The organism is Actinomadura fibrosa (assembly GCF_900659615.1).
GTDB lineage: Bacteria > Actinomycetota > Actinomycetes > Streptosporangiales > Streptosporangiaceae > Spirillospora > Spirillospora fibrosa.
Genome location: NZ_CAACUY010000061.1, coordinates 1 through 44,263 on the forward strand (window position 1 = coordinate 1; position 44,263 = coordinate 44,263).

The window sequence follows — 44,263 nt, forward strand, 5'->3', positions numbered from 1 at the left end:
CGGGCGGCTGGAGCGGCGGCCCTGGCGCGCCGTCGTCGTGGCGAGCGGCCCCGCGCAGCTCGCCGCGTCCCTGCGCCGCGTCGCGGAGCTGGCCACCGAGCTGGAGACCGGGCCGGAGGGCGCGACCGCCCGCCACCTCGACCCCGCTGCCGGGATCTTCGTCGGCGGCCCCGGCGCGCTGCCGCGCATCGTGTACCTGTTCCCCGGCCAGGGCTCGGGCACCCGGTCGGACGGCGGGGCGCTGCGCCGCCGCTTCGAGGCGGTGGACGAGCTGTACGAGACGGCCGCGCTGCCGTCCGGCGGCGACCAGGTGGAGACGGCGGTGGCGCAGCCGCGGATCGCGACCGCGTCCGCCGCCGGGCTGCGGATGCTCACCGGGCTGGGCGTCGAGGCGCGGGCCGCCGTCGGCCACAGCCTCGGCGAGATCACCGCGCTGCACTGGGCGGACGGGTTCGACGAGGCCGCGCTGCTGCGGATCGCGGCGGCGCGCGGCCGGGCGATGAGCGAGCTGGCCGAGGGCGACGGCGGGATGGCGGGCATCACCGCCGACCTCGGCACGGTCACCGCGCTGCTGGCCGAGGAGGACGACGGCGTCGTGGTCGCGGGCCACAACGGCCCCCGGCAGACCGTGGTGTCCGGGCCGTCGGCGGGGCTGCTGCGGGTGATCGGCCGCGCGACGCGGGCCGGGCTCCAGGCGGTGCGGCTGCCGGTGTCGCACGCGTTCCACTCGCCGCTGGTCGCGCCCGCCGCCGACGCGCTCGCCGAGCACCTGCGGGGCGAGGACGTCGCGCCGCCGCGCCGCCCGGTGTTCTCCACGGTCACCGGCGGTCCCGTCGCCGCGGGCGCCGCGCCGGACGAGCTGCGCGGCCTGCTGCGCGAGCAGATCACCGCGCCGGTCCGGTTCACCGACGCCCTGCGCGCCGCCGCTGAGGGCGCCGACCTGCTGATCGAGGTCGGTCCGGGCCAGGTGCTGACGCATCTCGCCCGCGAGGTCGTGGACGTGCCCGCCGTCGCGACCCGCACCGACGAGGACTCCCTCGCCGGGCTGCTGCACGCCCTCGGCGCCGCGTTCGCGGCGGGCGCGGGCGTCCGCGTCGCGGAGCTGTTCGCCGACCGGCTGATCCGCCCGTTCGACCCGGAGACCGAGCCGGTGTTCATCGGGAACATGTGCGAGATCGTCCCCGAGGTGGACGCGACGCTGCTCGCGGACGCGTCCCGCCGCGCCACCGCCCCCGGCGAGAGCCCGTCCCCGGAGGTCCCCGACGCCGTCGACACCGGCGACCCGCTGATGCTGCTGCGCACGCTCGTCGCGCGGCGGGCGGAGTTCCCGCTGGAGGCCGTCCAGGCCGACAGCAAGTTCCTGGACGACCTGCACCTCAGCTCGATCGTGGTCTCGGAGCTGGTCGGCGAGGCGATGCGCGCGCTGGAGCTGAACGAGCCCGCGGCGCCCACCGGCTACGCCACCGCGACGCTCGGCCAGGTCGCCGAGACCCTGACGGAGCTGGTCGCGACCGGCAGCACGGGCACCGAGGACGCCGAGGCGGCCGCGGCGCGGATCGTCCCGCCGGGCGTGGGGCCGTGGGTGCGGGCGTTCGCGGTGGACCGCCGCGAGACCCCGCTTCCCGCGCGGACGGCGCCGCGCGCCCCGGGCACCTGGCGCGTCGTCGGCGAGCACCCCGCCGCCGGGACGCTGCGGGAGGCGCTGGAGGCCGCCGAGCTGGGCGAGGGCGTGCTCGTCGTCGTCCCGTCCGGCGACTCCCCGGCCGACCGGGACCGGCGGCTCGCGGCGCTCCGCGCGGGCGCCGCCGCCGTGCTCGGCGGCAAGGACGTCACCCGCTGCGTGATCGTCCAGGAGGGGCCGGGCGCGGCCGGGTTCGCGAAGACGCTGCACCTGGAGGCGCCCTGGGTGGCGACGACCGTGGTGACGGCCGCGCTGGACGACGCCGCGACGCCCGGCCTGGTCGCCGCGGAGGCCGCCGCGACCGCCGCGTTCCGCGAGGTCCTGCACGGCGGCGGCGCCCGCCGCGAGCCCGTCCTCGCGCCGGTCGAGCCGGTCGCCGCCGACCTGCCGCTCGGCGCGGACGACGTCCTCCTCGTCACCGGCGGCGGCAAGGGCATCTCCGCCGAGTGCGCGCTCGCGCTGGCCCGCGAGAGCGGCGCGCGGCTCGTCCTGCTCGGCCGGTCGCATCCGTCCGCCGACGCCGAGCTGGCCGCGAACCTGGACCGCATGGAGGCCGCGGGCGTCACCGCCCGGTACCTGCGCGCCGACGTCACCGACGCCGGACGGATCGCCGCGGCCGTCGCCGAGGCCGAAGCCGCGCTCGGGCCCGTCACCGCCGTCCTGCACGGCGCGGGCGGCAACGTCCCGAAGCTCCTCGACGAGCTGACCGACGAGGACTACGCGCGCACCATCGGCCCGAAGGTCGCCGGCCTGGAGGCCGTGCTCGCCGCCGTCGACACCGCCCGGCTGCGGCTCGTCGTCACGTTCGGCAGCATGACCGGACGGGCCGGGCTGCGCGGCGAGGCCCACTACGCCGCCGCCAACGAGTGGCAGAGCGACCTGGTCGAGCGGCTCGCCGCCGCGCATCCGCACTGCCGGTTCCGCGCGGTCGAGTGGTCGCTGTGGTCGGGCGTCGGCATGGGCGAGCGGCTCGGCTCGGTGGAGAACCTGGCCCGCGCGGGCGTCACCACGATCACCCCCGACCAGGGCGTGGCGATGCTGCGGGACCTCGTCGCCGACCCGTCCGCCCCGGTCGTCGCCGTCGTCACCGGCCGGTTCGGCGAGATGCCGACCGTGTCGTTCGGCGCCGGCGAGCTGCCGCTGCTGCGCTTCCTGGAGCGCCCCCGGGTCGTTTACCCCGGCATCGAGCTCGTCGCGGACTCCGAGGTCGGCTGGGGCAGCGACCCCTACCTCGCCGAGCACGTGTTCGGCGGCGGCACCGAGGCCGTCCTGCCCGGCACCGTCGGCATGGAGATCATGTCGCAGGCCGCGGCGGCGCTGCTGGAGCTGGACGCGCCGCCCGTCCTCACCGGCGTGGAGTTCCTCCGCGCGATCGCCGTCGCGAAGGACGCGCCGGTCACCGTCCGGGTCGCCGCGCTCCGCACCGCGCCGGGCAGCGTCACCACCGTCGTCCGGTGCAGCACCACCAACTTCCAGGTGGACCACTTCCGCGCGGTCTGCGAGCCGCCCACCGGCGCGCCGAAGGGCACCGGGCTCGCCCGGCCGGAGAACGCGGCGCTGCCGCCCATGGCGATCGACCCGCAGACCGAGCTGTACGGGCCGAGGCTGTTCCACGGCCCCCGGTTCCGGCTGATGGGCGACATCCGGCGGGCGGACGCGCACAACGTCACCGCGCGGCTCCTGCCCGACACCCGCGCCGACTGGTTCGGCCGCTATCTGCCGAGCCGCCTGCTGCTCGGCGACCCGGCCGCGCGCGACTCCTACATGCAGCCGCTCGCGCTGTGCGCGCCGACCGTCCTCGCGATCCCGGCGGGCGTCGACCGGCTCGTCCCCGGCCCGAACGCGGGCGCGACGGCCGCGTTCGTCCACGCCCGCTACCGGATGGACGCGGAGGCCTGGGACCTGGAGGTCACCGACGAGGACGGCGAGCTGATCGAGACCTGGGAGGGCTTCCGGACCCGGATCGTCGAGAAGTTCCCGCTGCCCGCGGGCTGGGTGCCCGCGCTGCTCGGCCCCTACGTCGAGCACGCCCTCGTCGCGTTCGGCCTCGCCGGGCGGGCCGTCCTGGACACCGACCCGGACGGCGCCTCCCGCCGCGAGGCCGCCGGGCTCGCCGTCCGGCGGCTGCTCGGCGGGGACGTCACGCTCGCCCACCGTCCGGACGGCAAGCCCGAGGCGAGCACCGGCGAGTCCGTCTCGATCGCGCACTGCGCCGGGATCACCCTCGCCACGACCACGCCGGGCTGCGACCTGGAACTCGTCACGGCACGCGACCGCGAGGCGTGGAGCGGCCTGCTCGGCGCGGACGGCCTCGCCCTCGCCGACGCCCTGACCGGCGCCTTCGACGGGACCGCCGAGGACTTCGACACGGCCGCGACCCGCGTGTGGGCCGCGGGCGAGTCGGCGGTCAAGGCGGGGCTCCCGCCGCGGACCCCGTTCACGCTCGACTCCGTCCACGAGGACGGCTGGGCGGTGCTGGCCGCCGGGGAGCACCGCGTCGCCACCCTCGCGGGCGGGCTGCGCGGCGTCGCCGAGCCCGCCGTGCTCGCCGTCCTGACCGGGGCCGCGACCGCCGGGGAGGCGCGGGCGTGAGGGGCTACGAGTACCGGCACATCGTCACCATCGAGGACACCGACCTGCTCGGCAACGTCAACTACGTCAACTACATCAGCTGGCAGGGCCGCGCCCGGGAGCTGTGCATCCGCGAGTACGCGCCCGACGTGGTGGACGGGTTCGGCGCCGGCGTCCGGCTGCTGACGATGAGCGCCCAGTGCGAGTACCTGCGCGAGCTGGCCATCTTCGACGAGGTGATCGTCCGGATGTTCCCCGGCGAGGTGGGGCAGACGCAGATGACCATGCGGTTCGAGTACTGGCGGCGGCGCCCCGAGGGGGAGGAGCTGGTCGCCACCGGCGAGCAGCGCGTCGCCTGCGTGAGCCCCGACGCCGCCGGGCACATGGCGCCCGCGCGGCTCCCCGAGTCGATGCGCCGCCTGCTCGACGCCGTGTCCGCGCCCCGCTGACCATGCCCGAAATGCCGGAAGGAGCCGCGCGATGAAAGGTGCCAAGGTGACGCAAGCCGCTAACACGACGGAAGCCGCTGACACGACGGAGGGTGTGTCTGCGACGGCGCGTTGGACGGCTGCTGCGCGCGCCGACGAGACCCGCCGCGATGGCGCGTTGTTCAGCGATCCCCTGGCGGCGGATCTCGCGGGTCCGGAGGGGTTCGCGCGGTACGAGCGCTATGCCAACCCGGGGACGACCGAGTTCCTCGCCATCCGCACCCGCTACCTCGACGAGGTCATCGGGCGGTCGGCGGAGCTGACGCAGGTCGTCCTGGTCGCGGCGGGCCTGGACACCCGGTCGGCCCGGCTGGACTGGCCCGCCGGGACCGTCCTGTACGAGCTCGACCAGCCCGGTCTGATGGAGGAGAAGGAGAAGCGGCTCGCCGAGCTGGGCGTCCGGCACCGCTGCGTCCGGCACGCCGTCGGCACCGACCTGACCGGCGCGTGGCACGAGCCGCTGCGCGCCGCGGGCTGGGACCCGTCCGTCCCCACCCTGTGGATCGTCGAGGGCCTGCTGTTCTACCTCGCCGAGGACGACGCCCGGGCGCTGCTGGCCCGGCTCGCGGACCTGTCGGTGCCGGGCGGCGTCCTCGCCGGGGACCTGCTCAGCCACCAGTCCATGGTCAGCGAGTTCGCGCGGGAGGGCCTCCGCCGCCTGGCGGAGGACGGCTGCCCGTGGCGGTGGGGCACCGACCGTCCCGAGGACGTCCTCGCCGAGTGCGGCTGGACGGTCCGGGAGGTGAAGGTCCCGGGTGAGGAGGGCGCCTCGTTCGGCCGGTGGCCCTGGCCGCCGCTCCCGCGCGACCAGCAGGGCTTCCCGATGAACTTCCTGTTCACCGCGGACGTGTGAGCGCGGGAGGGGTCAGCCGGTGCCGGGGAGGCACACGTAGACGTCGCCGTCCCGGACCTGGGTCTCGAAGGCGGGCTGCGGCGCGGTCGCCGGGCCGCACACCACGCCACCGTCCGAGAGGCGGAACGTGCTGCCGTGCCACGGGCAGGTGATCGCGCCGCCGTCCACCTCGCCGCCGGACAGCGGCCCGGCCAGGTGGCTGCACTGGTCCGCCAGGGCGCGCACCACGCCGTCCTGGCGGACGACGACCACCGGCACCTCGCCGAGCATCCGCCGGATCGGGGTGCCGACGGGCAGGTCGTCCAGGGCGGCGAGCCGGTGCCAGCCGGGCTCGACCAGGTGCGGGACGGCCTCGGCGTGGTTCGCGCCGGCCGCCTGCCGGAACGACATGTGCCCGCCGAGCGCCGAGCTCAGCGACGCGGTCATGAGCCCCGCGAACCGGAACGCGCGAGCGCGCCGCCGGGACCTCGCGGCCAGCGAGGCGAGGTACATCACGGCGGCGGCGCTGTTGGCGGCGGCGTGCACGATGCCGACCCGCTGCTGCTGCTCGTGCTGGTCCGACCAGTCCGCGGCGCCGGTCACGGCCGCCGGGACGGAGGAGAGCAGCCCGAAGCCGACCAGACGCCGGACGGCCTTCTCGTCGCCGCCCATGAGGTCGAGGACGCCGGCGGAGATGTAGGCGCCGACGGCCATCTGCACCACGGCCGGATGCAGCGGGTGCCCGAGCCAGACGCCGTGCAGGAAGTCCTTCGCCCGGCCCGCCGGGAGACGCTGGACGAGGTTGCGGTACGGCTCGACGGCGGTGTCGAGCGCTGTGGTCTCTTCGAGCCGATCTGCGGTGCGCATGCCGACCGCATTCCCCCGCAGGTGCAAGCGACACATTCCGGGGAATCACGGAGGGTGACGATGAAGGGGGAGGGCATGACCGAGAGCAGTTTCAGCCTCGACGTGGCGGCGATCCGCGACCGCGCCCGGCAGAAGATGGACGACGGCCCGGTGACGAGGGCCTACGGCAGGAGCGCCGAGGAGGTCATCGGCGTCCTCAACGACGTGCTCGCCACGGAGATCGTCTGCTGGATGCGCTACAGCCAGCACGCGATCTCGGCCACCGGCATCGACCGGGCGCAGGTCGCGAGCGAGTTCAGCGAGCACGCCGACGAGGAGCGCGACCACGCGATGCGGGCGGCCGAGCGGATCAGCCAGCTCGGCGGCGACCCGGACTTCGACCCGCGGACGCTCGCCGAGCGGTCCCACACCACCTACGCGACCTTCGACGACGACGACCTGAAGGGCATGCTGCGGGAGAACCTCGTCGCCGAGCGCATCGTCATCGAGTCCTACCAGGAGATCATCCGCTGGCTCGGCGACGGCGACGTGACGACCCGCCGGCTGATGGAGCACATCCTCGCCGAGGAGGAGGAGCACGCCGACGACATCCTCGACCTCCTGGGCGGCTGACCGACCGGATCCGCGACCGGCCTTGACCATGCATGCCGGAAAGCTGGGTATGCGGGCCGGTATGGAATTCGGATACACGCTGCTATGCGAGCAGACCCCACCGAAACAGCTGGTCAGCGACCTCGTCGAGGCGGAGGAGGCGGGTTTCGACTACTCCTGCATCTCCGACCACTACTTCCCGTGGCTGGAGGACATGGGGCACTCGGCGTACGCCTGGTCGGTGCTCGGCGCCCTGGCGCAGGCCACGCACCGCATCCCGCTGATGACGTTCGTCACCGCCCCGATCATGCGCTACCACCCGGCCGTGGTCGCGCAGAAGGCCGCCACCGTCGGCGTCCTGTCGGACGGCCGCTTCACGCTCGGCCTCGGCGCGGGCGAGAACCTCAACGAGCACATCGTCGGCCGCGGCTGGCCGTCGGTGGACGTCCGGCACGAGATGTTCACCGAGGCCGTCGAGATCATCAAGGCGCTGTTCGGAGGCGACTACGTCAACTACCGGGGCAAGCACTTCCAGGTCGACTCCGCGAAGCTGTACGACCTGCCGGACCAGCCCGTCCGGATCGGGATGGCGGCGTTCGGGCCGCGCGCCGGGCGCCTCGCCGCGGAGCACGCCGACCTGCTGATCTCCGACCAGCCCGTGGGCGACGTCGTCCGGCTGTTCCAGGAGGAGAGCGGCGGCGGCAAGCCCGTCTACGGGCAGATCCCCGTCGCCTACGGCACCGACTACGACGAGTGCAAGGAGCGCGCCCACCGGACGTGGAAGTTCTCCGCGCCCGGCTGGAAGGTCATGGCGGAGCTGCCCGGCCCGGTGAACTTCGAGGCGAGCACGAAGACCGTCCGCCCGGACGACGTCGCCGAGTCCGTGCCGTGCGGGAACGATGTCAACCACTACCTGGAGACCGTCCAGCAGTGGGCCGACGCGGGCTTCACGCACATCTCGTTCTGCCAGTCCGGCGCGGAGCACCAGAAGGACTTCCGCACCTGGGCCGAGTACGAACTGCTTCCGGCGCTGCGGGAACGCTTCGGGTAAGGAGGCACCCGACCCGTAACGGGAGGAAGACGGACCGGGTGCCGGCGGGGGGCGGGCTCAGTGCAGCTCGTAGGCTCGGATGACCTCCTGGTCGATCGTGTTGCTGGCCGCGTCCTCCGCGGCGACCCGCAGGGAGACCATGCCGCGGCCGTGAAGGCGGGCGGTGCCGTCCTTGACGGGGACGGCAGTCCAGGTCGTCCCGTCGTCGAAGGACGCCGCCAGGGTCAGCCGCTTCAACGGGGTGCGCGACCCGTCCTGGTGCCGGACGGTCAGCTTCAGGACCCCGGACCGCGCCCGGTTGTGGAGGTCCACTCGCGCGTCGTAGCCCACCTGGAGCAGGAGGAGCGTCGTCGTCGCCTGGGTCTGGGCTGAGCGGAACGTCCACGCCGTCTTCGTGCGGGTGGACGACCGGGCCCACGTCGCGTTGTTCGCCACGTCGTACTGCACGCGGTACGTCGCCTCGCCCGGCGTCGTCGTGAGTGTGCCGTTCGGCAGGTAAGCGGTCTGCGCGACGAGTTCGTCATCGCGGTAGACGCGGAAGTCGGTGACGAACCCGCCGGGGAACAAGCTGCTGTACGCATCGGAATAGTTGGCCGCCGCGTCCACGAGACCGACCCGGAGCCGTATCCGGTCACCCGTCCGGGAGATCGGGCTCAGCGGGTTCACACCTCCGGTCAGCGGAGCCTGGAACCAGGCATGGGACGCCCGGGCGCCGGGCTTGTACGACGTCCACTTGGCTTCGTCGAGCCGAAGGAACGGTGTCTCCGGGCCAGGGAAGGCGTGGTTGTACGGCTCCTCCGGGGTGGCCGCCCTGGCGGACCACTGCGTCCCCGGGTCAGCGGACAGGTACTCCACCCGCGTCCGTGGTGCCCCGATGAGAGGGAAGGTGTACGCGGTGGCGTACTCCTCCCACGGACGTCGGCTGTAGCGACCGGTGGTCACCGAGTCGGCACCGCTATAGGAGTTCTCCACCCGGGCGAGGTCCCGCGTACGTGCGATGTAGTGCAACTTCTTCGGGATCTGCCCGGTCTCCGGAAAGACGAGGTCGTACAGGTACGGGCTGTCCACGACACCCTTCGCCGTGACGACCGCACCACTGCGGCGTAGCAGCGCACGTCCTTCCTCATGGGACAGCCGCACGGTCGGTACGCGCAACTGCACGCCCGCTCCGCCCGTCTCGTCGTCCACACCCGGCCGGTCGTTGTAGACGGCGACCATCCGCGCGCCCGCCTTGGCCGCCGCGTTCGACTGCTCGGCGACGGGCACGCCGTCCTTCCGCTGGACCAGCGCCAGCCGTCCGCGCAGATCCGCCCCCGGACGGTCCCCGTCGGCGACGCGCAGCACCGCCCGCCCGTCCAGCCGCGGGAACTGGGACGAGACGTCGCTGAAGTAGGCCGCGTCGTAGTACCGCGGCGCCAGCGCGACGCCCGCCGCCCGCATCGTGATCGCGGGCGCCTCCAGCCGCCACCGCGTGTACATCTCGAACGACCCCCGCCGCACCCGCGCGGTGGGCTGGAGGAACAGCCGCTCCTCCAGCGTGGCGCCGGGCGGCATGAGCACGCCGTCGTCGACCGCCGTGCCGTCCGCGGCCGACCGCGTCCACATGAGGTGGCTGATCGTCCCCGGGTTCGCCGCCGTCGCGTGCTCCGGAGTCGCGACCGTCACCTCGGTCGCCTTCCGCGCGTCCAGCACGATCTCGGTGTCCCCGGTGATCTCGACCTCCGGGGACCCGACCAGGCTGTAGTTCAGCGGCGTCGCCCCGGACGTGGACGGCGCCCACGACGGCAGCGTCTTGATCAGGCCGAGGATCGAGTACGTCCCTGGCCGCAGCCGGATGCAGTCCGCGTCCTCCCAGGACGCGTCGGTGCACGGCTGGTCCTTGGTCCCGGGCAGCGGCCGCCGCGCGTTGCCGCCGGCGCCGTCCTCGACGTTCAGGAAGTTGGCCACGCCGAGCCCGGGCCGCCCGTCCCGCGCGATGCTCCTCACCCGGACGGTGACCAGCTCACCGGACGCCTTCGGCCGCGCGACAGGACGCCGCCCCTCGTGCAGGGCGGTCACGTTGTATCGCTCCGGATCGTCGGAGAGCCTGTCGTCCGGAACGACGTACAGGTCGCCGTTGTCGTGCGACACCGTGAACGCTGGATCGCGCCCCGGCGCCGGCGTCACCGACGTGCCCGCGCCCGCCACATGGACGATGTCGCCCGTCGGCAGCGTCACGTCGTACGCGCCGCCCTCGGCGCGGAGCCCGCCCGCGGGCGCCCGCCCCGGCGCCTCCGCCGCCGCCCCCGCGGGCGCGGCGAGCGCGACCACGCCCAGCAGCACCACGCCCGGCACCGCCATGACCGTGCCTCGTCCCCACATGGCCCTCACCTCCCAAGTGGATCTTGATTGTGGACGCGGCCGCCGAATCCGCACCAGACCGGCGGCTGGCGCGTTCCGTCATGGCGGGAACCCGCCAAACGGACCGGTGAACACCTACCTTTGGTGCGTGTCCGATTCGCCGCTCCTGGAGGGGCTCGGCGTGACCCCCGCCGAGGAGGCCGCCTACCGCGCCCTGCTCCGCGAGGGCCCCGCGCCGCTGTCCGCCCTCGCCGCGCGCCTCGGCACGTCCGCCGCCGCCCTCCGCCGCCTCCTGCCCCGCCTGGAGGACCTCGGCCTCGTCACCCGCCTCGCCGGCCGCCCGCTCCGCCTCCTCGCGACCCCGCCGCACGTCGCCGTCGAGGCGCTCGTCGCCAGCCGCCAGGAGGAGATCGCCCGCAGCCGCGCCGCCATCGGCCCCCTCCTCGCCGAGGCCGCACCCCACCCCGAGGAGCTCGTCGAGGTCGTCAGCGGGCGGACCGCCGTCGCCCGCCGCTACCTCCAGCTCCTCCAGGGCGCCCGCGAGGAGCTGCTCGTCCTCGTCCACCCGCCGTTCGCCACCGACGCCGCCGTCTCCAGCGACGAGCAGGACCGGACCATGCGCCGCGGCATCCGCGTCCGCGGCATCTACGGGCCCCGCGCCTTCGACGAGCCCGGCGCCCTCGACCACGTCCGCCGCGCCGTCGCGGCCGGCGAGGAGGCCCGCGCCGGCGACGTCCCCATCAAGCTCGCCATCGCCGACCGCCGCACCGCCATGCTGCCGCTGACCTCCGAGCACGCCAGCTCCGTCGACAGCTCCCTGATCGTGCACCCGTCCGCCCTGCTGGACGCCCTCGTCTCCCTCTTCGAGGCGCTGTGGCACGCCGGCGTCCCGCTGCCCGGCTCCGGCGTCCAGGACGACGACGTCCTCACCCTCCTCGCCGCCGGGCTCACCGACGACGCCATCGCCCGCCAGCTCGGCATCAGCACCCGCACCGTCCAGCGCCGCGTCCGCGACCTGTGCGACCGCCTCGGCGCCCGCACCCGCTTCCAGGCGGGCATCCTGGCCGCCCGCCGCATCCGCTCCGACGCGCCGGCCTGAGCCGGACGCCCGCCTCCCCGCCCACCAGGCGGCCCCACAGCCCCGGTAAAGGATTCGCCGATCTCTCGCGCTTCCCGCGAACCGCTTCGCCGAGCGGAGAGACAAACGGACGCGCCTGCGGCGAGTATTGGAGCGACTCCGCAGAGTGACGAGCCGATCGAAGGGCGCCGCCGTGACCTCCCAGAAGAAGATCTCTTTCCCCGCCGATGAAGCGACCCTGGTCGGCAACCTCTTCCTGCCCGACGGCGCCGACGGACCGCTGCCCGGCGTCGTCGTCGCCGGCACCTGGACCAGCGTCAAGGAGATGATGGCCGACCGCTACGCCGAACGGCTCGCCGACCGCGGCCTCGCCGCGCTGTCGTTCGACTTCACCGGCTTCGGCGAGTCCGGCGGCGAGCCCCGCGACTTCGAGTCGCCGGAGCTGAAGATCCGCGACCTCCGGCACGCCGTCTCGTACCTGGCCGAGCACCCGGCCGTGGACGGCGACCGGATCGGCGCGCTCGGCGTGTGCGCCGGGGCGATGTACGTGAGCGCCGAAGCCTCGGAGGACGAGCGCGTCCGGTCGCTGGCCCTGGTGGCGCCCTGGCTGCACGACGCGGAGATCTGCGCCGCGAGCTACGGCGGCGACGAGGGCGTCGCCGCCAGGATCAACGCGTCCGTCCAGGCCCGCGCCCGCTACGACGAGACCGGCGAGGTGGAGTACGTCCCCGCGGTCGACGCCGCCGACCCGCGCGCCGCCATGCCGATGGACATCGGCTTCTACCTCGACCCGGAGCGCGGCAACGTGCCCGCCTGGCCGAACCGGTTCGCCGTCATGGCCTGGGAGGGCTGGCTGACCCTCGACAGCAGCGCGATCGCCGCGGACCTCACCGTCCCCACCCTGCTCGTGCACAGCGAGGAGGGCGCCCTCCCCGACGGCGCCCGCCGCTTCTACGCCGCGCTGACCGGGCCCAAGGAGTTCCTCTGGACGGAGGGCACCCAGTTCGACTTCTACGACCAGGAACCGCAGGTGACCATCGCCGCGGACGCGGCGTCCACCCACTTCTCCGCGACGCTGTGACCTGCTGACCAAGGGGGATTGACATGTCCGCTTCCGAGATCACCGACACCTGCACCCGCATGGGATGGCACACCGACCAGCGTGAATGGGACCGGCTGGAGGCCCTGTTCGCCGACCGCGTCACCCTCGACTACACCAGCCTGAACGGCGGCGAGCCCGCCGTCCTGACGCCCCGGGAGATCGTCGGGGCCTGGTCGGGCACGCTCGGCAACCTGGACGCCACCCAACACATGATCACCAACCATCTGGTCGAGGCCGACGGCGACCGCGCCGTCTGCACCGCCTCCTTCCAGGCCACCCACAAGCTCGCCAACGCCGAGGGCCCCGAGCTCTGGACGCTCGGCGGCACGTACCGCTTCGACCTCCTGCGCACGGCGGAGGGCTGGCGCATCAGCGGCGTGGTCATGACCGCCGTCTGGGCCGACGGCAACCAGGACCTCCTGGCGATAGCCGCCGACCCCGCCCGCCGCGCCGGCTGACCCGGACGCCCCGCCCCGCAGGGGCGTCACGGGACGGCGGGCTGCGACTCGTCCATGCCGCGGACCTTCATGTCCGCGTTCGCGAAGACCGAACCGGAGACGGGCAGCACCGTGACGGGGTACGTCCGGTCGTAGCGGGCCGCCCAGTGGCTGCCCGCCGGGAACCTGAGCCTTCTCGACTCGCCCGCCGCGAGGGTCACGCGTCCGGTGGCGAAGGGGGAGTAGTGCCCGGCCGCGCAGACGCCCCGCTCCCCGACGCAGAGCGTCACCGGCTCGGCGAGGAGGTTCGTGAACCGCACGTGCTCACCGCTCGTCGGGTAGCAGCCTTCGGGAAGCCCCCGCGCCGTGATGCGCACGAGCTTCGCCTCCACGTCCGCGGCGCAGGCGGCGTGACGGAAGTACGGATCATCGGTGTACGGCGCGATGAAGGGACCGGCGGCGAACCAGGCGAACCCGCCACCGACGAGAAGGCACAGGAGAGCGGCGACGCCGAGACAGAACACCGTCAGAGCCGCATTGGCCACGCGGGACATGTCACTTCCCCCGACGCCGGGACCAGCGCTTCGCGCCGCAGGACCCGAGCCTAACCTCCTCGCCGCCGCCCGAAAAGTGCCGCCGGTGCCAGGGAAGGCGTCCACCCGCGAGGGCGTCACGGGACGAGGAGCCAGCGTCCCCGCTGGCCGCCCCCGGCGACCTTGCCGTACGCGGTCGCGGCGCCGGAGAGCGGCACCCGGCCCGCGACCCGCGGCTCCAGGACGCCGGACGCGGCGAGCGCGAGCAGTTCGGCGAGCCTCGCGCCGTCGGGCTCGACGCTGATGACGGCGACCTCGACACCCCGCTCGGACGTCGCCGGGGACGCCGCGGGCACCCCGGCGAACGTCCCGCCGTCGCGCACCGCGGCGAGCGCCGCCGCGTGCAGGACCGCGCCGTCCAGGACGGCGTCGAACACCGGCCCCGGCACCTCCGTGACGAGGTCGCGGGCACCGGCCCGGAGCACGAAGCCGCGGTCGGACGCGCGCGCCAGCCCGGTGACGGACCACCCGGCGTGGGCCGCCAGCGCGACGGCGTACCCGCCGACGGCTCCGGCGGCGCCGGTGACGAGCAGCGTCCGCCCGTCCGCGGGGCCGAGCCGGTCCAGCAACTGCGCCGCCGTCAGCGCGTTGACCGGCAGGGAGGCCGCGTCGACGGGGTCGAGCCCGTCCGGCAGCGGCGCCGCGGCCGCCGCGGGCACCGTCGTCTCCTCGGCGTGCGCGCGGACCGGGGCCGCGACGTCGCCGTGCACGGCCGCGACCGCGTCGCCGGCCGCGAACCCGGTGACTCCTGCGCCCGCCGCGGTGACCACGCCGGTGAACGACATGCCGAGGCCGACCGTCCCGGCCAGCCCGAAGATCACCCGTCCGGGCCCGCCGGCGATGAGCGTGTCGACGGGATCGACCGACGCCGCCGTGACGCGGACCCGCAGCTCACCGGGACCCGGCGGGGACAGCGTCACCTCCTCCAGGACGGGTGCGGCGGCGCCGGGCTTGGACACAAGTGCGAGCGTCATGGGGACTTCCCTTCGGAACGATGGTGAACCTAACCATCGGTGACCTACTCTCTGGTGGGAAGTCGGCACTTCAAAGTGGTGTACGCACCCGGAGGTGAGCCATGGACGCCACGACGGCCGCGGGTTTCGACGCGTTCGCCCAGTCCTGTCCCAGCAGGCAGCTCCTGGAGACGATCGGCGACAAGTGGGCGAGCCTCACGATCGTGGCGCTCGGCCTGGGCGGCCGGATGCGCTACTCCGAGCTCTCCACGCGGATCGCCGGGGTAAGCCAGAAGATGCTCACCCAGACCCTGCGGAACCTCGAACGGGACGGGCTGCTCACACGCACGGTGACCCCGTCCGTGCCCGTCCGCGTCGACTACGAGCTGACCCCGCTGGGCTCGTCCCTGTTGGAGCCGATCTGCCACCTCAAGCTGTGGGCCGAGGCGCACATGGCCGAGGTGAACAAGGCACGCGAGGAGTACGACCGAGGTAAGGGGCGTGCGGTCACGCCGTAAGGCGGCGGGCCGCCGCGGGCAACAGGAGCGGGGCGGCGAACCGGCAGATCTCCTCCGCGGCGTCGAAATCGCCGATGGCCGCTTCGGGCCATTCGGGGTGGGCACGCGCGCCGGGCCACCCGTGGCCGCCGCCGATGACCGTCCAGGCCGCGACCCGAGTGCCGCCAACACCGACGCCGCCGCCCACCGCCGTCCGCACGGACGACCCGACATCGAGGGTTTCGCCGGGGCCGGGCGGGCACCGGTCGACGGCGCGGTAGTGCTCCGCGGTCTCCTGGAGCGACAGCGTGCGGCCCCGCAGCTCGCCGTTGGGACCCCGGCGCCGGGAGTAGCCGCCGTCGATGGACGCGAGCGGGTCCGCGGACCCGTGGATCAGCAGCGCCGAGACGGCGTAGGCGGGCCGCAGCTCGCGCAGCGCCGCCGGGAGCGTGCCCGCGACGGCCCCCAGCACGGCCACGCGGTCACCGGAGGTCAGCGCCAGCCGGTGCGCCATGAACGCGCCATTGGACGCGCCCGCCACCACGGTCCGGTCCGGCGCCGTCCCGTACCGGTCGGCGGCATGGTCGATCAGCGCCCGCAGGAACGCGACGTCGTCCACGCCCGCCTCCTCGGCCGCCGTGACGCCCCGCCCGTCCGCCCAGCAGCCGCCGTGCCCGTCCGGATAGGCGACGGCCCAGCCCCAGGAGTCGGCCTGCTCATCGAACGTGGTCCACTCGCGCATCATCCAGCCGCCGGCCGTCGGATCGTTGCCGTGCAGCACCAGCACCAGCGGCTTCGGACCGCCGTCGGAGACCGCGCCCGGTAACCGGACCGTGAAGGTGCGCGCCCGCCCGCCGATCAGCAGCTCACCGTGTTCGACCGTCATGCAGCGACCCTGCCATGTCCTGCCCTAAGGTTCGATTCCGATCGCAATCAGGAGGACAGATATATGGCGGACAACATCCGGCTTCAGGTGACCGGTCCCCCCGACCAGGCCCGCGGGCTCCTGGAGCAGACGCTCCAGGCCGACGGCTACCGCTTCACCTGGGAGAACGCCGGCCAGGGCATCGTCGAGAAGGGCAGCCGCAAGAAGGCGATGCTGCTCGGCGCCTTCGCCATCCACTACAAGTACGGCGTCATGCTGTACCCGCAGCAGGACGGCACGGTCGTCATCGACCTCGGCCTCGGCAACACCGGCATGTCCGGCGGCGCCATCGGCGTCGTCAAGGTCCGCAAGAACCTCGACACCGTCCGCCAGCAGCTGGTCACCGCCTACCAGAACGCCGGCGCCCTGGTCTCGGCCTGAGTCCCGCTCGCAGCGACGGGCCCGCTCGCACCACGGGAGCGGGCCCGCACCAGGCGGTTCCCGGCTTCGTCAGCTCGGCTGCCACAACTCGACCCGGTTGCCCTCCGGATCCGTGACCCAGCCGAACCGGCCGACGCCCTCGATGTCCTGGGTCTCCTTGGCGACGTCCGCGCCCTTCTCGCGCAGCTGCGCGAGCATCGCGTCCAGGTCGCGGACACGGAAGTTGAGCATCGTCTGCTGCGAGGGCGAGCCGAAGTACTCGGTCCCGGACTCGAAGGTCGCGAACACCGTCACCCCGGCCTCCGGACGCCACAGCCCGTTCTCATCGGCGTCCAAGCCCAGGAATTCGCGGTACCACGCACCCAGGGCCGCCGGATCCGCGGCGCGCAAGAAGTAGCCGCCTATGCCGAGCACACGTTCCATGCAGCCATCCTGCCCCAGGCCCCACCCGAAGGCGCCCACTTCCCGTGTCACCGACCCGCTGCCGGACATGGCCTGGGCCCGGTCTTGCCTTGGAGCAGCAGACTCGTTCGGCTACCGGTTCTGGGCCTCGCCGACAAGCGCCGCGTTCTGACGTTCGAGCGCCTTGACCGCCCCTCCATGCCAGCTATCGGCAAGGGCCTGGGAGAAGGGATCGGGGAAGATCTCGTCCTCTCCCTTGTCCAGCGCGTCGAGGATGGCCGCGGCCACCGACCGCGGTGACGCCTTCGGGAGTTCGAGGTCGCGCACCATGTCGGTGTCCACGGGACCGGGCAGCACGGCGTGGACGTCCACGCTCTGGCCGGCGAGAGTGGCACGCAGCGACTGCGTCAGCGAGAAGGCGGCCGCCTTGGAGATCGAGTACGCGGGACTGATGGGCACGGCGGCCACCGCGGCCAGTGACAGCACGTTGACGATCGCGCCTCGTGACTCGATGAGCCGAGGCAGGAAGGCCTGCGTGACGGCGTAGGGGCCGAAGAGGTTGACCGCGAGATGCCGTTCGAGGGCGGCTCGATCGGCCAAAGCCTCATGGCCGTAGACGCCCGCGTTGTTGATCAGGACGTCGAGCGAGTCGACGGTCTCGGCGGCGAGGTCGATCTGGGCGGCGTCCGTCACGTCCAGGATCAAAGGCGTGACGCGCTCGTCCGCGGTATCCAGGGCCTGCCGTGTGCCGGCGTAGACCCGTCCGGCGCCCCTGCTCAGCGCCTCCTCGACCAGCGCCCGTCCTATACCGCGGTTGGCTCCGGTGACCAGGACCGTCTTGTCCGTGAGCGTCATGTGTGCTCCTCATGAGGTGGAATCGAGCCGTCGACGGTGCAGACACCACGCTGTGGAGGAATCGGGCGGGCGTGGAGCGCCCAGTTCTCGGCCGGCCCGGTGTCAGAACCGGAGAAGGGCCGGCGGGAACCGACACCAGGCGGGGTGATGAGACGTGACGGCGAGCGAGCTGATCGCGAGGGCGCGGGCCGGCGACGGCGAGGCGTTCCGGCAGTTGACCGAGCCGCATCGCCGGGAGTTGCACATGCATTGCTACCGGCTGCTCGGCTCGTTCCAGGACGCCGAGGACGCTCTGCAGGACACGCTGCTCGCGGCGTGGCGGGCACTCGACCGGTTCGGCGGTCGCGCCTCGATCCGCACCTGGCTGTACCGGATCGCCACGAACCAGTGCCTCAACGCGATTCGATCGGCCGGCCGTCGCCCGGCGAAGGAGTGGGACGTGCCCAGGATCGAACCGCCGGAGCCGAGCCGACTCGGCGAAGTCGTGTGGCTGGAGCCGTACCCTGACGCTCTCTTCGACGGTGCGATCGCCGCGCCGCCCGGACCGGAAGCACGCTATGAGCAGAAAGAGGCCATCTCGCTGGCGTTCGTCACCGCGCTGCAGATCCTGCCGGCACGCCAACGCGCCGTCCTGATCCTGCGCGAGGTGCTCGGCTACCCGGCGGCCGAGGTCGCCGGGATGCTCGACTCCTCCGTCGATTCGGTCAACAGCGCGCTCAAACGGGCACGCGCCACGCTGCACCGGCGAATCCCGCCGAGCGGGATGGACGGGTCACCACCCGCGCCCCCTTCGCCGGCCCAAGAGGCACTCGTGGCGGAGTTCGCCCGTGCCTACGAGTCCGGCGACGTCGACGCCCTGGTCGGCCTGCTCACCGACGACGCCCGCGTCTCCATGCCGCCGATGCCGCTGGAATACCTCGGCCGCGACGCCGTCGCCGGGTTCTACGCCGCGCTCATGACCGCCGACCGGAAGTACCACCTGGTGCCTACGCGCGCGAACGGCCAACCGGCATTCGGTACCTATCTGCGCTCGGGCCGCGATGGCATCCGGCGTGGGACGGGCCTCGTGGTCCTCACCTTGGCCGGCGATCGTCTCCACGCCGTGACCCGTTTCGACAACAGCGTCCTTCCATGGTTCGGGCTCCCGCGGTCCCTCCCCTGCGACTGACCGCCTTGCTTTCAGGTTCCGGTCGGTCGGGTCGATCAGCTGAGTCGGCCGGCCTTGATCCCTTGGACGAACGCGCGCCAGCTCGCGGCGTCCAGAGTCAGTTTCGGGCCCTCGGGATCCTTAGAGTCCCGCACGCCGATCCCATCGCCGAACCCCGCCACTTCGACGCAATTGCCGCCCGAGTGGTCGCTCCGACTGCTCTTGCGCCACTGGACGCACTGGCTTCCCATGACGCCCCTCAGGCCGCTCCCGGCCGATCGGCCTTGATCCCTCGGATGAACGCGCGCCAGCTCGTGGCGTCCAGAGTGAGTTTCGGGCCCTCAGGGTTCTTGGAGTCGCGAACGCCGATTCCGTCGCCGAGCCCCGCCACCTCGACGCATTCGCCGCCGCTGTGGCCACTATGACTGCTCTTGCGCCACTCAATGGCATGTGAGCCTGACGCTTTCATAGGTCCTCCTGTAGAGACCTGAGCATTGCTCGCGACTCTTCGATGGGGAGTGCGTGACCTCGGACTAGATCCCAGCGTACAAGCTTCTCTTTGACCTTGCTCGGATCTCTGATGAGCATGCCTTCTCCGGAGGACTCGGTATAGGCGATATCCGCCTGGTCCTTGAATCCCAAGATCATCAGAAGTCCTTCGAGCCCTGCGTGATAGCCCACCCGCTCCGGCACGATGTTGAGCATCACGGTCGGCTGCTCGCTCGCCTTCAGCAAGGCGTCGAGCTGCTCATGCATGACCTCCTTGCCCCCGACCTTGCGGCGCAGAGCGGTCTCCTCCAAGGTCAGCCAAACTCGGGGCGGGTCCTCCTGTGAGAGCAGGGCCTGGCGGCTCATCCGCTTGGCGATCAGGTCCTGAGTGCCATATGTGTCGATAGCGCTGATCACGGTCTCTGCGTAGCGCTCGGTCTGGAACAACCCGGAGATGATGAGCGGACAGTAGGCGCGGACCGTCCGAGCCCGCTTCTCGTGATCCGCGTACTCGGGAAAACCCGGAGGAAGTGCCGCTTGCAGCTCGATGTCGATGGCGAGCTTCCAGAGGCGGTGGAAGTGGCCGCCGGTGGTGAAGTAGGTGTCGAGGTCGAGGGCGCTCTGCTCGGAGATCTTGCGGCCGCTCTCCATGGTGCTGATCCATTGCGGCGTGCAGCCGAGAGCGTCCGCGAGTTCCTTGCCGGTGAGGCCGGACGCTTCGCGCATGCGGCGGAGTTCGGAGCCGAAGAACATGCGGGCTCGGTTCGCGTTCACGGGGGGCCTCCGGAGTAACCGCGAGGGCGGGTTGTTTCGATCTTCCGCTGGGGTTGATCGGGGGTTGTGAGCGGTCACTTCCCGAGCGTAACCAATGTTTGTGAATCTGGCGGTGGTGTTTCGGAGACGACGGTGAAAGGGCTTCCGTGGGTATGAAGGTGTATTTCGGTGACTTGCAGGAAGGTGTGCGATTCGCCCCGCTTTCTGGGTGGTACAGCGAGCCGTTCGAGGACGGCTTCACGGCGCGGCGGCTCGCGGGGCTGAGCGAATATCAGCTCCGCAACGGGTGCCTGGACGAGGTGCGCGCGGGTGACATGGGGGAGTTGTGGCTCCTGTGTGACGCGCAGACGCGGCTCGCGGAGCGGGTGGCGGTCGCGGAGAGTGTCAGGGGACGTGTGTGACCGAGATGGCGCAGGCCCGGCTGGCGGCGCTGGGGATGCATCTGCGGGCCCACGGCTTCGCGACCGAGACGGTGGACGGTGGGCTCGTCGTCCGCAACTCGGCCTCGCCCGGGTGCTGTGACGCGCAGCCGACGGCGGCGGACACGATCCGGTGCCGTCCCCACACCGGGGACGGGGGCCGGTACTGGTTCTTCACGTCGTGGGGCCTGCCCATCGCGGAGGCGGACCGGGTCACCGACGCGCTCGTCAGGATCAAGGGGTATCTGGGCGCCTGATCGTGGTCCGCGCATGCTTCGACGGGCGTGGAAATAGTGGGGCTCTACGGTCGTGCTGGGCCCGGCGGCGGGTTCCGGTTCTGGTGGTGGGAGGTAGGGGATGGACGACGAGGTACCGGCCACGGACGAGCGTGACCCGGCGGCGGTGGTGACGGGGATGATCGACCACGTGCTCACGCTGGCGGAGACGTGGACGGCGTGGGGCGGCCGTCCGCTGCCCGCCGATGACCGGATCTACACGCCGCACAAGGCGGTCCGTCGCGTCGCGGACCATCTCGTCGACCACCTGGCGGAGATCGAGGCGCGGCTGTCCGGGCGGGAGCCGCTCGCCGACCACTGGCACGCGTCGATGGTCACGACTCCGGCGGACCTGGCACCCTTCACCGGGGAGGACCTGGACGAGGCGCGGAGCCGGCTGGGCAGGCTGGGGCTCGTGTGGGCCGCCCGGCTCGGCGCGCTGACGGACGACCAGCTCGACCGGTCGCCCGGAAAGGGCTGGACGTTCCGGCAGATCGCCTTCCACATGGGCGACTCGACCTACTACGCCGACTCCGTCGGGCATCTGGCGGTCGCCGGAGAGGGCACAGGTCCGAACCCGGCCGCGCTCACCCAGCCCAGAACCGGTTGAGAGCCCGGACGCTCCCTGCCATCGGCCGGCATGGTCAGCGTCTGTCGTGCTCTTCCAAGAAGGCGCGCACAACCGCGTGTGGACGCTCGCTCGCGACCCAGTAGACATGGCGCTCGCCGTCGAATACCCGCAAGGTGCTTCGGGGGATCTCCCGGGCGAGAAGCCTGGCGTTCTCCACGACCGCCAGCTCGTCATCGGCACCGTGGAGGATCAGCGTCGGAGGCTTGATCTGGGCGGGCACCGGCCCGTCGTGACGTGCGACGGCGGCGAGATGGGCGCCCATCGCGCTGATGGACGCGGACGGGAGCACCGATGTCGCGGTGTGCGGATGCTCGGCCAGCCAGGCGTCGGTGTAGAAGAGCGCGGACAGCCGCGCGCCGTCTCCCGAGTTGAGGGCGTCCGTCGCGTGCTGCGGACGGGCCACGCCGGTTCCGTCGCCGACGGTGGTCGAGCCGAGCACCAGCGCCGCCACCCGGTCCGGGTGGAGAGCGCCGAGCCACTGCGCGATGCGCCCGCCCATCGAGTGCCCGTAGACCATCGCCCGCTGGACGCCTGCCGCATCGAGCACCGCGACGGCATCCCGGGCGAAGCCTGACATCGACCAGTCGTCCGGGAAGTGGTCGCCGCTTGCGCCGGTGCCGCGGTGGTCCATGACGATGACGGGTCTGCCGTCGAAGTCGCCGTCCGCGGAGTCCCAGCCGTGGTGATCGAGCGCCAGGCCCTGGATGAGGAGGAGCGGTGTCGTCTCGCGGTCGGTCTCGCCGGTCACGGCGTACCAGATCTTCTGTCCGTCATCGGTGTTCGCGTAGCCCACACATCGATTCTGTCGAGGGGCACCGACATTCAGGGGACGCCTCCCTGGTGCCGGGTCGCAACAGAGGCCACCTCGTGATCCGGGTTCGCCTTACACGATCTTGGGGTGGCGGTGATAATGGGGGCTGTGGGTCGCGTGGTGTGACGGTGCGTCACATGCGCGGGCCGCTATTGCACTTATTGGCAATACTTGCGAGTGTGACGCTCGGGACAGTAGTTTCTTCGGGCGAGTGAGCGCCGGGCCGGAGCGGCCTGATCGGCTGCGGGAGCGGCCTGACCGGCTGGGGAGTCCATGAAGAAGCGTACCGACAGGAAGATCGCCATCGCGGGCACCGCCGCGGCCGCCGTGCTGCTGCCCGCCGTGATGGTGGGGCTCGCGCAGGCGGGCGTGGGCACCTCGTCCGCGAAGAAGGAGTCGGCGTCGGAGAACGAGCCGATCCCGTCGTTCGGTCCGCTGGCGCAGCAGGCGCAGGCGTCGGTGTCGGCGTCGCCGTCCGCGTCGCCCAAGGCGGCGCCGAAGCTGCCCGCGAAGGCGCTGACCACGAACCCGTTCACGACCGGCGGCGGGTCGCCGAGCGCGAACGACCCCGACCGGAACGCCGCGCAGCACGGCAAGAAGCCGCACATGCCGGCGAGCGACGGGCTCAAGGGCTACAAGACGGCGGACGACGGCGCGAAGATCACCAAGGTCGCGAAGGTCAACTCCTCGCAGTTCGACGTCACGATCGCGTCCCCGGCCCTCGGCGCCGAGGTGAAGACCCGCGTGATGATCCCGAAGGGCTGGAAGCAGTCCTCGACCCGCACCTGGCCGGTCGTGTACGCCTACCACGGCGGCAACAACAAGTACACGTCCTGGACGAAGGACTCCAACATCGCGAAGGTCGCCGCCGGGTACTCGGCGATGGTCGTGATGCCCGAGGGCGGCTGGAACGGCTCGTACACCAACTGGTGGAACGGCGGCAGGGGCGGCATCCCCGAGTGGGAGACCTTCCACATCAACGAGGTCATCCCGCTGATGGAGCGGAACTTCCACGCGGGGTCGAGCCGCGCCGCGATCGGGCTGTCGTCCGGCGGGCAGGGCGCGATCACCTACACCGAGCGCCACCCCGGCCTGTTCAAGTACGTCGCGTCCTACAGCGGGCCGCTGAACATCACCGCGCCCGGCATGCCGGCGGTCCTGACCGCGATGAACAAGGAGGCGGGCACCTCCATCTGGGGCGACCCGGTCACCAACCGCGCGAACTGGCAGGCCCACGACGGGACGGTGATGGTCGCCAAGCTGAAGGGCGTCGGCGTCTACGTGTCGTCCGGGAACGGCGAGGTCGGCCCGTACGACAAGCCGGGCACGGCGGCCTGGGACGCGGGGCGCGTCGGCGAGCAGCTCGCGGGCCAGATGAACGAGAACTTCGTCGCGGCCGCCCGGCGGGCGGGCGTGCCGGTCACCGCCAACCTGTACGGGCCGGGCATGCACAACTGGAAGTACTGGAAGCGCGAGCTGGTCCGGAGCTGGCCCGCCGTCGCCGCCGCCATCGGCGCCCGCAAGGGCTGACCCGCCCCGCCCCGGACGTCCCGGGCGGCCGGTAGCGATGAAGGGGTTCGCGCGACGGGAGTTCCAGCTCGTCCTGCTGCGCCGGATGGCCGACTACCAGCCGGTCCTGGTCGAAGGGGCGATGCGCGAGCTGGGCGCCTCCCGGACGGAGATGCGGGAGGTCAACGCCCGCTGGCAGCGCATCCTCCGGTCGCGGACGTTCCCGCGCGGGCTGCGCCGCTACGAGGCCGTGCTCGGCCCGGCGGCCGTGGAGGAGCGGCGGGTCGGCGACGTGGTGTGCGAGGTGGCGTGGTGGCCGCCGCTGCCGCTGTGGCCCGGGCTGCGTTTCGAGGTCGTGCTCGCGCCGGACGGCTCGGTCGCGCACGAGTGGCTCGTCCGGGACGCCGGTGTCCCGGTGCCGCGGCTGGAGACGGTCGATGACCTGGTTCCGTGGTCGTGCGTGGTCGGCGACCTGGAGGCGCGCTTCGGGCCGGTCGTCCACCAGGACGGGGACGCGCCCAGCCGGTGGCATGTCACGTTCACCGCGCCGGACGGCGCCTCCTACGTCGCGCATTTCGTCTGGGGCCTCCTGCACGAGGTGGCCGGCGTCTGAAAACAGCGCGAGCGGCGAGGCCGACAGTGCGCTCTTGGCCACGATTTGGGCATTCTTGGCGATTTCTGGACCGCCGCCTCGGCCGCCCTTGCGGTGCCGCCCGTAGCGTGGTGTCCATGCGCGCTGTGCCGATGCGCGGAATGTCCGTCCGTGCCGGGGGAGGTCGGCGATGCCGGAGGTGAGCGGGTACGACCCGGGCTGGCCGACCTGGGCCGAGCTCGCGAGCCCGGACCCGGAGGCGTCGCGGGCCTTCTACTGCGGCCTGTTCGACTGGTACTCCTACACGCTGACCGTGGCCGACCTCGGCGACTACGAGATCTTCACGCTCGGCGACGTCCAGGGGCCCGAGGTCGCCGGGATGCAGACGCTCGCCGACGACTCGCTGCCGTCGTCCTGGACGTGCTACTTCCGCACCGACGACGTCGACGCCGCCGTCGAGACGGTGCGGGCCGCGGGCGGGCAGGAGCTGATGGAGCCCACGGACGTCGCGGGCCTCGGGCGGATGGCGCTCTGCTCCGACCTGGAGGGCGCCGACTTCGCGCTCTGGCTGCCGTTCGACCTGCGGGGCGCGGGCGTCGCGGACGAGCCGTCCGCCGTGTGCTGGGTCGAGCTGGCGTGCCGCGACGTCGAGCGGGCCCGGCGGTTCTACGGCGAGGTCTTCGGCTGGAAGGCCGTGGACCGCAGCTACTACAGCCGCACCTACACCAACTTCAAGATCGGCGAATGGTCGGTGGCGGGGCTGGTGCCGCTGGACGAGTTCTGGGGGCCGGAGGTCCCGCCCCACTGGGTGCCCTACTTCGAGGTCGCCGACTGCGACGCGTCCGCCGAGCGGGCCGTCGGGCTCGGCGCGCGGATCGACCTCGGGCCGACCGACATCGCGCCGGGCCGGTTCTCGGTCCTCACCGACCCGACCGGCGCCCGCCTGACGATCATCAAGCCGGACCGGAGGCGGCACGCCCTCTTCGACCGCGGCACCTGAGCGCGGCCCGCGGCACCTGAGCGCGGCCCCGGGCTTCCTCGCGGCGAGGCGGGATCAGCGCAACGGTGGTCAGAGGGCGGCGGAGATGCGGTGGTCGGTCGAGGGGACGGGGTCCTCGCGGCCGACGAACGGGTGCCCGCCGAAGTGCCGGACGAAGATCGTCTCGGCGGTGCGGGTGGCGAGCGCCTGCGTGGTGAGGGTCGGGTTGGGGCCGCCGAGGCTGTTGGCGAGCGCGGAGTTGTCGGCGACGTAGAGGCGCCGCACCCAGCGGCTCTGCGCGTCGGCGCCGAGCACCGAGTCGTCCGCGGACAGGCCCATCCGCATGGACGAGTGGACGTGCAGCAGCAGCGGCGCCCAGTCGAACCGGTAGACGTGCGTGGCGCCGGCCCGGCGCAGCAGCTCGGTGGCGCGGCGGGCGAGGAACTCGCGGGCGGCGAGCGTCCGCCGGCTGCGCTGCCGGTGCCGGAACACGACCTTCGGGACGGCGCCGTGCTCGTCGGGCGGCAGCGCGGACAGCGTGGCGCGGTTCTGCGCCTCGACGTCGTCCCCGGTCAGGATGAGGACGTTGAGGAGGCGGTCGACGCCGTGGCCGAGGGCCTCCTTCAGCTCGGGGCCGATGACGCGGCCCGTCCGGCCGTCCCAGGGGCCGGTCAGCCCGCGGCCGTTGCGGTACTGGCCGCGGATGCCGCTGTCCGACAGCGCCATGGAGAACGCCTGCATGGCCGGGGGGAGGCCGATGTTCTCCAGGGCGCCGTAGCCGGGGAAGTCGCAGCGGGCGGCGGAGCTCGGGCCGCGGGACGAGCCGGTGTCGCGGTCGAACAGGCCGGTGACGCCGTCCAGGAAGTGGTCGGTGTAGCCGCGCCCGACCCAGCCGTTCGGGTTCGGCAGGCCGCTGTTCAGCCAGAGCCGCGGCGTCTCGGTGGTGCCGCCGGCCAGGACGACGACGGCGGCGTCCTCGCGGTGCCGCTCGCCGGTCACGGTGTTGCGCCAGGTCACGCCGGTCGCGACGAGCTCCCCGTCCCGCCGGGCGGTGTGCACCTTCGTCACGTAGGAGTCGGCCAGCAGCGTGACGGCGCGGCCGTGCGGCGACCACGCGGGCGCGGTGAGCGCCATCGGGACGTAGCTGTTGTCCGTCGAGCGCTTCGCGTACTGGTTGCGCGGCGCGGACGCGGGCTCCATGCAGCCCTGGAGGCAGTAGCCGCAGAACGTGCAGCCGGTGGCCTCGGGGTAGTGCAGGTGGGCGGGGTCGCCGGTCCGGCCGGCGGTCCCGCCGGGTTGCAGGATGGCGTTCTCCTGCGGGCGGTACGACCAGCGCAGGGTGTCCTTGGTGGTCTGCACGGGGATGCCGAGGCGCTCGGCGCCGCCCAGGAACACGGTCTCCTTGACGCCCATCGCCGCCGTCTGGACGGGCAGGGTCGCCTCCACCCACTCGTAGTAGGGCACCAGCTCGTCGTAGGTGAAGGGGAAGGCGTGCTCGGTGTCGTAGCTGCCGCGGTCGGCTCCGGTGTAGCCCTTGAAAACACCGCGGTAGGCGCGGGGCGAGTTGCCGTAGTAGTGGAGGGTGGTGCCGCCGACCCCGGAGGCCTGGAGCAGGAAGCCGTTCTGCGGTTGCTCCCTCAGCCACTCGGGCTTGCGGCGGTCGGACGGGCCGACGCGCAGGAACCCTGTGAGCGGGTTGTTGGCGTCGTTTTCGAAGTGCGTCCACTCCTTGGGCGGGTTCCCGTGCCTGGCGCCGCCCTCCAGCAGCAGGACGTCGAGGCCGCGCGCCGCCAGCTCCTTGGCGACCACCGGTCCGCCCGCGCCGGCGCCCACCACGATCACATCCCGGCTCATCCGGTCGTGCTCCTTCGTCCCTGGTAGTAGCCGCGGAACTCGGGCCGTCCCGCCTCGGCGTACTGGTAGCCGGTGACCTGCCAGCCGACCGGACGGGCCCGGAGCCGCCTGGTCCCGGGGTCGAAGACGGCCCATTCGGAGTAGCCGCCGAGGGCGGACAACTCCAGCAGCGCCCCGCCGAGGTAGCGCAGGAGCCCGGACGCCGTGCGCTTCAGCGGCTCGGGGAGCTGCGCGTCCACCACCTCGACCAGGGCCGGGTCGGGGCCTTCGATCATTTCGAAGACCTTGGCCTTGCCCCGGTAGGGGAGGCGGGCGAAGGGCGTCAGGAACGGTCCGGTGAGCGAGCGCGGGTCGGCCCGCACCGCCTCGGCGTTCAGCAGCAGCGCCACGACCGGGGACAGCGGGATGACGGCGTCGCTCTCGAAAAGGCCGGCCCCGGCCGGGCCGAGGAGGGGCAGCAGCGCGTCGGCCAGCCCTCCCGCGGGCAGGTCGGGGAACGGGAGGTAGCGGTCGAGCATGTCCACGAGGAAGGCGGGCAGCCCGGCCTCGATGCCGCCGGGTTCGGGGCGCGGCGTCCCCTGCGCCCGGGAGTAGGGGTCCGGGCCGGGCACGACGAAGACGGCGAGGCCCTTCATCGTGTCGAGCGTCCACTCGGCGAGGGCGTCCCGGCGCGCGGCGCGGACGTCCTGCCGCGCGGTGCGGGCGCCGGGAGCCAGGCGGGCCGAGGCGTGCGCCTCCCCCGGTGCGAGCGGGAGCGACGCCGCGGCGGCCAGCGCGCCCGCCGTCCCGAGGAACGCGCGGCGCCGGGTCCGAGGCATGCCCGGCTTCGGCTGGTCCGGCACCTCCGGCAACGGGGCTCCCGGCGCCTCCGGCAGCGGGGCATCCGACGCCTCCCGCTTCGGGGCGTGGGGCAGGTCCGGCTTCGGACTGTCCGGCTTCGGGTTGTCCGGTTTCGGCGCGTTCGGCACGTGATCGCCTCCGCCGTTCACGCTAACGGTGACCTTCCGATCTTTTTCCGTACTTTTCTCACAGAACGCGATCACCGTTTCGCGCTCGGTGGTGTAGCCCGCCTCAAGCTCGCAGGTCGGGGGGCCCGCATGGGCACCGGCCGGGGGCGTGATTGGCGGGACGGCTCGCGGGCAGTCCTTCCCGATGCCGATCAGGGGAGTGCGCCGCCACATGCTGCCCTTCGCCGGACGCCGGTACTGGGAGCAGCGGTCCAAGCTGACGGTCAAGGCCGTCCTCGCGTCGGTGTCGGCCTGGCTCGTCGCGAAGTACCTGGTCGGGCAGGACCAGCCGTACTTCGCGCCGCTCGCCGCGCTGCTGGGCGTGTATCCGACGGTCGTGCGGTCCGTCCGCGAGAGCCTGGCGTACGGGGCGGGGTTTCTCATCGGCGCGGCGATCGCGATCCCGGTGGGGCTGTGGATCGGGCCGAACGCGCTCGGCATCGCCGCCGTCCTCGTGTTCGCCATGATGGCGTCGGGGTGGCGGAGGCTGGGCGAGCAGGCGTCGCAGGTCGCGTTCACCGCCCTGTTCGCGCTGCTGGTCGGCGGCCACGAGGTCGTCGGGTACGCGCTGCCCCGGCTCGTGGACGTGGCCGTCGGCCTGGTGGTGGGCCTCGCCGTGAACGCCCTGGTGTTCCCGCCGCTGTACCTGCGCCGGGCCGAGGACGCCGTCCGGGAGCTCCGGGACGATCTCGCCGAGGCCGTCGAGGCGCTCGCCGGGGCCCTGGCCGGTCCCGGCGAGGGGACGGGCCGCTGGGACGAGCGGGAGGCGCGGCTGCTCGGCGTCCTGGAGCAGGCCCGGCATGCCTGCGACCAGGGCGGCGACAGCATGCGCGCCAATCCGCGCGCGAAGCTGCGGGGATATCGCGTGCTGCGGGGCGACGTCCCGGACCAGTGGTCCGCGCCGCGCCGGATGACGACGCTGGAGCACGCCACGGCGTACGTGCGGTCGATCGCGGGGACGCTGCGCGAGGCGCTGGAGGCGGAGTCCGAGGACCTGAGGTTCACGCCGGCCTTCCGCGGCGACTACGCGGGCCTGCTCCAGGCGCTCGCCGTCGTCGTGCGCCGGTGGCCGAACGACCCGAACGAGCCGAGCGAGTCGGACGCCGAGGCGCTGGCGGACGCCGAGGCGCTGGCGGAGGCCGAGCGCAGGCAGGAGTGGATGGAGAAGCCGTACGCCGACCGGGGTTCCGATGGGCCCGGGCTGTGGGATCCGCGGAAGGAGGTCCTGCGGCTGAGCCGCCTTCTCCTCGACGAGGTCCGTCCCGACTGAGCGGACGACGGGCCGGCTCGTCCGCCCTGTCCGCAAAATTGTTGACAATCTGGTCTACAAAGGGCCAGGGTAGGGGCATGAGCATCGAGACCACCACTCCATCGGACGGCCCGTCCGGCGCCCTCCTCGTCGTCAGCGCGCACGCCGGCGACTTCGTCTGGCGGGCCGCGGGCGCGATCGCGCTCGCGGCGGAGCGCGGCGAGCGCGCGAAGGTCGTCTGCCTGAGCTTCGGGGAGCGCGGCGAGTCCGCGCGGGCATGGCGCGAGGGCAAGGGGCTCGACGAGATCAAGGCGCTGCGGCGCGCGGAGGCGGAGGCCGCGGCGGCCGAGCTCGGCGCCGGGATCGAGTTCCTCGACGCGGGCGACTACCCCCTGCGCGAGACGCCGGAGCTGGTGGACCGGCTGGTGCGCGTCTACCGCGAGTTCGAGCCCACCGTGGTGCTCACCCACACGCTCGCCGACCCCTACAACGGCGACCACCCGGCCGCCGCGCGGATGGCGCTCCAGGCGCGGGTGCTCGCGCAGGCCATCGGGTACGACGCGCCCGGCGAGCCCCTTGGCGCGCCGCCGGTGTTCCTCTTCGAGCCGCACCAGCCCGAGCAGTGCGACTTCAGGCCGGACGTCCTGCTGGACATCACGCCGGTGTTCGAGCGCAAGCGCAAGGCCATGGAGTGCCTGCCCGCCCAGCAGCACATGTGGGAGTACTACACCGACCTCGCCAGGCGGCGCGGCGTCCAGCTCAAGCGGAACGCCGGCCCGAACCTCGGCCTCCCGCACACCACGATGGCGGAGGCGTACGTTCGCGTGTACCCGCAGACGACGGCGGTGCTGGCATGAGGACGGTCGTCGTCACCGATCCGCCGCGCGCGGACGCCGCCGAGGTCGACGCCCTCGCGGAGCACGGCGTCGCGACCGTGCACGAGGCGATGGGGCGGACGGGCTGCCTCGGCCCGCGCATCCGGCCCGTCCACCTCGGCTCCCGGATCGCCGGGACGGCGGTGACCGTGCTGTCCTGGCCGGGCGACAACCTGATGATCCATGTCGCGGTCGAGCAGTGCCGCCCGGGGGACGTGCTGGTCGTGGCGACCACCTCGCCGTCCACCGACGGCATGTTCGGCGAGCTGTTCGCGACCGCCCTCCAGCACCGCGGCGTGCGCGGCCTGGTCATCGACGCCGGGGTCCGGGACGTCGCGGACCTGCACGCGATGGGCTTCCCGGTGTGGTCGGCGGCCGTCAGCGCGCAGGGGACGGTGAAGGCCACGCCCGGCGCGGTCAACGTGCCCGTCACGATCGGCGGGCAGCGGATCCGGCCCGGCGACGCGATCCTCGCCGACGACGACGGTGTGGTGTGCGTCCCGCGCGAGGACGTCACGGAGGCGCTCGCGGCGGCCAAGGCGCGTGCCGAGAAGGAGGAGGCCACCCGCGAGGCGTTTCGCCGGGGCGAGCTCGGCCTCGACCGCTACGGGCTCCGCGACCGGCTCGCCGGGCTGGGCATCCGGTACCTGACAGCCGAGGAGTACGAGCGAGAGTGCGGGCGCTCATGACCGGCACGGCGAACTCCCCGGATCCCGGCGGCCTGCGCTGCATGCTGATGCGCGGCGGCACGTCCAAGGGCGCCTACTTCCTCGCCGAGGACCTGCCGTCCGACCCCGCCGAGCGCGACGACCTGCTGCTGCGCGTCATGGGCACCCCCGACCCCCGGCAGATCGACGGGATCGGCGGCGCGCACCCGCTCACCAGTAAGGTCGCCGTCGTCTCCCGCGCGGACGGCCCGGACGCCGGCATCGACTACCTGTTCCTCCAGCTCGGCGTGGAGGAGGCGACCGTCTCCGACCGGCAGAACTGCGGCAACCTGCTCGCCGGGATCGGCCCCTTCGCGGTCGAGCGCGGGCTCGTCGAGGCGGACCCGGAGCGCACGAGCGTCCGCATCCGGATGGTCAATACGGACAGCCTCGCCACCGCGACGTTCGCGACGCCGTCCGGGCGGGTCCGCTATGACGGTGACACCGCGATCTCCGGGGTGCCCGGGACGGCGGCGCCGATCGTCCTCGACTTCGCGGGCACCGAAGGGTCGGCGACCGGCGCGCTCCTGCCCACCGGACGCGTCCGCGACGAGATCGACGGCATCACCGTGACCTGCGTCGACAACGGCATGCCGGTCGTGGTCGCCGCCGCGTCCGACCTCGGCCGCACCGGCTACGAGACGCCCGCCGAGCTGGCCGCCGACGGCGCGCTGCGCGAGCGGATCCAGTCGCTGCGGCTCCAGGCGGGCGAGCTGATGGGCCTCGGCGACGTCTCCGGCTCGTCCGTGCCGAAGACGACGCTGGTCGCCCCGCCCCGCGATGGCGGGACGATCTGCACCCGCACCTTCATCCCGCTGCGCGTCCACGACTCGATCGGCGTGCTCGGCGCCGTGACCGTGGCGACCGCGCTGCTCGTCGACGGGGCCGTCGGCGCGGACCTCGCCGCCCCGGCCGGGCGGGGCGACGGGCCCATGGGCATCGAGCACCCCACCGGGCGGCTGGACGTCGGCGTCGAGCTCGACACCGCGGCCGACCCCCCGCGCGTCCTGCGGTCCAGCATCGTCCGGACCGCGCGCAAGCTTTTCGACGGCACCGTCTTCCCCCGCCCCGGAGGGCACCATGGCACCCAGGCATGAGATCGCGCACGTCGGCCACGTCGAGCTGCTGACCCCCGAGCCCGACCGGAGCCTGCGGTTCTTCACCCAGGTCATGGGCCTGACCGAGAACGGCAGGGACGGCGACTCCGTCTACCTCCGGACCTGGGACGACTACGAGCACCACACCCTCAAGCTCACCGCGCACGACACGTCCGGCATCCGCCGCACCGGGCTGCGCGCGTCCAGCCAGGAGGCCCTCGAACGGCGCGTGCAGGCGATCGAGGACGCCGGGCTCGGCATCGGCTGGCGCGACGGAGACCCCGGCATCGGCCCGACCTACCTGTTCCGCGACCCCGACGGCCACGAGCTGGAGGTCTACTGGGAGAGCGAGCGGTACGCGCCCCCGCCGGAGCTCGCGCCGGCGCTGAAGAACCAGGCGCAGGCGTACCCGGCGCGCGGCGTCTGCGTCCGCCGCCTCGACCACGTCAACTTCCTCGGCGCGGAGGTCGAGCCGAGCACCGAGTTCCTCCAGGACGTGCTGGGCGCGAGCCCCACCGAGCAGATCATGCTCGACTCGGGCCGGGTCTCGGGCCGCTGGATGCACTTCACCAACAAGTCCTACGACATCGTCTACACCCGCGACTGGACGGGCGCGAACGGCCGCCTCCACCACATCGCGTTCGCCACCGACACCCGCGAGGACATCCTCCGCGCCGCCGACATCTTCCTCGACAACGGCGTCCACATCGAGACCGGCCCGCACAAGCACGCCATCCAGCAGACGTTCTTCCTCTACGTCTACGAGCCCGGCGGCAACCGCATCGAGCTGTGCAACCCGTGCGCCCGCCTCATCCTCGCCCCCGACTGGGACCTCATCACCTGGACGGAGGCCGAGCGCGCCAAGGGCCAGGCGTGGGGGCTGAAGACCATCGAGTCGTTCCACACGCACGGCACCCCGCCGATCCCCTGAGGCCCCGGACGCCCCCGGCACGGGCGTGGCCGGGGGCGTCCGGCCCACGGTCGGACGCCGTCGGGTCTTCGCGTTGGGCGGCGTCAGGTCTTCGCGCCGGCCGCCAGGCGGGTGAGGAGGTCGCGGCTGGCGGCGGCCATCGCGGGCGGGACGTCCAGCTCGTCCAGCATCGTCGCGGCCGCCGCCATCTCGGCGGCGCGGCGGACCGCGTGGCGGTGCGTCCCCTCGACGAGCCGGTCCACCGTGCTCTCACCGGCGGAGACCAGCTCGGCGACGATGTTCCCGCGGAGCCAGTCCTCGCATCCGGCGGCCCGCGCGGCCTCCAGCGCCTCCACCACGGACGCGGCGAGCCCCTTGAAGAAGACGCTGCGCAGGAGCTTGCGGCCCGCCGCCGTCCCCGCCTCGCCGGGCAGCACGTCCACGGAGGCGCCGAGCGCGCGGAGGGCGCCCGCGACCCGGTCCGCGGCGTCCCCGCAGGCCAGCATCGGGGTCCGCAGGCCCCGCCCCGGCACCGGCGCCATGATCGCCACGTCGGCGAACGGCAGCCCGTGCTCGCGCGCGATGCCGTCCAGCTCCCGCTTCAGGCCGGGCGCCGCCGTGTTCAGGTCGGCCCACGCGGCGCCCGCCGCGGCGGCGCTCCGGGCCCCGGCGCGCAGCGCGTCCACCGCGTCGTGCGCGCTGTTGACGCTCAGCACGAGACCCGCGCCCTCGGCCGCCTCGGCCTCGCTGCCCGCCGGGACGATCCCGTCCGGCACCGGTTCGGCGCCTCCGGGCCGGAAGAGCGGGTCGTAGCCGCGCACGACCGCCCCCGCCGCGACCAGGTCCCGTGCGATCGCACCGCCCGCCTCGCCCAGCCCGAGCACGGCCACCACCGGCGCGGACGTCCCGTCAGTCGACATGGCGCTCCCTTCCAGGTCGCGGCGGAACCCGGGCCCCGCCCCGGGCTACACTAGGTCAGCGACAATATTGGCGACAATCTGGGGGAGCCGGTGCCGGAAGAGCGCCCCGTGGTGGCCGGGATCCGCGAGGCGATCCTCAGCGGCGAGTTCGTCCCGAACCAGCGGCTGATCGAGGCCGACCTGTCCGAGCGGTTCGCCGCGAGCCGCGCCGGGGTCCGGGCGGCCCTGCTGGAGCTGGCGAACGAGGGCCTCATCGAGCGGGTCCAGAACCGCGGCGCCCGCGTCCGTGCCGTCTCGCTCGCCGAGGCCGTCGAGATCTCCGAGGTCCGCATGGTCATCGAGGGCCTGTGCGCCGCCAAGGCCGCCGAGCGCGCCACCGCCGCCGACATCGAGGAGCTGCGCGGTCTCGGCGAGCGCATGCGCGCGGCCGTGGCGTCCGGCGACGTCCTCGGCTACTCGGCCCTGAACGAGCGGCTCCACCGCCGCGTCCGCGAGATCAGCGGTCAGGGCACGGCCTCGGACGTCCTGGAGCGGCTCCGCGCGCAGAACGTCCGCCACCAGTTCAGGCTGGCCATGCACCCGGGACGCCCGAACACGTCCCTCCCCGAGCACCTCGCCATCATCGACGCGATCGCCGACCGCGACCCGGACGCCGCCGAGCGGGCCGCCCGCGCCCACCTCCGCAGCGTCATCGGCACCCTCTCCGAGGTGGGCGCCGCCGACGCCCGCTGACGCGCGGCGCGGGTCAGCCGACGATGCGGAACACGCCGATGTCGTCGGCGAACGGCCCGGCGGACGTCGTCTGGTTGAGCGACGCCTCCACGCCCACCCAGCCGTGGAAGCGGCCGTCGTCGTCCACCACCTGGATCATGGGCTTGACGTGGGAGTTCCCCTTGTAGCAGGGCTGCTTCAGCGCGTCGGCGAGGTCGGTGTGCCAGTGCCACAGGGCGTCGCGGCGGTGCGCGCCCGCCCGGTCGGCGGGAGAGACGTAGTAGACGGTGTGAGCGGCGCGGCCCACGTTCGTCTCCGCGCCGAGGCACCGCCCGTCCGCGCAGCGGTTCCACCGCGTCACCCAGAACGGGGACCCGCCGCCCTGGTCGATGTACCCGGTATGGCCGACGCGGGGGTCGTAGTCGGTCTTCCACAGGAAGTACTCGTGCCTCAGCCGCGTATGGTCGGCGGCGGCGACCGCGGCGGCGGGCACCCGGGCGTCCCAGCGGGCGTTGCTGCCGTCGCCGAAGCCGTGCGTGGCGCCGAAGTTGTCGTCCACCAGCTCGATCCCGCCCAACCTGCCGCGCGCCTGCGGACGCAGCAACCAGCGCTCCCAGAGGCCGTCGCCCCACCACACGAGCAGCTCGTCCCGGTGCACGGCGTAGTGGCCGGTCATGCGCCGCGCCGCCGCCGCCGACTCCCAGCCGGCGGCGGTGAGCACCGTGCAGTCCCGCTCCGTGCACCCCTCGGCGAGGTTGCCCGTGCTCGTCCGGACCACGCGGGTCCGCTGCGACCACGCCCAGTGCTGCTCCGCGACGGTCCCGTCCGTCGCGAACGTGTACTGGCCGAGGCGGACCCAGTTGGCCGTCGACCCGGCGTTCAGCCCGCCGATGGCCACGGCGTAGTTCGCCTTCCCGAGCGGCAGACGCGCCTCGCCCGCGCGGACGTCCGCCGCCGCTGCGACCGGCGGCGCCGCCACGAGCAGTGCCATCACGAGCAGGGCAACTGCGAGCGGCCCCGCCGCGAGGGCGCCCGCCGTCGCGCCGACCAAGCGCATCTCGTCTCCAGGGGACCATCGTCACGGCAGCCGACGATCAACGATGGCCGCCCCGGCGCTCGCCCCGCGCGGACGACGGGCACCCGAACCCAGCCCTTGCCAGGACTCTTACCTCCCCCTTCCCTCACCCCGCCTGCGGGCGACGGCGGCCAGGGCCAGGGCCAGAGCCAGGGCCAGGGCGACCAGGAGCGCGCTGATGGCCAGGGGCGCGCGGTAGCCGAGGCCCGCGCTGAGCGCGACCGCGCCCAGGGCGGGGCCCGCGGCGGCGCCGACGTTCAGCGCGGCCGTCGCGAAGGCCCCGCCGAGCGTCGGCGCCTCGGGCGCGGCGTACAGCGACCGCGCGATCAGCGTGGACCCGACGGCGAACGACAGCGCCCCCTGGACGAACACGAGCACGACCGTGGCCGCCGGGATCCCGGCGGCCGCCGTGAACGCGCACCAGCCGATGAGCAGGGCGGCGCCTCCACCCGCGAGGAGCGGGACGGGATGCGCGTCCGCCATCCGTCCGCCGAGGGTGACTCCGGCGAACGAGCCGAGGCCGAACAGTGCCAGCAGGGCGGGCGCCCAGGCCGCGCCCAGCCCGGCGACCTCGGTGATCACGGGTGCGAGGTAGGTGAACGCGCAGAACGTGGCGCCGTTCACCAGGGCGCCCAGGAGGAGCAGCAGCCGCAACCGCCCCCGCCTCAACGCCCGCAACTCACCCCGCGCGCCTGGCGTGCCGGACGCGTCGGGTGCGTTCGGGGTCGGGGCGGCCGCGTCCGCCGGGACGGAGCGCACGATCGCGACGACCGCGGGCAGGGACAGGACGGCGACCGCCCAGAACGCCGCGCGCCATCCCCACGCCTGCCCGAGCAGGGCGCCGCCGGGAACGCCCGCGACACAGGCGAGCGTGACGCCGCCCAGGAGGACGGACGTGGCGCGTCCCTTGGCGTCCGGCGCCGCCATCGCCGCGGCGGTCGCGACGGCCACGGCGAGGAACCCGGCGTTGGCGAGCGCCCCGACGACCCGCGCGAGCAGCAGCACCGCGAAGCTCGACGTGACCGCGCCGAGGACGTGGACGCCGGCGAACGTGAGGAGGAACGCCAGCAGCGCGCGGCGCCGCGGCCACCGCAGGCTGAGGACCGCCATCAGGGGCGCGCCGACGATCATTCCCGCGGCGAACGCCGGGGTGAGCGATCCCGCGGCCGGAATGGACAGCCGCAGTTCGCCGGCGATTTCCGGAAGCAGTCCGGAGAGCATGAATTCCGATGTTCCCTGGGCGAAAATCGCCAGGGCGAGCATGTACACAGCGAATGGCAAGGAGAACTCCGCACCGCGTGCCGGCGCGGCATCGGACGGACCGCGCCGCCGCGCCGGAAAAGGGAGCCCGCGATCGAGAACGCGCCCTCAGGTCAGGTGTGGAACCAGGGACGCGGTCGAGCGGGAGAAGGACAGTCCGCTTCCGGCGGTGCGGTGGCAGGAGCTTGGGGCGGCCGGGAGGCCGCGGAGCTTCGACTCGCCACCGGACGGCCGGTGGCTAGCGTCTTGACGCCTCGGGACTGGACATGGCCCGCACGGTACCGCCGGCCGCCCCGTCCTGTCCAACCGGTTCCGCCGCGCGGCTGCGGGTGCGCGGCGGCGGAAGCGAATGTTTTCAGTGACGGCGAAAAAAGTGTTGGCCTTTCGATTGCATATGCAGTTATCGTCGCGCTGCCGTGCCGAGGGCGAACGCGTGCTCGGCGGCCGTCAGCCGATTTCCCGAAGGAGGGCCGATTTCCGATGACCGCCACTTTCCTTGACCTCGCCAAGGTCCGCAACATCGGGATCATGGCGCACATCGACGCGGGGAAGACGACGACCGCCGAGCGGATCCTGTACTACACGGGCGTCTCGCACCGGATCGGTGAGGTCCACGACGGCGACACCGCCCTGGACTACACGAAACAGGAGCGGGAACGCGGGATCACCATCACGTCCGCCGCGACGACCTGCCACTGGGACGGCCATACGGTCAACCTCATCGACACCCCGGGGCACGTCGACTTCACCGTCGAGGTCGAGCGGTGCCTCCGCGTGCTGGACGGCGCCGTCGCGGTGTTCGACGGTGTCGCCGGGGTCGAGCCGCAGTCGGAGACGGTGTGGCGCCAGGCCGACCGGTACGGCGTGCCGCGCGTCTGCTTCGTCAACAAGATGGACCGGGCCGGGGCCGGCCTCGACCGCTGCGCCGGCATGATCGCCGAGCGGCTCGGGGCCGTTCCGCTGGTGCTCCAGCTGCCGATCGGCGCGGAGGCCGGGTTCACGGGCGTCGTCGACCTCGTGGCGATGCGGGCGCTCGTCTGGCCCGCCGACGCCCCGCCGGGCGCGGACTACGACGTCGTGGACGTCCCGTCCGGGCGCGCCGAGGAGGCCCGGCGCCGGCGCGGTAGGCTGCTCGACACGCTCGCCGACGCCGACGACCGGTTCATGCGGCTGTACCTGGACGGCGCCGAGCCGGCCGAGGAGGAGGTGCACGCCGCGATCCGCCGCGCCACGATCGCGTCCGCGGTCACGCCGGTGCTGTGCGGCAGCGCGTTCCGGAACAAGGGCGTGCAGCCGCTGCTGGACGCCGTGGTCCGGTACCTGCCGTCCCCGCTGGACGCCGCCGCACCGGGCGGCGCCCCCGGCGGACCGGTGGACGGCGCGCCGCTCGCGGCACTGGCCTTCAAGATCGTCACGGATCGGCATCTGGGCCGGCTGACGTTCGTCCGGATCTACTCCGGGCGGCTGGAGTCCGGCGCGTCCGTGCTCAACAGCGTCAAGGGGAGGAGGGAGCGCGTCGGCAAGGTGTACCGCATGCACGCGGACGCCCGCGAGGAGATCGCGGCGGCGGGCGCTGGCGACATCGTCGCCGTCATGGGGCTGAAGCAGACCACGACGGGCGAGACGCTGTGCGCCCCGGACGCGCCCCTGGTGCTGGAGTCGATGGACTTCCCGGCGCCGGTGCTGGAGGTCGCCGTCGAGCCGCGGGCGCGCGGCGACCGGGAGCGGCTCGGCGCCGCGATCCAGCGGCTCGCCGAGGAGGACCCGTCCTTCCAGGTGCGCGCGGACCCCCGGACCGGCCAGACCGTCATCGGCGGGATGGGCGAGCTGCACCTGGAGGTCCTCGTCGACCGGATGAAGGAGGAGTCCGGCGTCGAGGCCAACATCGGCAGGCCCCGCGTGGCCTACCGCGAGACCGTCACGGCCGCCGCCGAGAAGGTCGAGTACACGCACAGGAAGCAGACGGGAGGCAGGGGCCAGTACGCGAAGGTGCAGATCTCGGTCGAGCCTTCCGACGTCCCGTACGAGTTCGTGAACAGGGTCACCGGCGGGCGCGTCCCGAAGGAGTTCGTGCCCTCGGTGGACGCGGGGTGCCAGGACGCGATGCGGTCCGGCGTGCTCGCGGGCCACGAGATGACGGGCGTGCGCGTCGTCCTCGTGGACGGCGACCACCACGTCAAGGACTCGTCCGAGCTCGCCTTCAGGATCGCCGCGTCGCGCGCCTTCCGGGAGGCGGTGCGGCGGGCGGCGCCCGCGCTGCTCGAACCGGTCATGTCCGTCGAGGTCGGCACGCCGGACGACCACCTGGGCGACGTCATCGGCGACCTCAACGCCCGGCGCGGCCACGTCGAGGGCGTCGGCGACGGCGTCGTCACGGCGCTGGTGCCGCTGGCGGAGATGTTCGGCTACGTCGGCGCCCTCCGCGGCCTGACCAGGGGCCGCGCGGTGTTCTCGATGGCGTTCGCGTCCTACGCCGAGGTCCCCGCGGCGGTGGCCGCCAAGGTCATCGCCGCCGGAACCTGACGCGCGCCCGGCCGCACGGGACAACCCGTCCCGTGCGGCTGGACGCGCCAGGCGGCTCGGCGGGACGGACGGCGCGCCTCGGGGTGCGTGCGGGCCGTTAGGCGTCGTTCATGTGCTCTTCGATCATCGTGCGGCTCGGGGCGGGGGCGAGGGCGACGTCCTCGATGAGGTCCCAGGTGGAGCTGAGGTCGCAGCCGGCCAGGTCGATGCCGAGCGTGGTGTGGACGACCGAGATCCGGTCGTTCGTGGCGGGCAGGTCGAACACGTCGAACGAGCCGTGCAGGCCGGCGTGCGCGCCCACGCTGATCGGGACGACGCGGACGCTGGTGCGGTCGTCCGCGGACAGGTCGAGCAGCCGGGCGCACTGGCCGCGCCTGACCGCCGGCGGGCCGCCGCGCAGCGCCGACTCGCAGACGATCACGTCGAGCCGGCGCGGGACGCCGCCGGGGCGGTGCCGCTGGCGCTGGTCGAGCAGGTCCCACTCCTCGTCGGCGTCCACCTCCGGGACGCGGTGCGCGAAGCCGAGGCGCGCGTACGCCTCCGACCGCACCAGTTCGGGCACCACGGCGATGCCGTAGGTGTGGATGGTCGTGGCCTCGGACTCCAGCGTGTACAGGTCGCGGACCAGCGCCTTCAGCCGCCCGGCGTGCCGGGCCAGCCACGGCGGCCCGTCCGGGCGGGCCGCGAGGTCGACGACGACCTCGCGCATCCGGTGCGGCGGCACCCCGTAGGCGTCGAGCACCTCGCGGGCGCGGGCGGGCGCGACCGGCTCGAAGCCCGTCTCCAGCCGGACCAGCCAGTCGGCGTCGCAGCGGAGCCGGTCCGCGGCCTCGTCGTAGGTGAGGCCGAGCGCCTCGCGGATCTGCCGGAACAGCAGACCCAGCCTGCGGGCGTTGATGTTCGGAGCACGATAGTCGACCGGCATGCCCACCATCGTGGAGCATGGACGTGTGCTCTGTGCGCCGAACCGGTCACATTGCGTCAATATCACCGGACCGCCTGGACTCCCGCCCGCCCGGCGCGAGCACTGTGACGTGCCCGGCGGGTCACCGCCCGGGCGGCGGACGGCGGTCGGCGAGGTAGGCGAGGACGGCGCTGACGCGGCGGTTGCCGGTGGCGTCCTCGCCGATGCCGAGCTTCTGGAACACGCCGCGCGCGTGCGAGCTGACCGTCGCCTCGGCGATGTGGAGGCGCCCGGCGATCCCGCGGTCGGACAGGCCCTGCGCCATCAGCGCGAGCACGTCCCGCTCGCGCCGGGTGAGCGCGCGCAGCCCGCCGTGCGCGGCGAGCGGCAGCGCGACGACGTCCGGGTCGACGGCGATGCCGCCCGCCGCGATCCGGTGTAGCGCCTCGTCCAGCGCGGCGGCGTCCGCGAGGCGGTCCTTCAGCAGGTAGCCGACGCGGGACGGGTTCTCGCGGAGCAGTTCGGCGGCGTAGTCGTCCACGTAGCGGGACAGGACGAGCACGGCCACCGCGGGGAAGTCGCGGCGCAGCCGGACGGCGAGCCGCAGCCCCTCGTCGGTGCCGGTCGGCGGCAGCCGCACGTCCAGCAGGACGAGGTCGGGGCGGTGCCGGGCGACCAGCGCCGGGACGCCCTCCGGCCGCGTCGCGGTCGCGACCACCCGGTGCGAGAGCCGGGACAGCACCCGCAGCAGGCCCTCGCGGTCGAGCAGGCCGTCCTCGACGACGATCACCCGCACGGCGGTTCCAGCGGCGGGGCGGGCGGCAGCGGCGGGGCGGGCGGGTGTGCGGGGAGTTCGGCGGTCAGCATGGTCCCCTTTCCGGGCGGGCTGTGCAGGGTCAGGGCGCCGTCGAGGGCGGCGACGCGGTCGAGCAGCCCGGCGAGGCCGGAGTCCGGGCCCGGTGCCGCCCCGCCGATCCCGTCGTCCTCGACCTCGACGACGAGCCGGTCGCCGTCCAGGGCGACGCGGACGCGGACGGACGTCGCGCGGGCGTGCCGGGCCGCGTTGGCGAGCGCCTCACCGGCCACGAAGTAGGCGGTCGCCTCCACGGTGCGGTCGAGGCGCGGCAGGTCCGCGACGTCCAGGGTGACCGGGACGGTGCTGCGCAGCGCGAGCTGCTCCACGGCGGGCCGGAGGCCGCGCGCGGTCAGGACGGCGGGGTGGATGCCGCGGGCCAGCTCGCGCAGCTCCCGGACCGCCTCGCGCAGCTCCGCCTCCGCCTCGTCCAGCAACCGGGCGGTGCCGGGCGCGGCGACGGTGCCGCGGAGCTCGTCGCGGGCCTCGGCCAGCGCGACCCCGATGCGCAGCATCCGCTGCTGCGCGCCGTCGTGCAGGTCGCGCTCCAGCCTGCGGCGGGCCCGGTCGCCGGCCTCCACGAGCCTCGCCCGGGACGCGCGGACCTCGGCGAGCCGGGCGCGGACCTCCGCCTCCAGCCGCGCGTTCTCCAGCGCGAGCCGCGCCGTGGCGGCGACCGCCTCCAGCAGCCGCGGCTCGTCCCGCAGCGTCGGGTCGTGCAGCAGGACGGCGGCGGGCCGGTCCAGGGGGCCGACCACGGTGAAGCGCCTCGGGTCGGGCGCCTCCGGGACCGGCACGGGCGCGCCGGTCCCGTCGACCCAGCCGCCGGCCACCGGATAGGCGACCTGGAGCTGCGGGTCGCCGAGCGCCGCGGCGAGCGCCGCCTCCAGCCGCCCGGCGGGCAGCACGGCGATGCCCCGGACGAGGTCGGACACCCGCGCCTCGTCCAGCCGCTCGCGCAGCTGCCCGAGGAGGAACGCGGCCGGCACCGTCAGCAGCGACGTGAACTGCGCGGCGGCGAGGACGGACTCCGCCCCGGGCGCCCCCGCCGGCGGCAGGTGGACGGCCCCGAGCAGGTTGATCGACGCCCACAGCACCGCCGCGATGATCATGGCGGCGGTGGGGAACAGCAGCAGCCGCCGCTCCCGGCCGCCCGCGCGCAGGAACCGCCGGACGATGACCGACGCGCCGGCGAGGACGAACACCACCGTCCCGGCCGCGAGCGCCTGCGTCGTCAGCCGCCCCGCGTCCGGGTCGGAGGTGAGGCTGAGCGGGGCGCAGACGTCCCGGCACTCGCCGTCCGGGCGGGCCGGCCCGAACACCGCCAGCAGCACCACCGACACGGCCCCGAACACGTATCCGGCCGCCGTGACGGCCCGTCCGGCCAGGTCGCGGACGGCACCGGACGGGTAGGCCAGGAACACGTGCGCGCCCAGCGGGAGTTGCAGCGCCGTCAGCAGCAGCCCGGCCGTCGCCATGACCCGCAGCGCGAGACCGGGGGCGGCGAGGGCGAACGAGGCGGGGGCGTCCGCCGCGAGCAGCAGCCCGAGCAGCGTCATCAGGACGCCCATCGGCGAGCGCGGCCGGATCCGGGCGACGAGCGCTCCGGCGACCAGCCACCCCGTGACCTGCACGAGCTCCTTGGTGTAGAAGACGGCGCCGTGGCCGCCCCAGCGCGCCGCGAGCCACGCGTCGCCCAGCACGACCGCCAGCCCGGTGCCGAGCATGACCGGCACGGCGACGCGCACGGCGGGACCCGCCGCCGGCGCGGCGGCGCGGAAACCAGGGTTTTCCATGAGGCGGACCGGAGGCCCGTCAGGGCACTCTGAGCACGGCGCCGGCATTCGCGGAACCCGTTGGCCGGCACTGGGGGAACGGCACAGCGTGGATCATCCCACGCTCCTTCTCGGCTTATGGGGGTGCTCGGGAAAGTTGTCGACCGAACGCCATGGTAACTGTGCGCGGCCGTCCGTTTCCCGGAAGTCGCCGGATGGTGACAATGCGCCGCGCAATGGTCGTCCCAAACGGTCGCCCCCGTCCACCCATAACCGCTTTCCAGGCCGGACGAGATCGTATCGGCGGACAATTCAGGGGGCACGGTGACGAGCAACTGGCGGCTTGACGGGTTCACCGAGATCGGCGAACTCGGCACGGGAGCGCAAGGACGGGTCGTGCTGGCCCGCAAGGACGGGACGGGGCCGCTCGTGGCCATCAAGTACGTCCCGGACGGCACCCGCGTGCCCACCAGGCGGGAGGCGCGGATCCTCGCCGCGGTGCGCGACCCGCACGTGGCCCGCTTCCACGACCTGGTCGAGACCCCGGAGGGGACCGCGCTGGTCATGGAGGCCGTGGAGGGCGTCACCCTGCGCGCCGTCCTCGACCGCAACGGCGGGCTCGTCCCCGAGGCGGCGCTGCTCGTCCTCAAGGGGTCGCTGCTCGGGCTCGCCGCGGCGCACGCGGCGGGTGTCGTGCACCGCGACTACAAGCCGGCCAACGTCGTCGTCCGCGCGGACGGCGACAGCAAGCTCATCGACTTCGGGGTCGCGACCCCGGCGGGGGCGCGGTCGCGCTCGGGCACGCCCGCCTACATGGCCCCGGAGCAGTGGGACGGCGACGCCGCCACCCCCGCCACCGACGTGTACGCGGCGACCTGCGTGTTCGTCGAGTGCCTCACCGGCCGCCCGCCGTACGCGGGCGAGGCCGCGCTGGAGTTGATGGCCCAGCACACCGCCGACCCCGTCCCGCTGGACGGCCTGCCGCGACCGGTGCGGCCGCTCGTGGCGCACGGCATGGCCAAGGACCCCGCCCGGCGCCCGGCGACCGCCGCCGAGTTCGCCGCCCGGCTCGAAGCCGCCGCCGGAGCCGCCTACGGCGCGGACTGGGAGGCCCGCGGCCGCGCGGCGCTGGCGGCCCTGGCCCTGCTGCTCATGCCGGACGCGGGGGCGCCCGCCGGCTCCACATCGCTGGCGGAGACGACCCTCTCCGAGACCGCGCTGCCCGAGACCGCGCTGCCCGCGGCGGGCCTGGTGCGCCGCCGCCGCGGCTGGG

General features: G+C 73.6%; 44 protein-coding genes. 25 read left to right on the forward strand and 19 right to left on the reverse strand.

Going from position 1 to position 44,263, the window contains the following annotated elements:
* From E1300_RS21540 to E1300_RS21550, 3 genes are all read left to right on the forward strand, one after another.
* Positions 1-4,273, forward strand: a 4,273-nt coding sequence (locus E1300_RS21540) for an SDR family NAD(P)-dependent oxidoreductase (protein WP_131758834.1), incomplete at its 5' end; no start/stop codon positions are given.
* Positions 4,270-4,701 carry an acyl-CoA thioesterase gene (locus E1300_RS21545; protein ID WP_131758835.1) on the forward strand — a complete coding sequence of 144 codons (432 nt, stop codon included), beginning with the start codon at positions 4,270-4,272 and terminating at the stop codon, positions 4,699-4,701. The genes E1300_RS21540 and E1300_RS21545, both read left to right, overlap by 4 nt.
* 31 nt (positions 4,702-4,732) lie before the next feature.
* Complete coding sequence (locus E1300_RS21550) at positions 4,733-5,593, forward strand: class I SAM-dependent methyltransferase (protein WP_131758836.1); 861 nt, start codon at positions 4,733-4,735, stop codon at positions 5,591-5,593.
* 12 nt (positions 5,594-5,605) lie between these two features.
* Here E1300_RS21550 and E1300_RS21555 read toward each other — a convergent pair whose 3' ends face one another.
* Positions 5,606-6,439, reverse strand: a complete 834-nt coding sequence (locus E1300_RS21555; protein ID WP_131758837.1) for a Rieske (2Fe-2S) protein — start codon at positions 6,437-6,439, stop codon at positions 5,606-5,608.
* Between the two features lie 75 nt (positions 6,440-6,514).
* Between E1300_RS21555 and E1300_RS21560 the strand changes: the two genes are divergently transcribed.
* Entirely contained in the window at positions 6,515-7,051 is a 537-nt protein-coding gene (locus E1300_RS21560) for a ferritin-like domain-containing protein (protein ID WP_131758838.1), read from the forward strand.
* Between the two features lie 61 nt (positions 7,052-7,112).
* Positions 7,113-8,081: a TIGR03557 family F420-dependent LLM class oxidoreductase gene (locus tag E1300_RS21565; protein ID WP_131758839.1), complete on the forward strand. Its 969-nt coding sequence runs from the start codon at positions 7,113-7,115 to the stop codon at positions 8,079-8,081.
* Positions 8,082-8,138: 57 nt separating this feature from the next.
* Here the strand turns inward: E1300_RS21565 and E1300_RS21570 are convergent, their stop codons facing one another.
* Positions 8,139-10,442 carry a PA domain-containing protein gene (locus E1300_RS21570; RefSeq protein ID WP_131758840.1) on the reverse strand — a complete coding sequence of 768 codons (2,304 nt, stop codon included), beginning with the start codon at positions 10,440-10,442 and terminating at the stop codon, positions 8,139-8,141.
* Positions 10,443-10,569: 127 nt separating this feature from the next.
* Between E1300_RS21570 and E1300_RS21575 the strand changes: the two genes are divergently transcribed.
* The 3 genes from E1300_RS21575 to E1300_RS21585 all read left to right on the forward strand — a co-directional run bounded on the left by E1300_RS21575 (position 10,570) and on the right by E1300_RS21585 (position 13,059).
* The gene (locus E1300_RS21575; protein WP_207399880.1) at positions 10,570-11,520 is read left to right on the forward strand and encodes a helix-turn-helix transcriptional regulator; all 951 of its coding nucleotides are present in this window, start codon (positions 10,570-10,572) and stop codon (positions 11,518-11,520) included.
* 172 nt (positions 11,521-11,692) lie between these two features.
* On the forward strand, positions 11,693-12,580 hold the full coding sequence (locus E1300_RS21580; RefSeq protein WP_131758842.1) for an alpha/beta hydrolase: 888 nt from the start codon (positions 11,693-11,695) through the stop codon (positions 12,578-12,580).
* A gap of 23 nt (positions 12,581-12,603) precedes the next feature.
* Positions 12,604-13,059 carry a nuclear transport factor 2 family protein gene (locus E1300_RS21585; RefSeq protein WP_131758843.1) on the forward strand — a complete coding sequence of 152 codons (456 nt, stop codon included), beginning with the start codon at positions 12,604-12,606 and terminating at the stop codon, positions 13,057-13,059.
* Positions 13,060-13,085: 26 nt separating this feature from the next.
* Here the strand turns inward: E1300_RS21585 and E1300_RS21590 are convergent, their stop codons facing one another.
* Together E1300_RS21590 and E1300_RS21595 are read right to left on the reverse strand one after the other, a co-directional pair.
* Positions 13,086-13,583, reverse strand: a complete 498-nt coding sequence (locus E1300_RS21590; RefSeq protein WP_131758844.1) for a hypothetical protein — start codon at positions 13,581-13,583, stop codon at positions 13,086-13,088.
* Between the two features lie 125 nt (positions 13,584-13,708).
* A complete protein-coding gene (locus E1300_RS21595) occupies positions 13,709-14,605 on the reverse strand; it encodes a zinc-binding dehydrogenase (protein WP_131758845.1) in 897 nt (298 codons plus the stop codon).
* Between the two features lie 101 nt (positions 14,606-14,706).
* On the opposite strand from E1300_RS21595, the gene E1300_RS21600 reads away from it, so the two are divergent.
* Entirely contained in the window at positions 14,707-15,102 is a 396-nt protein-coding gene (locus tag E1300_RS21600) for a winged helix-turn-helix transcriptional regulator (protein WP_131758846.1), read from the forward strand.
* On the opposite strand, the gene E1300_RS21605 is transcribed toward E1300_RS21600, so the two are convergent.
* Positions 15,092-15,967, reverse strand: coding sequence for a CE1 family esterase (locus tag E1300_RS21605; protein ID WP_131758847.1), 876 nt, complete (start codon positions 15,965-15,967; stop codon positions 15,092-15,094). The two genes, E1300_RS21600 and E1300_RS21605, sit on opposite strands and share 11 nt — an antisense overlap.
* Positions 15,968-16,030: 63 nt before the next feature.
* Between E1300_RS21605 and E1300_RS21610 the strand changes: the two genes are divergently transcribed.
* Positions 16,031-16,387, forward strand: coding sequence for a hypothetical protein (locus E1300_RS21610; protein WP_131758848.1), 357 nt, complete (start codon positions 16,031-16,033; stop codon positions 16,385-16,387).
* Positions 16,388-16,456: 69 nt separating this feature from the next.
* Here the strand turns inward: E1300_RS21610 and E1300_RS21615 are convergent, their stop codons facing one another.
* Positions 16,457-16,810, reverse strand: coding sequence for a VOC family protein (locus tag E1300_RS21615; protein ID WP_131758849.1), 354 nt, complete (start codon positions 16,808-16,810; stop codon positions 16,457-16,459).
* Between the two features lie 111 nt (positions 16,811-16,921).
* Positions 16,922-17,644: an SDR family NAD(P)-dependent oxidoreductase gene (locus E1300_RS21620; protein WP_131758850.1), complete on the reverse strand. Its 723-nt coding sequence runs from the start codon at positions 17,642-17,644 to the stop codon at positions 16,922-16,924.
* 154 nt (positions 17,645-17,798) lie between these two features.
* Here E1300_RS21620 and E1300_RS21625 point away from each other — a divergent pair, with 154 nt between their 5' ends.
* Complete coding sequence (locus E1300_RS21625) at positions 17,799-18,812, forward strand: sigma-70 family RNA polymerase sigma factor (protein WP_131758851.1); 1,014 nt, start codon at positions 17,799-17,801, stop codon at positions 18,810-18,812.
* A gap of 35 nt (positions 18,813-18,847) precedes the next feature.
* On the opposite strand, the gene E1300_RS21630 is transcribed toward E1300_RS21625, so the two are convergent.
* The 3 genes from E1300_RS21630 to E1300_RS21640 are packed head-to-tail and all read right to left on the reverse strand — an operon-like array spanning position 18,848 to position 20,033.
* Positions 18,848-19,042 carry a DUF397 domain-containing protein gene (locus E1300_RS21630; RefSeq protein WP_131758852.1) on the reverse strand — a complete coding sequence of 65 codons (195 nt, stop codon included), beginning with the start codon at positions 19,040-19,042 and terminating at the stop codon, positions 18,848-18,850.
* Between the two features lie 8 nt (positions 19,043-19,050).
* Entirely contained in the window at positions 19,051-19,260 is a 210-nt protein-coding gene (locus tag E1300_RS21635) for a DUF397 domain-containing protein (protein WP_131758853.1), read from the reverse strand.
* On the reverse strand, positions 19,257-20,033 hold the full coding sequence (locus E1300_RS21640) for a helix-turn-helix domain-containing protein (protein ID WP_131758854.1): 777 nt from the start codon (positions 20,031-20,033) through the stop codon (positions 19,257-19,259). Before E1300_RS21640 ends, E1300_RS21635 begins: the two co-directional genes overlap by 4 nt.
* Positions 20,034-20,206: 173 nt before the next feature.
* On the opposite strand from E1300_RS21640, the gene E1300_RS21645 reads away from it, so the two are divergent.
* The 3 genes from E1300_RS21645 to E1300_RS21655 all read left to right on the forward strand — a co-directional run bounded on the left by E1300_RS21645 (position 20,207) and on the right by E1300_RS21655 (position 21,358).
* Positions 20,207-20,455: a hypothetical protein gene (locus tag E1300_RS21645; protein ID WP_131758855.1), complete on the forward strand. Its 249-nt coding sequence runs from the start codon at positions 20,207-20,209 to the stop codon at positions 20,453-20,455.
* Positions 20,452-20,730, forward strand: a complete 279-nt coding sequence (locus tag E1300_RS21650) for a hypothetical protein (RefSeq protein WP_131758856.1) — start codon at positions 20,452-20,454, stop codon at positions 20,728-20,730. The genes E1300_RS21645 and E1300_RS21650 overlap by 4 nt, the downstream gene beginning before the upstream one ends.
* 100 nt (positions 20,731-20,830) lie before the next feature.
* Positions 20,831-21,358, forward strand: a complete 528-nt coding sequence (locus E1300_RS21655; RefSeq protein WP_131758857.1) for a hypothetical protein — start codon at positions 20,831-20,833, stop codon at positions 21,356-21,358.
* Positions 21,359-21,392: 34 nt separating this feature from the next.
* Here E1300_RS21655 and E1300_RS21660 read toward each other — a convergent pair whose 3' ends face one another.
* Complete coding sequence (locus E1300_RS21660; RefSeq protein WP_165502925.1) at positions 21,393-22,172, reverse strand: alpha/beta fold hydrolase; 780 nt, start codon at positions 22,170-22,172, stop codon at positions 21,393-21,395.
* Between the two features lie 291 nt (positions 22,173-22,463).
* On the opposite strand from E1300_RS21660, the gene E1300_RS21665 reads away from it, so the two are divergent.
* The 3 genes from E1300_RS21665 (at position 22,464) to E1300_RS21675 (ending at position 25,291) form a co-directional block, all read left to right on the forward strand.
* Positions 22,464-23,720, forward strand: a complete 1,257-nt coding sequence (locus E1300_RS21665; RefSeq protein ID WP_131758859.1) for an alpha/beta hydrolase — start codon at positions 22,464-22,466, stop codon at positions 23,718-23,720.
* A gap of 37 nt (positions 23,721-23,757) precedes the next feature.
* Entirely contained in the window at positions 23,758-24,312 is a 555-nt protein-coding gene (locus tag E1300_RS21670; RefSeq protein WP_131758860.1) for a hypothetical protein, read from the forward strand.
* A gap of 169 nt (positions 24,313-24,481) precedes the next feature.
* Positions 24,482-25,291, forward strand: a complete 810-nt coding sequence (locus E1300_RS21675; RefSeq protein WP_131758861.1) for a VOC family protein — start codon at positions 24,482-24,484, stop codon at positions 25,289-25,291.
* 69 nt (positions 25,292-25,360) lie between these two features.
* Here E1300_RS21675 and E1300_RS21680 read toward each other — a convergent pair whose 3' ends face one another.
* Positions 25,361-27,124 carry a GMC family oxidoreductase N-terminal domain-containing protein gene (locus E1300_RS21680; RefSeq protein ID WP_131758862.1) on the reverse strand — a complete coding sequence of 588 codons (1,764 nt, stop codon included), beginning with the start codon at positions 27,122-27,124 and terminating at the stop codon, positions 25,361-25,363.
* Entirely contained in the window at positions 27,121-27,975 is an 855-nt protein-coding gene (locus E1300_RS21685) for a hypothetical protein (RefSeq protein ID WP_207399881.1), read from the reverse strand. The genes E1300_RS21680 and E1300_RS21685 overlap by 4 nt, the downstream gene beginning before the upstream one ends.
* A gap of 301 nt (positions 27,976-28,276) precedes the next feature.
* On the opposite strand from E1300_RS21685, the gene E1300_RS21690 reads away from it, so the two are divergent.
* The 5 genes from E1300_RS21690 to E1300_RS21710 all read left to right on the forward strand — a co-directional run bounded on the left by E1300_RS21690 (position 28,277) and on the right by E1300_RS21710 (position 32,990).
* Positions 28,277-29,401: an FUSC family protein gene (locus E1300_RS21690; RefSeq protein WP_131758863.1), complete on the forward strand. Its 1,125-nt coding sequence runs from the start codon at positions 28,277-28,279 to the stop codon at positions 29,399-29,401.
* A 77-nt stretch (positions 29,402-29,478) separates the two neighbouring features.
* Positions 29,479-30,237 carry a PIG-L deacetylase family protein gene (locus E1300_RS21695; protein WP_131758864.1) on the forward strand — a complete coding sequence of 253 codons (759 nt, stop codon included), beginning with the start codon at positions 29,479-29,481 and terminating at the stop codon, positions 30,235-30,237.
* On the forward strand, positions 30,234-30,944 hold the full coding sequence (locus E1300_RS21700) for a 4-carboxy-4-hydroxy-2-oxoadipate aldolase/oxaloacetate decarboxylase (protein ID WP_131758865.1): 711 nt from the start codon (positions 30,234-30,236) through the stop codon (positions 30,942-30,944). The genes E1300_RS21695 and E1300_RS21700 overlap by 4 nt, the downstream gene beginning before the upstream one ends.
* Complete coding sequence (locus E1300_RS21705) at positions 30,929-32,059, forward strand: 4-oxalomesaconate tautomerase (RefSeq protein ID WP_242619306.1); 1,131 nt, start codon at positions 30,929-30,931, stop codon at positions 32,057-32,059. Before E1300_RS21700 ends, E1300_RS21705 begins: the two co-directional genes overlap by 16 nt.
* The gene (locus E1300_RS21710; protein ID WP_131758866.1) at positions 32,043-32,990 is read left to right on the forward strand and encodes a catechol 2,3-dioxygenase; all 948 of its coding nucleotides are present in this window, start codon (positions 32,043-32,045) and stop codon (positions 32,988-32,990) included. Before E1300_RS21705 ends, E1300_RS21710 begins: the two co-directional genes overlap by 17 nt.
* An 83-nt stretch (positions 32,991-33,073) precedes the next feature.
* Here the strand turns inward: E1300_RS21710 and E1300_RS21715 are convergent, their stop codons facing one another.
* Positions 33,074-33,889: a DUF1932 domain-containing protein gene (locus E1300_RS21715; protein WP_131758867.1), complete on the reverse strand. Its 816-nt coding sequence runs from the start codon at positions 33,887-33,889 to the stop codon at positions 33,074-33,076.
* A gap of 90 nt (positions 33,890-33,979) precedes the next feature.
* Between E1300_RS21715 and E1300_RS21720 the strand changes: the two genes are divergently transcribed.
* The gene (locus E1300_RS21720; RefSeq protein WP_207399882.1) at positions 33,980-34,621 is read left to right on the forward strand and encodes a GntR family transcriptional regulator; all 642 of its coding nucleotides are present in this window, start codon (positions 33,980-33,982) and stop codon (positions 34,619-34,621) included.
* Between the two features lie 13 nt (positions 34,622-34,634).
* Here the strand turns inward: E1300_RS21720 and E1300_RS21725 are convergent, their stop codons facing one another.
* Together E1300_RS21725 and E1300_RS21730 are read right to left on the reverse strand one after the other, a co-directional pair.
* Entirely contained in the window at positions 34,635-35,657 is a 1,023-nt protein-coding gene (locus E1300_RS21725; RefSeq protein ID WP_131758868.1) for a hypothetical protein, read from the reverse strand.
* A gap of 108 nt (positions 35,658-35,765) precedes the next feature.
* Entirely contained in the window at positions 35,766-36,956 is a 1,191-nt protein-coding gene (locus tag E1300_RS21730; protein WP_131758869.1) for a Cmx/CmrA family chloramphenicol efflux MFS transporter, read from the reverse strand.
* 459 nt (positions 36,957-37,415) lie between these two features.
* On the opposite strand from E1300_RS21730, the gene fusA reads away from it, so the two are divergent.
* Entirely contained in the window at positions 37,416-39,458 is a 2,043-nt protein-coding gene (fusA, locus tag E1300_RS21735; RefSeq protein ID WP_131758870.1) for an elongation factor G, read from the forward strand.
* Between the two features lie 97 nt (positions 39,459-39,555).
* Here the strand turns inward: fusA and E1300_RS21740 are convergent, their stop codons facing one another.
* The 3 genes from E1300_RS21740 to E1300_RS21750 form a co-directional block, all read right to left on the reverse strand.
* Entirely contained in the window at positions 39,556-40,383 is an 828-nt protein-coding gene (locus E1300_RS21740; protein WP_165502926.1) for a helix-turn-helix domain-containing protein, read from the reverse strand.
* 121 nt (positions 40,384-40,504) lie between these two features.
* A complete protein-coding gene (locus tag E1300_RS21745) occupies positions 40,505-41,158 on the reverse strand; it encodes a LuxR C-terminal-related transcriptional regulator (protein WP_131758872.1) in 654 nt (217 codons plus the stop codon).
* Positions 41,149-43,011, reverse strand: a complete 1,863-nt coding sequence (locus E1300_RS21750) for an ATP-binding protein (RefSeq protein ID WP_131758873.1) — start codon at positions 43,009-43,011, stop codon at positions 41,149-41,151. The genes E1300_RS21745 and E1300_RS21750 overlap by 10 nt, the downstream gene beginning before the upstream one ends.
* Positions 43,012-43,314: 303 nt before the next feature.
* Here E1300_RS21750 and E1300_RS21755 point away from each other — a divergent pair.
* On the forward strand, positions 43,315-44,263 hold a 949-nt coding region (locus E1300_RS21755; protein ID WP_131758874.1), incomplete at its 3' end, for a serine/threonine-protein kinase.

Bases quoted from the DNA above. Each gene is read 5' to 3' on its own strand.
- E1300_RS21550 (WP_131758836.1), top strand. From the start codon at position 4,733: ATGAAAGGTGCCAAGGTGACGCAAGCCGCTAACACGACGGAAGCCGCT.
- fusA (WP_131758870.1), top strand. From the start codon at position 37,416: ATGACCGCCACTTTCCTTGACCTCGCCAAGGTCCGCAACATCGGGATC.
- E1300_RS21700 (WP_131758865.1), top strand. From the start codon at position 30,234: ATGAGGACGGTCGTCGTCACCGATCCGCCGCGCGCGGACGCCGCCGAG.
- E1300_RS21635 (WP_131758853.1), bottom strand. From the start codon at position 19,260: ATGAAAGCGTCAGGCTCACATGCCATTGAGTGGCGCAAGAGCAGTCAT.
- E1300_RS21600 (WP_131758846.1), top strand. From the start codon at position 14,707: ATGGACGCCACGACGGCCGCGGGTTTCGACGCGTTCGCCCAGTCCTGT.
- E1300_RS21715 (WP_131758867.1), bottom strand. From the start codon at position 33,889: ATGTCGACTGACGGGACGTCCGCGCCGGTGGTGGCCGTGCTCGGGCTG.
- E1300_RS21555 (WP_131758837.1), bottom strand. From the start codon at position 6,439: ATGCGCACCGCAGATCGGCTCGAAGAGACCACAGCGCTCGACACCGCC.
- E1300_RS21605 (WP_131758847.1), bottom strand. From the start codon at position 15,967: ATGACGGTCGAACACGGTGAGCTGCTGATCGGCGGGCGGGCGCGCACC.
- E1300_RS21585 (WP_131758843.1), top strand. From the start codon at position 12,604: ATGTCCGCTTCCGAGATCACCGACACCTGCACCCGCATGGGATGGCAC.
- E1300_RS21675 (WP_131758861.1), top strand. From the start codon at position 24,482: ATGCCGGAGGTGAGCGGGTACGACCCGGGCTGGCCGACCTGGGCCGAG.
- E1300_RS21690 (WP_131758863.1), top strand. From the start codon at position 28,277: ATGCCGATCAGGGGAGTGCGCCGCCACATGCTGCCCTTCGCCGGACGC.
- E1300_RS21665 (WP_131758859.1), top strand. From the start codon at position 22,464: ATGAAGAAGCGTACCGACAGGAAGATCGCCATCGCGGGCACCGCCGCG.
- E1300_RS21640 (WP_131758854.1), bottom strand. From the start codon at position 20,033: ATGTTCTTCGGCTCCGAACTCCGCCGCATGCGCGAAGCGTCCGGCCTC.
- E1300_RS21695 (WP_131758864.1), top strand. From the start codon at position 29,479: ATGAGCATCGAGACCACCACTCCATCGGACGGCCCGTCCGGCGCCCTC.
- E1300_RS21560 (WP_131758838.1), top strand. From the start codon at position 6,515: ATGACCGAGAGCAGTTTCAGCCTCGACGTGGCGGCGATCCGCGACCGC.
- E1300_RS21610 (WP_131758848.1), top strand. From the start codon at position 16,031: ATGGCGGACAACATCCGGCTTCAGGTGACCGGTCCCCCCGACCAGGCC.
- E1300_RS21570 (WP_131758840.1), bottom strand. From the start codon at position 10,442: ATGTGGGGACGAGGCACGGTCATGGCGGTGCCGGGCGTGGTGCTGCTG.
- E1300_RS21565 (WP_131758839.1), top strand. From the start codon at position 7,113: ATGGAATTCGGATACACGCTGCTATGCGAGCAGACCCCACCGAAACAG.
- E1300_RS21750 (WP_131758873.1), bottom strand. From the start codon at position 43,011: ATGGAAAACCCTGGTTTCCGCGCCGCCGCGCCGGCGGCGGGTCCCGCC.
- E1300_RS21655 (WP_131758857.1), top strand. From the start codon at position 20,831: ATGGACGACGAGGTACCGGCCACGGACGAGCGTGACCCGGCGGCGGTG.
- E1300_RS21725 (WP_131758868.1), bottom strand. From the start codon at position 35,657: ATGCGCTTGGTCGGCGCGACGGCGGGCGCCCTCGCGGCGGGGCCGCTC.
- E1300_RS21595 (WP_131758845.1), bottom strand. From the start codon at position 14,605: ATGACGCTCGCACTTGTGTCCAAGCCCGGCGCCGCCGCACCCGTCCTG.
- E1300_RS21740 (WP_165502926.1), bottom strand. From the start codon at position 40,383: ATGCCGGTCGACTATCGTGCTCCGAACATCAACGCCCGCAGGCTGGGT.
- E1300_RS21620 (WP_131758850.1), bottom strand. From the start codon at position 17,644: ATGACGCTCACGGACAAGACGGTCCTGGTCACCGGAGCCAACCGCGGT.
- E1300_RS21670 (WP_131758860.1), top strand. From the start codon at position 23,758: ATGAAGGGGTTCGCGCGACGGGAGTTCCAGCTCGTCCTGCTGCGCCGG.
- E1300_RS21630 (WP_131758852.1), bottom strand. From the start codon at position 19,042: ATGGGAAGCCAGTGCGTCCAGTGGCGCAAGAGCAGTCGGAGCGACCAC.
- E1300_RS21710 (WP_131758866.1), top strand. From the start codon at position 32,043: ATGGCACCCAGGCATGAGATCGCGCACGTCGGCCACGTCGAGCTGCTG.
- E1300_RS21645 (WP_131758855.1), top strand. From the start codon at position 20,207: ATGAAGGTGTATTTCGGTGACTTGCAGGAAGGTGTGCGATTCGCCCCG.
- E1300_RS21680 (WP_131758862.1), bottom strand. From the start codon at position 27,124: ATGAGCCGGGATGTGATCGTGGTGGGCGCCGGCGCGGGCGGACCGGTG.
- E1300_RS21615 (WP_131758849.1), bottom strand. From the start codon at position 16,810: ATGGAACGTGTGCTCGGCATAGGCGGCTACTTCTTGCGCGCCGCGGAT.